We start from the raw sequence: 57,671 nt of genomic DNA on the forward strand, positions 1-57,671 counted from the left end.
GGCAGAAATGGCATCGTTGAAGCTTCCGACCATCGGTCTCAATCCTTAAACGTGTTCTTGCCCGGGTATATCGGCTGCTTACTGCAGGATATCAAGGGTCTTTAGCAACATGCTGCGCGAAGACTGGATCACATTGAGGTTGGCCTCATAGGAACGCTGTGCTTCACGCATATCCATCATCTCAACCAGCGTTTCAACATTCGGGGTCTGAACATAACCCTGATCGTTGGCCGCCGGATGGCTTGGTTCGTATTTCATACCAAAATCGGAGCGATCCGGCATCACCTTATTGACCTTGACCATCTCGGCACCGACTTCGCGGTCCATGACGTTCTTGAAGGTCAGAAGCTTGCGGCGATACGGATCCTGACCCGGGGCGGTCGGCAGGCTGTCTGCGTTGGCAACGTTTTCTGCCGCAATCCGAAGACGGGTGCCCTGTGCACGCATGCCAGCAGCAGAGATTTTAAAAGCCTTGTAAAGTTCCATGGTTTCTTACTCTCTTGCTAGCGATTAGCGGCCAAGGGCCGAAATGAACATTGTTTTCTGCTTGGCATACAGACGGGTCATGGTCTGATAATCGACCTGGTTTTCGTTCATCTTGACCATCTGTTCTTCAAGGATGACGGCGTTTTTGCCGGGCGCGACTTCATAGTTCTTGCGCACTTCTTCGTCCTTGAAGTTCTGCGGTTTGTTCAGACCCTGACTGTGGCCCGGCGTGGTCGCCTGCATCGCAAGGATGAACTGGCGGTCGCGGCCGATGTTTTTCGGGTCGAATTCCTTGAGATCGTTGGCGCGGTAGTTTGGCGTATCGGAGTTGGCGATATTCTGCGCGATGACTTCCTGACGCTGTGTCAGCCAGTCCATCTTCTCCTTGAGATTGGCGAACATGCCAAGTTTGCCGATATCCATTTCCTGCTCCTTGTCTGCGCATTGACGAGTATTGAGTGCGCGGGTAAAGCCGAAGTTAACGTTGCGCCCTGATCGGGTCCGGATTTTCCGAAGGGCCGTTTTTGCCGCCCCGATAAATCCTGCCAACTTAGATGCACGTGCCGTGCCAAACATAAAAACAGCGTTGAAATTGCCGGTAATTCCGTCTAATCACTGCGGGCACTAGACCCCGCCAATGAAACCGGGCATATTGGGCGCGTCTGATGAATATTTGTCATCAATCTATCAAAACCGGGAACTTGCATGCTCTATCTCACACGAAAAGTCGGCGACTCCGTTGTCATTGATGACAATATTGAAGTCACTGTCGTTGAGGTCCGTGGCAAGACCGTGAAGCTTGGCTTCACCTTCCCCGAAGACGTGCAGGTCCTGCGCCGCGAACTCTATGATCGCATTCAGGAAGAAAACCGCTCGGCAGCGGTCAGCGAAGACCTTATTCGCCACCTCGGCACTGTCAGCCCGTCGGACAAGGCAGCTTCCGATAAAAAGGCCGATGCCGATAGCAAAGACGAGTCTGGCGACGACTAGTTCATCTGTGCCGATCGCGCACAGGCACCCTTCGTAAACATTTTGCTGATCCCCTATGACCGGCCTGCCGGGTCGTTAGGATGTCTGATCTACTGCGTTTCCGTCATCATCACCCTCACCTTCAGGTCGACAACGATTTGTTGACCATCTTGGGTCTATGGTCGACCCTGTCTGGGGCGCATGCCGCTGGCAGACACGGCGAACAGACACTGCAAACCGTCCTGAATTGAAGGACCGTATGAACGGGAAAAAGCCCACCTATGACATTACCGACAAACCGGCAAGCAGGACGGAAGATCTTGCCGCGCCGGGCGCGCATGACCAAAAGGCGGTCGCGCTGCGGTACAAGCATGGGCGGGACAATGCCCCGACGCTGAGCGCAAAGGGCGAAGGCGGCGTTGCGGAACAGATATTGCAAGTGGCCTTTGCCAACGGCATCAAGGTCCGTAAGGATAGCGATCTTGCCGAAATTCTGATGGCTGTGGATGTGGAAAGTGAAATCCCGCTTGAAGCCTTTGCAGCCGTCGCCGAGATTTTGAACTATATATACCGGACCAATCGCATTTATGGCGGTCCGTCGCGCAGCCAGTCCGATCCCGAAGATCAGATCCTGGCCACACCAAAAGATGACGTAAACGGGGAAGGCCCATCATGAGCCCAGAACAGTACAAGCCCGATCAGTTCAAAAGCGACCTGAAACGCGTCCTGTCCCTGATCCGAACCGGGCAGCGATATCTGGAAGACGGCAAGGTGGTCGAGCTGGCAGCCCTTGAAAGCCGCATTGCCGATCTGTGCGAACAGGCCAAGACGCTTGCCCCTGCACAACGTCAGGAAGTCGCCCCGCTGCTGGCCTCACTGATCGAAGAACTCGGACAGTTCGAAAACCAGATGCAGCAGGAATATAGCGACATCCAGCGCCAATTGCGCGGCATCAGCAACACCGCACAGGCAACAAATGCCTATGCACAGGCCGCCCGCACCAAATAGGGAACCGCCCAAGACACTGATGTGAAACGGGCCTTTGCGACCACGGTCAGTATGCTGCCTTGCCTGACCTTGGATGGCGCGGTAAACAGAAACACAAGATTGGTGATCACAATGGTGATACACCTGCCAACGATGCGTCACGGGTTGTAGACGAGGAAAACTGCCTGATGGAACTAAGCGCCTATTTCCGGTTTGTCGCCGCCCTGCTTTTTGTGCTGGGGATCATTGGCGTCTTTGCCCTTCTGGCGCGGCGGTTTGTTCCCGGTGCGCGCAACATCAATCGGCGTGGCACCAAAAGACGCCTTTCCGTAGTTGAAGTCGTGCCGGTCGATACCAAGCGCCGTCTGGTTTTGATCAAGCGTGATGACACCGAACATCTTGTCATGCTGGGCCCGAATGGCGACATGGTCGTCGAACGCAATATCGGCACCCATTTCAGCGAAATCCTTGGCGATCAAAGCTCGGCAGACGATACCCTGTCGCCTGAAAGCACCGAGATTGCGATTGAGGTCACAAAAGACGCCGCGACGACTGACAGGAATGCGCCTGCATGAACCGTGATATCCCATCAACCCGCACCAAAGATGACAAACCGGCAAAGGCCGGATGGCGCGCGCCGCGCTGGTTGACACTGTGTGCGATCTGGTCGCTGTTTCCGCTGATTGCCATCATGGCCGGCGGAGATACGGTTCAGGCACAGACATTCAATTTTGATCTTGGCGACGGGCCCGGTGTGACATCATCGGGCCGCCTGATTCAGCTTATTGGCCTGATTACGGTTCTGAGCATCGCGCCTGCCATCCTGATGATGGTGACGTCCTTTACCCGTATCATTGTGGTGCTCAGCCTGCTGCGAACCGCACTGGGTATTCAGCAGTCCCCGCCAAACCAGGTCCTGATCAGTCTGGCGATGTTCCTGACCCTGTTTATCATGATGCCAACGCTTGAGCGGGTCTGGGACGAAGGCCTGCAGCCGATGATCAACGGCAATATTGACGAATTCGAAGGTTTTGAGCGGTCCGTCCAGCCGGTGCATGATTTCATGATGACCCAGGTGCGCGAACGCGATCTTCAGCTTTTCGTAAATCTGGCGGGTATCGACGAAGTCACCGCGCCCGAGGATATCCCGCTGCGCTCCCTGATCCCGGCCTTCATGATCAGCGAACTGCGCCGCGCCTTTGAAATCGGCTTCCTGCTGTTTATCCCGTTCCTGATCATCGACATGGTGGTCGCCAGTATCCTGATGTCGATGGGCATGATGATGCTGCCACCGGTGATCATTTCCCTGCCATTCAAGCTCATTTTCTTTGTGATGGTGGATGGCTGGTATCTGATTGCCGGCTCGCTCGTGGAAAGCTTCGGCGGATAGGCCGGCGGGCCAAAAACGCCGACCTATCGCACAGAAGAAGCCAAATCTTAGCTTTCAAGATGATCGCGCAGCCGATAATACCAGATCGCAATCGTCGCATAGGCGCGATGCATATCGTGCGCAATCAGCGGGCTGATATCACGGAACGGCAAGGGCAATGGCGTATCGGGTGCCAGAAGGTTATCGGCGATTGCCTTGCCAAGGGATGTGGATAGCGCCACCCCGCGCCCGTTATAGCCGACCGCCATTGTCATATTCTCGACCGGTCGATGCAGATGCGGGAAATGGTCATAGGTCATAGCAAGCCTGCCCGACCAATAAAACTCCAGCGGCACCGATTTTACCCACGGGTAATAGGCATAAAGCTCTGATACGGTTTCCTCGAACCCCGACCGGTCTGTGGGATCGCCAAAAGTGCCGCGTCCGCCCAACATCAGCCGCCCGCCCGGTCCGATCCGGAAATAGTTGCCGATACGGCGGCTGTCGGAGACCGGTGTTTTGGTTGGCAGTACCGTGGCCAGCTGGTCTTCGCCAAGCGGGGCTGTTGCCACCTGGAAGCTGTTGACCGGGATCAGGCTTTTGCGCAGTTTCGGGAACAGATCGCCGGAATAGCCATTGGTTGCAACCACAAGATGGTCGCTTTTGATAGATGCTGCGCCATCCGCGATTTCGGCCTGCCATTTCCCGGCAATGCTTTTTACACGCTGTACCGGCGCGGGGGCAAAGACCTGACAGCCCGCTGCCTGCGCCGCACGGGTCAGCCCGCGAATGTATTTTAACGGATGAAGCTGCCCTGCCCGATTATCAAGCCATCCGCCAACAAGTCGTTCACTGCCGGTCATTGCCTGAACTTCTGCGGTGTCGAGCATTTTGACATCCGCCCCAAGCGATTGCCATTCGCGCATGCGGGTTTCAAGCCAGCCCAGATGATCACGTTTGACCGATCCCTGTATCCAGCCACTGGGCGTGGGATCACAGTCGATCTCGTGTTCCTTGATCAGGTTAAATGTCGTCTCGGCGGTTTTGCCCGCGAACTCGGTCGAGTATTCGCCGTAAAGCTTATCGATCTTGTCCGGATCATGTTTAAGCCCTGGAATGACCTGGCCACCATTACGGCCCGATGCCCCATAGCCCGGCCGCACCGCATCAACCAAAATAACCGATGCCCCGCCCTTGGCCAGTTGCAGCGCACATGACATGCCGGTGAACCCACCGCCAATAATCATGACATCACATTTATATTCGCCTTCGGGCGTTACGGTTTCGGGGGCATCACTGGCGGTCGCTTCCCAGAGCGATGTCAGATCATTATTCATATGGACCTCGGTGGCTTGGGCTTGGGGCGCTAGATTGAAAATGCGGGGAGTTAACGAATTGATTTTAAGACCTTAGCTCAAATGGTCTTTATATCAATACATTCCTTTGAACTGATACGCCCCGGTTTCGAAAATTTCCGGAAATGAATGCCAACAAGACAAATAAAAAAGCAGTCTGCTGTGCAGAACGGCTTTTTGGTCTTCCCTAGACTTGGGCGTTGGCGCCCAACGGTATCCGGTCCTAGCTCTTTTGGCGGCCGGATTTGAAAACATCCTGTTCAAGCGGCTTGAGGCCAAAGCTGCCACGGCGCGGACCGGGATTGTCGGCGACATATTTCTCTGCCACCTGACGTTCGTTTTCGCTCATGCGGGCATGGATGGCCCCCATTTCACGCTGCGCCTGGCTGCCTTCGGTCGGTGCCGACATTCTCAGCCAGTAATAGGCAAGGATATTGTCCTGCTCAACGCCACTGCCGATGGCATAGAGACGTCCAAGCGCTGCCTGACCATTTGCCGATCCCTTGCGGGCAGCACGTTCATACCATGTTGCCGAGCGCACCATATCGACCGGCACGCCAAGACCATGTTCATACATCACACCAATCAGGTGGTAGCCGCCCGGATGGCCAAGCTCGGCCAGATCCATGGCAAGATCAAGCGCATTGGCGTAATCGGGTTCACGGTGCGGCACACCGAAAATCTGGATCTGGGTCATCTGATATTTCGCAGATGCATCGCCCTGATCGACCGCATGGCTCAGCATTTTCCAGCCGCGGTTAAACAGTTTTAGATCAGACGAATGGCAGAAATACATCGCAAGGTTGGCCTGCGCATAGGCGTCCCCCTCGCTCGCGGCCAACTCAAACCAGCTGATGCTTTCGGCAATATTGCGTTCGGCGCCAAGCCCAACACCAAGCGCATAGCCAAGTGCAGATGCCGCTTCGACACTGCCGGCACGTGCAGCACGCATGTTGAACTCGAACGATTTCGACGGATCGCGACGAACACCGCGCCCTTCGAGATAAAGATAGGCCAAAACACTGGCTGCAGACGGGTCATTCAGTTCGCTGGCACGCTCGAAATAGGCCACCGCCTTTTCGTCGTCCTGCGGCACACCCCAGCCGTTCAAATAGCACACACCAAGGTTATAAAGGGCCGCGACGGAGCCATACTCGATCGCTTCTTCAAACCAGTGGGCTGCGGTTTCGGCATTTTCCTGAACGCCAAGGCCCTTGGCATAGAGATAACCAAGGTTGTTGGCCGATACCGGACCGCCAGAAGTGGCTTCTTCGTTAAACCAGTAGGCTGCTTCACGATACCATTGCTGGCCTTCGCCAATATCTTCGGCAACGCCGAGCCCCTTGCTGCGCATGTAACCATAGCAAACAGCGGCAAACGCGCGGCTTTGGCGGTGAATTTGGTCGAGAATGCGGCGGGTCGCGGACTCGTCACGCGGCATCCCGTCGCCCTGATAATGCTTTTGGGCAAGCGAAAGCTGGGCGAAAATGTCCTTTTCGACATTCGCCTCATCGTAATAGACCATTTTAAGTGCACGATCCATCACAGCACTACACTCATCACCATTCCAAAAAAAGCCAACAGAATCATAGCACTCACACCCGCTTTGGGCGAATTCGGCGCCACGATATATTTATCGAACGTTAATTTATAGCACTAAGCTGAGACTTTTCCAACTGGTCTCGGTAAGTTGCAAGGAAACCTTGGAATCCTTCTACTTCGTCGACCCTGTCTGCAAGGGTGCGATAATCGATCAACCCTTGGGTCGGTGATGATGTAATCAGGCTGAACGCCTCGGCATAGGGGCTTTGCGCCATGATCTCGCCGTAGCGGCGTTTCAGCATATTAAGGGTGCGCTCCTGACCGGCCATCGCCAGATTAACCGCCCAGTTCAGCATGTAACGCCCGCGCTCATCAGAAATCCCGTCCATATCAAACGGCTCTTCACCGACCAGACGCTGGAACGTCTCGGCGGCCGACATGTAATCACGTGTCGTGCGGTAATGATCAATCCGGAGCAATTCGGCATTACGGGAATAATCGCCTTCAAGGGATGCCACCGCCTCGACACCCCGGTCGGTATCAAGCAAGGCACGCGCACGCAGATGTCGACGTTGCATCGCCAGCTCATCCGACAGGCCCGGGGCATCGGTTTCCTCGATGATGCGGATGGTTTCTTCGGGCTTGCCATCCAGAAGGTAAACCAGCGCCAGGCGCGCCCCGACGCGGGCCTTCTCAACACCCGCCAGTCGGAAGTCGACCTGGTGTTCGAGAAGTTGTGCCGCACGTTCAAACAGCTCGACATCAACCATCCGGTCCGCCAGACGGCGAATAAGCTCATCGCCCTTCTCGCCTGCCGGGGTCAGTTCGCGGAACTCGTCATAAAGCGCAACCGCCTTGATCGCCGAGATTTCGTTGATCTCGTCACCGAGATACAGGTTCTCGAAGGTTTTATGCATCATGTCGGTGGCTTCTGTGGCGACCGGCATGTTCGGGAAGAAGATCGCCACCTGACGCAGGGTATTGAGGCCGTCGCGGAAATCCTTGTTTTCGATCTGAAGTTCGCCAATGCGTTTGAGCAACGCCATCTCGAACGCATCCCCGCGCCAGGCAAAGCGTAGTTTCTGAAGCTGTTCAATCGCATCTTCTACTGTCAGGCGCTCAAGACGCATCAAAAGCTCTGTGCGGTCGAAGATCGCATGCGCGCGGGCCTTGCGGTTATCACCCTCGGCCACCTGATCCCAGGTCGCGACCGCCTGCTCAAGCTCGCCGGCCTCTTCCTCGAAGATGCCCTTGAGATACTGGACATCCATGACCTTGCTTTCCGGAAGCCCCGGCGTGACCAGCATCTTTTCGATCATGTCCATGCCAGCTTCGGGATTACCGACAATCAATGCCTGTTCGGTCGCAATCGGCACGATGCGCGACAACAGTTCCGGCGGGTAGTAATCAAGGATGTGAACACTTTCCAGAAGATCGCGCGCCCCTTCGTTCGGGCGACCACGCGCGGCAAGCGTCACGGCACGCCACAACTGCATTTCCGGAATTTCGCGCAAACGCTCATCTTCAAGCAGACGTTCGGCTTCCTCGAAATCACGGTTCAGGAACTTGACCGCGGCCTTCAGCGCGCGGAACTGAAGGCGCTGGGCAATCAGCGGATCATCATGTTCCATGGCGGAAACGACCGCATCGGCCTCTGGCCCCAGGCCATTGGCCAGATAATACTGTGCCAGATCAAGACGGGCATTGTTCCGATGTTCATCGCCGCTTTCGGCGACCTTGCGGCGCAATCCGCGAATGACATTGTTGTAGTTATCCAAACCACCCCGGCGCCAGTCATCCAGCTCGAAAATCAGGCCTTCGCGGCCATCGCCGGTACGATCACGCACCCCGGTCGCAGAGGCCAGCAAACGCGCCCCTTCTGGGGAAATATTCAAGCCGTCTTCGGCCGTCACGATCACAGCACGGCCATCATCGCGACCAGCAACCTGAACACTGTCATTCATCGGGGCCACGACCACACCCTGTACAGAGGGCAGAACTTCAAATTCCGGATAGCGCAGCGCAACCTCGATCCCATAGCCGTTCTGGGTCGTGGTAGTCACGCGCAAGGTATCGCCAACTTCCGGGTCATCAATCGGAATGATCGGCCCGACATCTTCAAGCGGCACAATCAGCCGTGCACGGGTCTGTTCATCAAGCTCGATCGACGGGCCCAGCTTTTCAACCGGCTGCATGATGCCCTGCTGCATCGTGATGCGCCAATCGCCCGCCTCGCTTTGGGTCGTGTAGAGGCCGATCCCTTCTGGGATGGTCATGCGCACAATCGTTGCATAGGGGCTTTCGACCTGTTCGATCACGCCAACGATCTGGGCGGCTTGCTGACGCACGGTATCAAGGTTGAGGTTGGCACGCACATCAAACGCCAGCCACAGGAACCCGGCACGTGACCATACGGCTGCCCCGCCCGGTTGCCCGAACGGGAAACCAAGCGAAAGTTCGGTTGCGGTCTGATCGACAGTGACGACAAGGTCGCCAATGCTCTCGCGTTCGACCGGGGCCTGTCCGTTGGTGCGAACGGTGCTTTCGCTTTCACCATTCTGGGCGGCGGCTGCCAGCGCCTCTGGCGAGTTTGGATCAAGGGCTTCGCCATCAGCATCGGTCGCCGCACCATTTTCAGGCGCGCCATCGGGTTGCTCTGCTGTTTCTGCAGCCGGTGCCGCCGGGGCAACGGGTGCAGGCGGTGCCGGAGCAGCCGTTTCGGGATCAGAGGTTTCAGTCGGACGGTTCTGCGCCGTCGTGGTTGCCGGCGTGCGTTGAACCCCCATGATGTCGACGACGACCTTGTTGCCAGACCGGAAGTGGCGCAACTGTCGGGCCGGTGTGGTCTCAACAACCACATCAAGCGGATTGGTTCCGTCCTGACGCACACGCACGCCTTGTGGCAGGCGGCGCGAGATATCCGTGGCATTGATCCGCGCAGGCGCGCCAAAGGCGATGGTTTGCGATCCTTGTGCGCCTTCAAGCGCATAGTCGGTGCGATTGGGCCAATCAAACACCAGACGATAGAAAGTCGGATGACGCCCGACCCGCACATCAAGTTCGGTCGGGGCCGCATCGTTATCCGCAACCGTTTCAACCGGGGTGGTCGGGGCCGGCGTTATCGTAGGATCCTGATCATTTTGCGCCGGACGCACCGGTGGTGTCGGCACCGGGTCTGGCGTTGGTTCGGCTTCGGGTTTATCGAGGATATCAAGGACGACGTTGCTGCCGACATTAAAGGCACGCACTTCAAAATCTTCGCTTAGCACAAAGGCGACAGTGCGCCCATCCGGGTCAAAGAAGGCATCGGAAACATAGCGTGAAATAGGCGACAGGACGCCACGCAGGGACGCAACCAACGGCTGATCAAAACGCACGACCAACTGATCGCCGATGATTTCGGCGGTGTAATCGACCGGCTCGTTCCATTGCAGAACAATTCGTCCATAACCGTTATGAAGCCCGGAGCGAATGATAACAGGGTCCGCCACCTGAGCTATTGCAGGGCGCATACCGCTGATGGGCAAAAACATTGCCGTGGTGGTCGCAATAACGACCGCCAGCAGGATGCGCACGGCAAGTTTCGCCATACTTACGTGCCTCCGATCCCGCTTCCCCCATGAGGCTCGATTACAATGTCGACCCGGCGCGCCATCGCAAATCGCGCCTCCTCATCCAACAATTCGGGAAGCTGGTCGTATCTTGATGCCGCAAATCCGTAAATATTTATGTAATCTGTGTAACCGGATTGTTTTAGCTCGTTGGCAACCGCCGCTGCACGTGCCAGCGAAAGTTCCCAGTTGGACGCATATTGCCCGCGACCGCTGAGCGGACGCGGATCGGTATGGCCCTGCACGCCAATTCGGTTACCGATATTGCGCAACACCCCACCCAGCACGAAAAGCGCCTGCTGTGCCTGACTGGTCATGTCCGAACTGCCCGCAACAAACAGAATGTCGCCCGGCAGCGAAATCACCAGCTTTTCCGCATCGCGCGACATGCGCGCATCGCCCAGAACCGGGTTGTCATCAATCGCGTCATCAATAACCGCACTGAGATAATCAAGGTTCATCGCCGGCTTGCGATAGACACGCGGAATATTCATGTTGGCCATCGGCTCGTCGGTATCTTCAACCGGCGAGGGCTTGATGGATTGCGACAGGGAATCAACCACCTCGTCCCAGCGGTCAATCTTGACCTTGGACATGGCAAACAGCATGACGAAGAATGTCAGCAGCAGCGAAATCAAGTCCGCCAGACTGAGCATCCAGGGCGGTGGCCCCTTGTGTTCTTCCTTGCGTGGTGCGTCGTCGCTCATCAGCCACCTCCCGATGCTTGCGGTCCAAGCGGGATCGGCTGGGAAACGGCCGGCTGGCCCGTTCCTGCGGCCGGCGGAATCATGAACTGTTGGGGCGCAACGGCACCGGTCTGGCCGGACCCCGTCGCACCATTGCCATTTGAGGCAGGCGGGGTCGCGGTCGGCGTCGCGCCTGGCGTTTCGCCGTTGCGTTCAATCGGCTGTGGCGGTTCCTTGGGCCCGAAATTCCAGAAGAAGCGGAATGTCACAATGAACGGGTCGGCCCCCGGATCAATCCCGACAAAGAAATGATCTTCGGGCGCCCCGGCATCAAGCAATTCACGGGCAAAGGACCCGGCCTGGGCGATCTGAAGGTTGTTTTCAACCTGGATCGTGCCCTTGTCCTCGATCTGGCTGCCCATGACCATTTCCATCTCGTAGGAGGCATAACCTTCCTCATCAGCAAGCACTTCGGCAAGCTGGCGCATGAAGTCGGCCTGACGTTCACGGATCAGAATCGAGTTGGTATCAAACAGCTGATCGACATGCATGATGACTTCCATCAACTTGCCCGGCTGAATGACTTCGACCCGGACCACCTTGATGGCGGTTTCAAAAAGATGCCCCAGCTTGTCCTGGGTTTCCTGGGCAGACACCGTCGGCCCCTCGATCGAGGTCACGGTCTGCAGACTGGTCGTCGGCGGGAGAATGGCCGCAAATGCCGAGGAAAGGCTTTCCTGTACTTCGCGGGTTTTGACCTCTTCAAAGGTCGAAATGGTATTGAGCAGAATAAAGAAGGCAAGCAGCAGAAGATAGAGTGCCAGAAACAACGCCACCGCCCCATTCGCAGGGGGGGATGGTGGTGTGGGTCCGTCGTCCTCTATCTCCGCCATGATAACGCCACTTAGTTAAACATCGCGTCGATGTCGGCCTGCGTTACGCCTTTTCCTTCAAGCTGCGGGCCGTTCAGCAAGGCATCCTCGCCTTCGGCTTCCTTTTTCTGCCGTGGGTTGGCAGCAGCGTATTTGGCAATTTCATCGCCAAATGCGGTCACCAGCCCTTCGACACGTTCTTCGATGGATTTCAGGGCCTTGATCACCTTGGTGGTGCGCTGGCCAGTGATATCCTGGAAGTTACAGGCTTCGTAAACGCGCATGGTTGCGCCGGTTACGATTTCAGCCTGTTCGGGCGGCAAGGTGGTTGCGAATTCCTCAAGCGCATCCATGGCATCAAGGATTTCGTGTGTCGCCCCGGCCGTCGCATCGACAATCGCGTCGAGCTCGTCGGTGGCGTTGGGAATGTATTCGGCCTTGATATCGTCCGGACGGAGCGAAGCGATTTCCGATTTCATCTTGCGGATGATGCCGGAAAGTTCATCAAGTTCGCCAAACAGCCGTTGCTGATCCTCGGACGGCTTGTCGCCCATGAAGCGCGACAATTGGTCCATCAGCTCGGACAATTGTTCAACCTTCAGGTCGTCGCCGTCAAGGCGTGCCCGAAGATCATTCAACAATTGCCGGAGTTCGTCCTTGGACGCCTTAGACATAGCGGTATCGCGGGACGAATGCCCCGCGCTCCTGATCAGAAATCACCAATGACAGTCTTCATCTTGCCTTTCAACGTCTCTGCGTTGAACGGCTTGACGATGTAGTTGGAAACGCCTGCCTTTTTCGCCATGACAACGTTTTCGGTCTTGGCTTCTGCGGTGATCATAATGAAGGGCATGTCCTTCAGTTTTGCATCTGCGCGGACTTCTTTCAGAAGCTGAAGACCGGTCATCGGTTCCATGTTCCAGTCAGAAATCACGAGACTGAAAGGCGCCTCACGCAGTTTGCGAAGCGCCATGCTACCATCGGTCGCTTCTTCGATATTCGTAAAGTTGAGCTGCCGCAGAAGGTTACGGATGATACGCAACATGGTTTTGTAATCATCCACAATCAGGATCGGCATATTCGGATCGACGGCCATTCACAACTCCATCAGCTATCTGATCTCCCACCCTTGCCGACCATACTTCCGCATAGTGACAAGGCCCCTAATAATCGTGATGTACATATTTAAGTTTGGTTAATCAAGATGTTTAACCAGCGACTAAATACGCCATCACGCTGTCTTCTCTCAAAATTCTCCCCACAGGCCACTCTTTCTCATTCAGCCCGTGTGGTCAATCCTTTGCAACATCGCCGTTATTGCAACGGCAACATATTGATATCCTGCTTGTAGGCCAGCTCCGAGGTGAGAGCGCGCGCACGGTCCGGTGTCATTTCCGACAGAACCGCTGCGGTGTTGGCTTCGCGCATGCCAAGGGCAACCTGCAGAAGGATATCCATATCAAGATCGTTCCAGATGCGTGCAGCATCTTTCGGTTTCATTTTTTCATAGACGCTGATCAGCTTCTTGATGCGGTCGTCTTCCTGCGCTTCCTTGGTTTCGACCAGTCCTTCGATTGCCGATTTCAGGGATTTCATTTCCTCGATCTTGGCATCAATGCGCGCTTCGGCCGCGGCAATCAGGCTTTCGCGCTCGTCAAGGCGCTGTTCCTTGCGGTCAAGCTCGCCGCGACGGATCGACAGGTTCTGCAGCAGGTCAATTTCTTCCTGGGTAAACAGGGTGGGATCACCACCCAGCATCGGCGGCACATCGGCATCGCCGGTAACGCCGTCAATCGGCTCACCTTCCATGGTCAGCCCTTCCGGGCTATCAAGGCCGGGATCGCCGTTTTCAGGTGTGGCTGTCTGTTCCGCTGCCGGCTCGGCAGCAGGTTCCGGTGCCTGCGCTTGCGCCATCTGCACCATGCTCACACCCGTTTTCTCCACTGATTCCGATGTCTCGGAATCATGGGAAAACAGGTTGACCACCCGCATCGACAGCACCATCACGCCGACCAGAACGACCAACGGCAGAATACGCACACCTGACATTCACACACCCAAGCATGTCGGCACAAAGTGCCCATGCTCCTTCTCTAATGATTTCTTTCCATTCTGACGGAACGGTGTCCTGCCCTTTAGGTAAAAAGAAAACTCATATTTTCAAGGCCAAAAGCAACGCAAAACGCACCGTCTCAGGCTTCTTATCGTACTGACCGAAGCGCGGCCAGCAATTCACGTTCCGCTTCCGAGCGACCGGCATCTTCATCCTGATCATAAGGATCAGAAACATCTGCCCGGCTGCCCTGCGCGCCACTGCTGTGGGCAGGCTCATCGCGGTCATATCCGTCATCAACCGGCCCGCTGGCGCCACGTTCAATTTCGCCAACCATTCTGGCGGCCAATTCTTCGGCCCGGGTTTCAATACCGACACGGTCACGATCATCAATGATGTCGTCGCGGTTCTTAGCACCCATCATGCGCCCAAGACCGCGACCGGCGCCGCCAGAAGGTTTGGTTCCTTCACCCACAGAAGACGCCGCTTGTCCGCCCTCGCCCGCGCCACCGGTCGCACGGCGCACAGAGTTGACATCACGCGCAGCTTTTTCAAGACGGTTGGCAATGCTTTCACCGCGATCGACCATAAAGCTCAGATCTTCGTTCAGCGCTTCTGCCTTTTCGATATCCTCGCGCAGTTTTTCACCGGACTGCTCGGCCATTTCCTTAAGGGCGGTGATCGAGGTTTCCGCGCGCTCATTGGCCGCGTTGAAAGCGGTCAGGAAGTTTTGCATGTCCTCGCGGCTGCGCCGAAAGGCCGCCAGCTTGCGGTTCAGAATGATCGCATAAATGATCGTCGCCACCAGCAAGACGATCATTACAAGATCCAGATAGAACGCGAAGTCCATCAGCTATCTTCCTCGGTTATGCGCGCACGATCACGCACCTGAATGGCGATCCTGTCACCTTTGCGGCCCATCAATCCCTTGAACAGGGGAACATCCCCGCAACGCACCTCGACCGGCGAGGTCGGACTGGTATTAAGAACCAGTCGGTTGCCAACTTCAAGGTTGATCACATCCCCAAGCGCCATCACCTGTTCATCAAGGACGGCCAATAGATTAACATGGGTCTGCCAAAGCTCATTTGCGAGGTGGTTTTCCCAAATGGAGTCACGACCGAATTTTTCCCCCATGAACATCTGAAGCAGAAGTTCACGAACAGGTTCCAGGGTCGCATAAGGGATCAGCAGTTCAAGTCGACCACCGCGGTCTTCCATGTCGATCCGCAGCTTGGCCACGATGGCAGCGTTGGCGTGACGGGCAATGGTGGCAAAACGCGGGTTGGTTTCAAGGCGTTCAAACCGGAAGGTCACCGGGCTCAGCGGATCAAACGCCGCCGACAGATCACCCAGAACCACATGGATCATACGTTCAACAAGGTTACGTTCAATCGTGGTGTAAGGTCGGCCTTCAATACGCATGGCCGCCGTACCACGACGCCCGCCCAAAAGAACGTCCACGATGGAATAAATCAGCGCTGAGTCAACGGTCAGCAGCCCGTAGTTATCCCATTCTTCTGCCTTGAACACGCCCAGCATTGCCGGCAGCGGGATCGAGTTCAGGTAATCGCCAAAACGCAAAGACAGGATGTTATCAAGCGAGACTTCTACGTTATCGGATGTGAAGTTACGCAGCGACGTCGACATCATACGCACAAGGCGGTCAAACACGACTTCAAGCATCGGAAGTCGTTCATAGGCCACCATCGACGAGTTGATGATCGCCTGAATACCGGACTGATCGCCAGCCCCGGAACCGTCATCAAACCCAAGAAGACTGTCAATCTCGTCCTGGTTCAGAACGCGCGCAGAAGGCCCGCTGCCCATGGCTTCGGCCATATCATCGCCGCCATCACCATTCTCGTCGCCATCATCATCGCCGAGCATGGATTCCCATTCGGCGGCCATATCCTCGCCGCCGTCGTCTCCACCCTCGTCATCGCCGCCTGCCATGGCTTCCCATTCAGCGGCGAGAGCATCATCATCTTCTTCATCAGCCATCAGCGATTGCTTCCTGAATTTGGCATTCGGGCTGCTACAAGCTTATTGTACCAGCATTTCCTTGAACAAAACGTCGTTTATTTTCGCAGGCTTGGCCGCAGCACTCACCCGGATCAAAAGCTCCTCACGCAATCTGAACATCCCCTCGGACCCGGAAAGGTCTTCGGGACGCAGTTCGCGAAGGTAGACCTGAAAGTTGTCAACAATGCGCGGCATCATCTGTTCGACCTGCGGCAGCATTCCCTGATCGGCAACTTCCAGACTGACCCGGATTTTAAGATAGCTCTGCTTGCCACCACCTGTATTCAGATTGACCAGAATTTCCGGCAGATCCACGAAGCCGACATTTTCCGGAACCCCCGGGGCTTCTTCGATGGAATCTTCGGTGATGACTTCTTCGGTCTGCTCTCCGCCGCCACCAGTCAGCATGTCAATCACCGGCTGAAGCAGCCCGGTAAAATACGCCGCCGCAGCACCGCCAAGCAAAAGCAGCACAAGCAGAATGACCACGATCAGCATTTTCTTGCTGCGACCGCCGCCACCGCCACCTTCGTCCATTTCTATTTCGTCGACGTCGTCACCCATCGCTTCGCGAATTCCTGCGTTAGAAGTTCTGTCTTCCTGATCCAGCAAACACTGTGCCGGATTAAAAGCCATAACGCTATCACGTTAAAAATCTGTTGCGTTTCCGTCCACTCGCGATTTGGCCCGACCGGAATTTTCGCTCAGATGCGCTGCTTGTTTAAGGTCCGGCACCAAAACAACAGCACATCGCGTCCCCACCGGAAGAAATTGCCTGATGGATCCGTCCTGTATCGCCATCCCGGCAATCCTTTTCTGGTCGCCTGCCTATTTTACGGCAGCTTCTGCCAAACCGCTGCAAAACAGGCCCGGCAACAAATGCCGAATTCGACTTTAATTCAATTAAATCAATAATTTAAAAAAACTGGCACGCAGATCGCATTCCTGAAGATCAAGTTTCGGTCCTGAAAGGGAAATTCGACCATGGAAAACGTTTCATATATTGCACTGTCCCGTCAAAAGACGCTGCGCAGCATGATGAGCAACCTGTCGCAGAACATGGCAAACATGAACACGACCGGTTATAAAGAACAGCGCATGATGTTCACCGACTGGATTGCGAAGAACAAGGATGCACCGTTCCGTGGCGAACGTGAAATTTCCCTGGTTCAGGACATCTCCCAGTATCGCAACACCACGGTTGGAACGATCGAGCATACGGACCGTCCGCTGGACGTGGCGCTCAGCCAGCCCGACATGTTCTTTGCCATCGAAACCCCGTCTGGCATTCAATATACCCGTTCGGGCAACTTTTCGCTCGATCCGGGTGGGCAGCTGATCACCAACGATGGCTACCCCGTGCTCAGTGATGCCGGTCAGCCGATGTTCTTTAACGAGGCCGATGGCCGGATCGAGATCAAGGGTGACGGCACCATCTCCACAGATATCGGTCAGATTGGCAAATTGCAGGTTGTCACCGTCGACAACGTTCAGGAAATGACCGTTACCGGCAACACCCTGTATCAGGCCCCGGAAGGCGACGACAATCAGGACTTGGTCGAACTGGTTGAAAACCCGGGCATTGTTCAGGGTGCGCTTGAAAAATCCAACGTCAATCCAATCAGCTCCATGACGCAGATGATTGACGTTCTGCGCACCTACCAATCGGTGACCCGTTCCATGGAAAGCGAGAACGAGCGTCAGCGCAACATGATCAACAAGCTTGGTGACGTCCGCGCTTAAACAGCTGCGGCCCGAATAACAGAGAATTTTAGCGCGACATACGCGCAATCGAAGGAGAAGACAGATGCGGTCACTTGATATCGGCGCTTTGGGCATGCAGGCACAGTCCACCAACGTGGACGTGACTTCGCACAACATCGCCAACATGACCACGACCGGCTACAAGCGTCAGCGCGCCGAGTTCCAGGATCTGCTGTATCAGGATCTGCGCCGTGCCGGTTCGCCGTCATCCGATACCGGCACCATCGTGCCGACGGGTGTTCAGGTTGGTCTTGGTGTGAAAACCGCAGCAATCGGCCGTTACATGGGTCAGGGCTCGCTCACCATGACCGAGAACGAACTTGATATCGCCATTCAGGGCCGTGGTTATCTTCAGATTGACCTGCCGAGCGGCGAAACTGCCTATAGCCGTGATGGTACGTTGAAACTTGATGCCGATGGTGCACTCGTCACCAAGGACGGTTTTGCGGTTCAGCCGGGTATCACTGTTCCGGACAATGCGCGCTCTGTCACGATCAACTCCAACGGTGAAGTTTTTGCCGAGATTGATGGTCAGGTCGCCCTTCAGAACCTGGGTCAGATCCAACTGGCAACCTTTATCAACCCGCCGGGCCTGAATGCGCTTGGCGATAACCTGTTCCTTGAAACCGAAGCATCGGGCACGGCAAGTGTCGGATCCCCGGGTGACGTTGGTTTTGGTACGGTTCAGCAGGGCTATCTTGAATCCTCGAACGTCAACGTGGTTCAGGAAATCACCAACCTGATCAAGGCTCAGCGTGCCTATGAGATGAACTCCAAATCCATCTCGACCACCGATGAAATGATGAGCGCGGTCAGCAACCTGCGTTAATCCAGCTAAATAAAACGGGTTTTGGTTTGCGCAAGTTGCGGTCAGTTGACATGCAAGCTTGCGCAAACTGTCTTTACGCGATGTATACCGTTCCGTGGTATAGTAGTTGGATGAAGATAAAGAACATAATCCTCGCTCTCGCGATCTTGCCTGCACTTGCGTCTCTGTCGGCTATGTCAGAGAGCGCTTTTGCGCAATCTTCCCAAGGCAACAGCCTGCGCGACAATCAGCAGACAACTTCTTCTATCTTCCTCAAACCGGATGCCTTGGTCGAAGGTCAGTATGTGACCTTGGGCGACCTGTTTTCCGGTATTGATCCCCAACAACAAGACATTGCCGTGGCGCATGCGCCCCAGCCCGGCCGACAGACCATTCTTGATTATCGCTGGCTGTATGGCATTGCGCAGCGCCACAATATTGAATGGCGACCGCGCACCACCGCTGATCAGATCCTGATCACCCGCGCCAGTCAGGTCATCACCATTGATGAAATCCGCGATGCGGTGGAAGTTGCCCTGGTTGATCAGGGTATTCAGCGTCCCTTCACGGTCGACCTTTCAAGCGACAATTTTCAAATCCACCTGCCGGTTGATGCGAGAAACAATGTTGATGTCACCGGGCTTGAAATCAATTCACGCACCCAACGCTTTGTCGCCAGCGTGACCACTGCCGCACAGACCGCCCAACAACGCACCTATCGGATCAGCGGCAAATATTACCCGCTGACCAGTGTGCCGGTCTTGGTCGAACCGGTATCGCGAGGTTCTGTCATTCGGGCAGATCAGGTTGAATATCGCGATTTTCGCTCCGAACGGGTGCCAAATGGCGCCATCCGCGACATCAATGATGTGATCGGCAAGGAAGTCACACGGCCAAGCAACCCCAACGAACCTTTGATGTTCCGCGATCTGAGCAACCCCATTCTGGTGCGGCGCGGCTCGCTTGTGATTATTCGTCTGGTCACGGCCAACATGTCACTGACTGCACGCGGCAAGGCGATGGAAGACGGATCACTTGGCGATGTAATTCGCGTGGTCAATCAATCAAGCAACAAGAACATTCAGGTTGAAGTCGTTGCGGAAAACGAAGTCCGCGCCCTGCCCGCAATGTCGCAGTAATCCACAGGTTTTGGCACCGTCTTACCCGGCAAGCTTTTCCTCTTATGAGGTCAGATAACTGGCACGGTACTTGCGTTAACAAATGCAGGAACCCAGGAGGAATTCATGCCCGGTAAAAATGTACAGATATCATGGCGGCGTTTCGCCCTTGTCAGCACCCTGATCGGTGCCACCGCACTGCTGTCAGGCTGTAACGCAATGAAACGACTTTCCGAAGTCGGCGAGCCGCCAAAATTGTCATCCATTGACAACCCGACCCAATCAGAAGCCTACCGCCCGGTAAGCTTACCGATGCCGGCCCCGCAGGTTGCCGAACGCAACCCGAACTCGCTGTGGCGTGCGGGTGCGCGGTCCTTCTTCAAGGATCAGCGCGCCAATCAGGTGGGTGACATCCTGACAGTCGTGGTTGAAATGCAAGACAGTGCGGCCCTGGCCAACAGCACCGCACGGTCGCGCACCAACACCGAAGACCTTGCCGTCCCGAACCTGTTTGGTCTTGAAGCGGAAATGACCAAGGTGCTGCCAGAAACCATTGATCCGACGTCGATGCTTGATTTCGATAGCAACACGTCGAATGCCGGTTCGGGGACCCTTGATCGTAACGAAGCGATCGATCTGCGCGTTGCCGCCATCGTCATTCAGGTTCTGCCGAACGGCAACTATGTCATTCACGGGCGTCAGGAAATTCGCGTGAACAGTGAAATCCGCGAAGTCCAGATTGCCGGCGTCATTCGCGCCGCTGACATCAGCTCGGCCAATGAAGTCAACTATGACAAGATTGCCGAAGCCCGGATTTCCTATGGGGGCCGCGGGACCATTTCCGATGTTCAGCAGCCGCGCTACGGCAGTGAAGTTCTCGACATCATTCTGCCGTTCTAAAACCCAAGACCGCATGTGGTTCAATCCCGTTTTCCGGGTTCCGGTTGACCACATCAGGCGACAGTCAAAGGCCACCTTCGGGTGGCCTTTGTTGTGCAGAACATACCGCACAAAGGAAAAGCCCGGCCAAAAGGCCGGGCTTTTTGATTTTGGTTATCCCTAACCAGTAATCTCCCACGGTGTCATGTCGTTGCATGACGGGGATCGGCTGAGCCGGATCCTTTTATCTTTTTTACACCCGGCGCGATCAATCGTCGCGACGTGTGCGCTCCATCCGTTCATGGCGTTCCTGGGCTTCAATGCTCAGGGTCGCAATCGGACGGGCTTCAAGTCTCTTCAAGCTGATCGGCTCGTCGGTTTCTTCGCAGTAACCATATGATCCGTCTTCAATTCGACGCAAAGCAGCATCAATTTTTGAAATAAGCTTGCGCGCCCTGTCACGAGTACGGAGTTCAAGCGCCCGATCCGTTTCGGCCGACGCGCGGTCGGTCAGGTCCGGCTCCTGAAGCCCGCCATCCTGCAGGTTCGCTAATGTTTCCGAAGATTCGTGCAAAAGTTCTGCCCGCCAGGTCAGAAGTTTCTGGCGGAAATATTCCCGCTGACGCGGGTTCATGAACTCTTCGTCCTCAGCAGGACGATAGTCTGGTGGTAAGGTAATAGTCATCTGCGCCCTCTATACAGGACTCCTTGATCGCGCGGCAATATAGAGGCCACGCGCCAAGGGTGCAAGCCGATTGAACAAATAAATGCCAATTAGCCCTCTGATGCGCAGAATTCTGCGATTTCTAAGTGGAATTCACCTTGAATTTAACAATCAAATCAGACCGGAAACTTCCAGTTTTGCAAGTTCCACACGGGCCCGCAGATCGATCTCATCGAGAACGGCTGAAAGTTCCGGATCATCAATCGTTTCGCGCTGTTGATCGAGCAAACCGACCAGTTGCTGCAGGCGCGCGGGCGACAACTGCCCGCTGAGCAGACCGTCCCGGACAGCCTCAAGCTGCTCAAGCATGCTTTTGGCACGCAGCATCGCAGCTTTTTTGGGCGAATCCAGCGCATCACCGCTTTGCTGCAGTGCCAGCAACGCATCAAGTGCACTGACCGTACCGCTGCTATGCACACCAGCAGCCCCACCGGCATCACCAGAAGAGCCGAGCGAACGCATGGCATCGGCAAAACCGCTTCCGCCGGATGCACCGGATGATTTTTTGCGCGAAGTTGCCCCCGCACCGGCAGCCTTGGAACCGCTAACCTTCATGATCCGTATCCGCTCAGTTGTTGTCGACGCATTCAATGAACATATGCAGTGCACATGGTTCATTCGGGTATCAGGCCCGGCAGGCATTGATGGATTACCATCAAAGTGACCTGCAAACGGGATTCTCCCTTAATCGCGCCGGGTGCGCAACGGGAAAAAAATGCCGGGTTGTCGCGATCCTAACCCGGGGACCAAAGCAAAACCCCGAAAAAAGATCGGTTTTGCGTGCAATTCGCATTCCTGGACCTTAACGCCAGCAGAAAGCCTGAGTTGGCACGGTTTTCGCAAATAGGTTTGCAAACGCGGTTAAACCGATCAATCGCCTCATTTGCCGGATGCCTTCGCATCCCACGTAAAAGCGGAATTAAGAGTATGATCACAGGTCTTGGCAAAATAGCACGCAATGCGCTCGCAACGTTCGCGCTGGGAATGCTTGCCCTGACGCAGCTTACCCCGGCCCATGCACAATCACGTATCAAGGATATCGCCGATTTCGAAGGCGTACGTGACAACATGCTGGTCGGTTATGGTCTTGTGGTTGGCTTGAACGGCACCGGCGATGATCTTGGCGATGCAGAATTTACCCGCCAGAGCATGGTCGCGATGCTTGAACGTCTGGGCATTAACGTCCGCGATCAGATCGAAGACCTTGAATCCGATAATATCGCGGCGGTCATGGCAACCGCGACCCTGCCGCCGTTTTCGCGCCAGGGATCACGCATTGATGTCAATATCAGCGCGATCGGCACGGCCGAAAGCCTGCAGGGCGGCACCCTGCTTGTCACCCCGATGGTCGGTGCAGACGGCGAAGTTTATGCGGTTGCCCAGGGCAATCTGGCAGTTGGCGGTTTCTCGGCCGGTGGCAATGCGGAAACCATTGTCAAAGGTGTTCCGACCTCAGCACGTATTGCCAATGGCGGCATCGTTGAACGCGAAATAGACTTTAACCTGAATTCCATGCAGGACATGTCTGTTGTTCTGCGTAACCCGGACTTCACCACGGCACGGCGCGTATCAGATGCAATTAATGCCTATCTGGGCGAAGTTGCCGCCCGCGCCAGTGACCCGGGCACGGTTCGCCTCAACATTCCGGATCGCTACAACCAAAACATTGTCGCACTCCTGACCGATATCGAGCAGCTTCGTGTTGAACCCGACCAGATTGCACGCGTCGTGATTGACGAAAACACCGGCACGATTGTCATGGGCGAGAATGTCCGCATCAACCGTGTGGCAATTGCCCAGGGCAACCTGACGATCCGTGTGACGGAAACCCCGCAGGTATCCCAACCCTCACCCTTTGCGCAGGCTGGCACGACCGAAGTTGTCGATCGCACCAATGTCGAGGTCGATGAAGGCGAAGACAATCAGCTTGGCATCATGGATGGCGGTGTAAGCCTTCAGGAACTGGTGAATGGCTTGAACAGCCTTGGTGTTGGGCCGCGCGACATGATTACGATCCTTCAGGCCATCAAGACGTCTGGCGCGCTGCAGGCTGAAATCGAGGTGATGTGATGATGACCGATGGGACCGCCGCCCTGATGGCGCAGGCACAGGCCAGCGCACAGTACGGCAAACAGAACAATATGGCCGCCCGGATGGACTCACTCACCGACGGGCACATCAAAACCGAAGAACAGGCACGCAAGGCTGGCGAGGAATTTGAATCGATGTTCCTTGGCCAGATGCTGAGCCACATGTTTGCCGGTATTGAAACCAACGAAATGTTTGGCGGCGGGCATGGCGAAACGATGATGCGTTCCATGCTGGTTGACGAATACGCCAAAGAAATGACCCGTGCAGGTGGCATCGGAATTGCAGATGCCGTTACACGCGAAATCCTCAAAGTCCAGGAGGGATGAAAATGACCACCGAAGAGCTGGTTACCGAGCTTAAAAGCGTCACTTATGACCTTATGTCCCTGCTGGAACGTGAGTCCAACGAGCTGCGGACCCTTTCATCGGCCGAATATGAGCAGTTCCTGTCGGAAAAATCTGCCCTGTCGATGCAGTACGAGCAACTGGTTGTCAAACTGCGCAGCCGCGGTGAGGAACTTCGTGCCCTGTCAGAAGAGGAACGCGAAGAACTGCGCGAATTGCAGGCCGAATTTCAGGAAACCGCGCGCCGCAACATGATCACGCTTCAGTCCGCCAAGGAAACCAACGAACGCGTAGTTCAGGCAATCGTGCGCGCGGTCAACGAAAAGTCGAAAGAAGAATGCACCACCTATAACCGCTCGGCCACGACCAGCAAGGCGTCGCTCGGCGGGTATGGTCGCACGATCAATAAATCCGGTGGCGCCTATAGCGTCAATGAAACGCTTTAAGGGTAGAGGCAAGGACCATGTCACTTACTCAGGCACTCAATACTGCGATTTCAGGCCTTAACACGGCACAGGCCCGCATTGCGATCACGTCCTCGAACATTTCGAACGTGAACACCGAGGGCTATTCCAAAAAGATCGCCGGTCAGGAGACCCTGACGCTCGACGGTATCGGTGCCGGCTCGCAGGTTGCCGATATCTATCGCAACGTCAATGAGGGCCTTGTACGTGAAATGCGCGGCGAACTGGGTAAAGCCGGTCGCGAAGAAGCGCGTTATGACTTCTTTATGCGTATTCAGACCCTGTTTGGCACCACCCAGTCGGATGCTGCGATCAGTCAGCGCATCAACGATATGGCCGATGCCTTTGAACAGCTTGGTGTCACCCCGGACCAGAACTCTCCGCGCATCGAAGCGATCGAAAGCGCGATTCAGGTTATGGAATCGTTTGAGAAGCTCTCAAGCCAGCTTCAGGATCTGCGTGATGACATTGATGACCAGATCACTGACGAGGTAAATTCTGCCAACACCCTGCTGACCCAGATCTCTGAGCTCAATACCGGCATTATTCGCCTGAAAAACCTTGAGCAGCCAACCACCGAGCTTGAAGACCAGCGCGATCAGAAACTGAACGAACTTGCCAAGATCATTGATATTACGACGTTCAGCCGAAGCGACGGGTCAATCGTTGTCTATTCGGCACAAGGCGCGAACACGCTTCTGGATCGTTCGCCCAATTCGCTGACCTTCACCCAGACGGCCGGTTTCGAACCGGGCACGGGCGGGTCTGGCATTACCCTTGATGACGAAGACATCACCGATACGCTGCGTACAGGCACGCTCAAGGGCCTGTTTGAGATGCGCGATTCCGAAATTCCCGCATTGAATGACCAGATTAACGAACTGGCGGGTGAACTGCGTGATGCGATCAATGCGGAGCACAACAAAGGCACCTCCTTCCCGCCGCCTGCCAACCTTTCGGGGACACGCACGGTTGCGGGCACTGACCCGCTGACGGCAACCGGTGCATTCCGTGTTGCTGCCCTTGATCAGAATGGCGACCTTATTGCCAGTGACAGCTGGGCCGATATCTCGCTGCCCACGACCCCGGCAACGGTCCAGGGCATCGTGGATGCAATTAATGCCTCGGACGCCAGCTCTTATCTGACCGCCTCGCTGGTTGATAACCGTCTGGTGATTGAAGGTCAGGATGGTAACCGGGTTGCCATCAACGAGATGGACAGTCAGATCACCTTGAGTGATGGCCGCCAACAAGGCGCATCACACTATTTTGGCCTGAATGATTTTGTCGCGACGACCAAACGCTCAGACGTTATGACGTCCGCGCCGCAAAGCAGCTCCACCGATGCTCTTGGCGTTACGGCAAGCTCCTTTACCATTAGCGCAGGCACTGGTGTTCTTGCCGGGGCCGGCATCACGGTCAACTACACGGCAACTGACTCCCTTGAAGATGTGCGGGACAGCATCCGCACAGCCCTTCAGGGGGCTGGTATGACTGTTGCCGCCTCTGAAGAAGCTGCTTTCCTTGTCGAGGATGGTGACCGCTATCGCCTGGTTGTTGAATACAACGCAAACATGACGATCAATGACTCAGGCACCATGTCATCAACGATCGGCTTTACCGAAGATCGGCCGTCACTTTCGGGCAACATGGATGTTGCCGCCTCGATCAAGAATGACCCGTCACGTATCGTACGCGGCCAACTCAACGCTGATACCTACAACACATCGACCGCGGTTGTGGATCCGGATGCAGCGATCCCCAATTTGGGCCCGCTTGTTCCGCCTCCGACCAACTATACGCTAACCGTCAGTGGCGATTTCACCGATGTTGATATCGATTATGACAGCACCACGTCGCTGCAAGACATTGCTGATGCGATCAACAACAGCGCGACGCTGACCGACAACAACATCACCGCCGAAGTCAAATTCGACAGTCAGCTTGGTGGCTACAAACTGCATGTGATCGACGCAGATGGTGACCCGTTCTATTTCTCTGATGACGGCCTGCCAAATGCGGATGCGCTGACGACAGTTGTTGGCCTTGGCATCAATTTCGGTGTTCACGAAGGTGACAACAGTGCTGCGAACTCGATCAGTAATGCGTTTGAGCGTACAGACATCGATTTCGAAGCCACCGACGGCTTGTCAGGCGAACGCACATCACTGACTGATTATGCTGCTGGTATAGTTGCGACTGCCGCGACCAAGGCGCGCGTCGCCGAAAGCTCGTTTGAGTTCCAGGATGGTCTGGTCGTTGATCTCAGCACCCGCATTCAGAATGAGGCCGGCGTGAACCTTGATGAAGAAATGTCTGACCTGGTTGTTTTTCAGCGTGCCTACACCGCAACCGCACAGGTCATTTCCACCGTTGATGAAATGTTTGATGCATTGCTCAATGCGGTTTAAACTGCATGCTTGTAAAGTGAGGCTGTCATGGTAACGCGTGTCGCGACATATACGAACCACTCACTGCTTTCGGACTTGGCACTCCGGAACGCAGCGCGTGTAACCGACCTACAGAATCAGGCGTCAAGCGGCTACAAGTCGCGAAACTATGCGGGTATCGCTGACAGTGCGCAGCGTCTTCTCAATCTAGAGGGCGAATATAGCCGCACCGAACAGTATCTTCGCAACACGACGCAGGGAAAACTGCGCCTGCAAAGCATGGAAACAGCTGTGGACAGCATGCTGACCATTGCGACCGAGATGAAAACGCTGCTGATCCAGGCCAGCTCTGCGCAACAGGCCGATGACGTCAATATCCGTGAGGAAGCCGATCAGGCGTTGCAGCAGATCGCCAATTTGCTCAACACCAATCTTGACGGGCGCTACCTGTTCGCCGGCGGACGCTCGGAAGAACCGGCTGTTGATATCGAAAAGATCGGCGCACCGGACAACTATCTCAGTGAGCTTGGCACATCTGTTACCTCAACCACCACGCTAACCTCTCTTGGCGTGACGTCCGGGCAGCTTCAGATTGTCAGCACTGATATCGACGGCAACAGTTCGACCTCGACGATCAACTACAACGCGGCCACCGATGACATTGGCGATATCATGGACGCGATCAATAGCAATACCACTAACCGTGCCATCGCATCACTGCGCGGCCTTGGTGGTGAGGGCTCACCGCTTCTCAATATTGAAAATGTCGGCAATGGGTCGATCACGATTACTGAAACTGGCGCCGGAGATTTGCTCTCCACGCTTGGCATGGAAAAAATCGGCAATCCGCGCCCTGATGCCGACTATTACAACGGTGATCATCAGATCATGGAGTTGCGCGTCGACGAAGAATATAACTTGTCCTACGGCATCCTGGGTGACAACCCGGCCTTCCAGAAGCTGGTCCAGGGCCTTGGCATTGCGGCCAGCACGGAAGACGAAACGGCACTGACGACGGCGCTTGGCTTTATCAATGACGCGATTAATGACCTCCCGAATGTTCAAGGGCAAATTGGTTTGGATATCGCCAATGTCGAGCGCTTCGAAGAACGCCATCAGGACTTCAAGGTTTTCGCATCCCAGGCCATCACCGATATTGAAACCGTTGACGTGCCGCTGACACTTGCGGAACTGACCCAATATGAGACTGCCTTGCAGGCAAGCTTTATTTCCATTTCGCGCGCCGCAGATTTATCTTTGGCTAACTATTTGCGTTGATTGTGATATAGATAGTATTGCGTCATTAACTGTTTTGTCAGAATGATACTTTAAGTAGTATCAATGACAGAAACTTTCGACCGTCGGAGAATTGCGGGAATGGAAACCGAAAACGTCGCCGAGAATGAAACACCTGAATCCGTTGTCGTGGAAACACGCTTCGGCGACATTGAGTTCAGCTGGGACAAAGGCATTTATATGCCGGTCGGCCTTCTCGGCTTTCCTGAGCATCATGTCTTCGGACTGGCAAATATTCCCAACACCTCGCTTGATCAGTTCAAGCTTTATCAAAGCCTGACTGATGCAAGCCTGTCCTTTATCGTCGCCCCATATAATATGGAAAGCGGCGTTTATGCGGAAAAAGACCTGATGACGGCCCAGAAGAGCCTAGCGATTGAAAGCGCAGATATGGCGATCCTGATGGTTGTCACCATTCGGAGCGCGCCAGGCGGCCAGGGCATCACAATGTCGACCAATCTTCGGGCTCCCATTCTTGTCGATACGGCACGCCAGGTGGCCTGGCAGCATATTTTGCCGAATGAAAAATACTCTGTGCAGCATGACCTGTAATTTTTGCCTAGCATACTGGCACGCGCATTGCTTTACTGTCTCACAAGGCAATGTCGCCGAAGGAATGAATGGCCTGAGCCATTCTTTCTTATCCGTGTAGGAGGAATAAAATGGCTCTTAATATTATTTCCAACTATGCAGCGAACGTCGCCCATCGAAACCTGACTGCTTCGGACACGATGGCGACGCGATCGCTTGCAAAACTTTCGTCTGGTACCCGCGTTGTTTCGGCACGTGATGATGCTGCATCCATGGCCATCGGTGCACGTCTGAACGCAACGACGGAATCCCTTAAAACGGCAACGGTTAACGTTAACCAGGCCAACTCGATGCTCCAGATCGCCGACGGCGGCATGGCCACCATCGATAACATTCTGGTGCGCATGAAAACTCTGGCCGTTCAGGCATCTTCGGGCAACCTGTCCGACACTGAACGCGGCTTCCTGAACGATGAATTTGTTCAGCTGCGCAATGAAATTGACCGAATTGCATCCTCGACCAACTTCAACGGCATTCAGTTGCTGGGTGATGGTGGCGATGTTGCACTCGAATTCGGCGACCTTGCTTCGGGCGCCGGCGGTGCTGCACTGGTCCCTGCGACCGGCTTCGACGGCTTCGCCATCACCGACAACAACTATTGGGCGACGGACGCAAACAGCAACACCGTCACGGACAACAACTTCACGGTCGACATCAACGAACTTGCCGGCGGCCAGATCATCATGACCGTGTCCAGCACCATTGATGGTGCTGCTGACCGCTCACAGTCGATTGACGTGTCGGACTATGCATCTGGCGGCACCACCGCAATCAGTGCCGGTGAAAACGCCACCCTGAACTTCGATGAACTTGGTCTGTCCTTCACGGTCAACACCAACTTCTCAGCCACTATTACCGAAGTTTCGGGCGGCGGCGGTGCCACGGACTTTGGTAGCGACACCGCCTTTGGTGCTGCGAACATTGACTCCACCGACAACACGGTCACCATGGCCGCTGACAATGGCCAGCAGCTACAGCAAACCGTGGATTTCCAGGTTGGCGCAGGCAACACGGCGAATGACCGATTGGCAATTGAGTTCACAGCCGTAGATTCAGAAACGCTTGGTTCTGGCTCAAACGGGACGCAAGACTCCCTTGCAGACCTAACAGCCAATGCCATTGATACGGCAGCGAATGCCCAGAGTGCGGTTGAAGTCGTCACCCGCGCAATTGATGACCTGCAGCGCGCACGTGCCAATATCGGTACCTATCAGAACCGATTGGACTTTGCAGGACAGAACCTTGCCTCCACGCAGGAAAATACTGAATCTGCGCGCTCCACGTTGCTTGACCTCGATGTTGCGTCTGAAATGACCAACTTCACCTCGAAGCAGATCCTGGTTCAATCAGGTGTCGCCATGCTGGCACAGGCAAACCAGATGCCGCAGAACCTCCTGCGTCTGCTTCAAGGCTAAATTGACAGGCAAACAAGTTTACAAGCTTTATCCTAAACGGCGGCAATCTGGCATTGCCGCCGTTTTTGTTTTCTCTGCATCATGCGACACCATGTCACTGCGGTTCAAACGAGCCGTCATGCAGAGCAAAGTACCTGATCTTTTTGCTTCGTAACCTCATTTCAAAACCAAGAGCACAAGCAAACCAGATGCCGCAGGCTCTCCCGCGTCTTCACAAGCAATCCGGATAAACCTACTTCGTCGAAAAAAGGCGACCTTCTGACCGCCCTTTTGATCGCGACTCCCACCGCCAATGAAGACATAATCGGCATATTCCGAGCCGTCAAAATACCACCAATGCATGTAATCAATGCAAAACACTACCAGAGGAAGACGGCTAAGTTATTGTTTATTAATAAATGATGTAGACACAAAAATCTTATGGACAGGCATGCCATACCTACGTATATTTCTATCCTGGTGTGGGTTTTGAGTTTCAGGATGATCTTCAAAACTCGCTTCCGGCATGAGCCGGAATTTCTTGTGTGGCATTGCCACCTTGAGCTATCCAAGTAGGAGATACAAAATGGCTCTTAATATTATTTCCAACTACGCAGCAAACGTTGCGCACCGTAACTTGTCGGCATCGGATGAGATGGCGACCCGTTCCCTTTCCAAACTGTCGTCTGGTACCCGTGTTGTTTCGGCTCGCGATGACGCCGCTTCCATGGCCATCGGTGCACGTCTGAATGCAACCACCCAGGCACTCAAAACCGCAACCGTCAACGTTGGCCAGGCCAACTCGATGCTCCAGATCGCCGATGGCGGTATGGCAACCATTGATGACGTCCTCGTTCGTATGAAGACTCTGGCTGTTCAGGCATCGTCTGGCAACCTGTCCGGTACCGAGCGTGGCTTCCTCAATGACGAGTTCGACGAACTGCGTAACGAGATTGACCGTATCGCTTCCTCGACCAACTTCAACGGCATTCAGTTGCTCGGTGACGGTGGCGACGTTGCAATCGAATTCGGCGATCTTGCTTCGGGCGCTGGCGGTGCTGCTCTGGTTCCGGCAACCGGTTTTGATGGCTTTGCCATCACCGACAACAACTACTGGGCGACGGATGCCGACAGCGACTTGACCGATAACAGCTTCGAAGTCGAAATCCAGCAGCTCGGCACCCAGGTCGTTATGACCGTGACCAGCACCATTGATGGTGCAGCTGACCGTTCCCAGTCGATTGACGTTTCGGACTTCGCATCCGGTGGCACCACCTCTATTAGCGCTGGCAATAACGCAACCCTGAACTTCGATGAACTTGGCCTGACCTTCACGGTCAACACCAACTTCTCGGCCAGTGTTTCGGAAGTTGCAGCCGGTACGGCTGGTAGCCAGGACTTCGGTAGTGATACCGCGTTTGGTGCCGGCAGCGTTGACTCCACTGCCAATGTGGTCACCATGGCAGCCGACAATGGTCAGCAGCTTGCAAACAGCATCGAGTTCCAGGTTGGTGGTGGCAACACTGCAAATGACCGTCTCTCGATCGACCTGACGGCCGTTGACTCAAGCACGCTTGGCCAAGGCTCGAACGGAACCGAGATTGCGCTTGATGATGCATCTGTCGACATCTCGACCGCAGCTGGTGCGCAGCTTTCTGTTGAAGTTGTAACCCGTGCGATTGATGACCTGCAGCGCGCCCGTGCTGCGGTTGGTACCTCGCAGAACCGTCTGGACTTTGCTGGTCAGAACCTTGCTTCCACGCAGGAAAACACTGAATCAGCGCGTTCCACCCTGCTTGACCTGGATGTCGCGGCTGAAATGACCGCCTTCACTTCAAAGCAGATCCTGGTTCAGTCGGGTGTTGCCATGCTCGCCCAGGCAAACCAGATGCCGCAGAACCTTCTGCGTCTCCTCCAGTAATCTTAATCTGGAAAGAATAGATTTCTTTGCAAAAGGGCGGCCCGCGGGCCGCCCTTTTCTTTTGGAGCCAATAATTTTCTTAGCTCCGCATACCGGCTGACCATTGACTGACATGCGGCCTGAGCCAAAAGCACCATCTCACCCCAGCCAAAACGAATCTCCAACGCAACGATTCGCTTCAATTTTCCCGACCAGCAATCAAATACCCTACGAAGTCACGAACTGAAACACGCGCTAACTGACTGTTTTTGTGATATTTTACAAAAAGTCCACTGAGGATGTTTTTTTTGCTGGACATCTCACACAACAAAATGCAAAAGACATGTTGTGGACCTCATTTAACGTTGTTCAAGAAGAACTTCAGAGGACAGACCCACTCACATCAAGGCATGGTGCCTGATGTTCATTCCAAGTAGGAAGATGAAAAATGGCTCTCAATATTATTTCCAACTATGCTGCCAACGTAGCTCATCGTAACCTTACTGCTTCCGATGAGATGGCAACCCGTTCCCTTTCCAAACTGTCGTCTGGTACCCGTGTTGTTTCGGCTCGCGATGACGCCGCCTCCATGGCAATTGGCGCACGCTTGAACGCAACCACCCAGGCACTTAAAACTGCAACCGTCAACGTCGGCCAGGCCAACTCGATGCTCCAGATCGCCGATGGCGGCATGGCAACCATTGATGACGTCCTCGTTCGCATGAAGACTCTGGCTGTTCAGGCATCGTCTGGCAACCTGTCTGGTACCGAGCGCGGCTTCCTCAATGACGAGTTCGACGAACTGCGTAACGAGATTGACCGTATCGCATCCTCGACCAACTTCAACGGCATTCAGTTGCTCGGTGACGGTGGCGACGTTGCAATCGAATTCGGCGATCTTGCTTCGGGCGCTGGCGGTGCTGCTCTGGTTCCAGCAGCTGGCTTTGATGGCTTTGCCATCACCGACAACAACTACTGGGCGACGGATGCCGACAGCGACTTGACCGATAACAGCTTCGAAGTCGAAATCCAGCAGCTCGGCTCTCAGGTCGTTATGACCGTAACCAGCACCATTGACGGTGCGGCTGACCGTTCCCAGTCGATTGACGTTTCGGACTACGCATCAGGTGGCACCACCGCGATTGGCGCCGGCAACAACGCAACCCTGAACTTCGATGAACTTGGCCTGTCCTTCACGGTCAACACCAACTTCTCGGCCAGTGTTTCGGAAGTTGCAGCCGGTACTGCTGGTAGCCAGGACTTCGGTAGTGACACCGCCTTTGGCGCTAGCAGCATCGACTCAACCGCCAATGTGGTCACTATGGCAGCCGATAATGGTCAGCAGCTGGCAAACAGCATCGAGTTCCAGGTTGGCGGTGGCAACACTGCAAATGACCGTCTCTCAATCGACCTGACGGCCGTTGACTCGGCGACGCTCGGCCAGGGCTCGAACGGAACCGAGATTGCACTTGATGATGCATCTGTCGACATCTCGACGGCTGCTGGTGCACAGCTTTCTGTTGAAGTTGTAACCCGTGCGATTGATGATCTGCAGCGTGCCCGTGCGGCGGTTGGTACCTCGCAGAACCGACTGGACTTTGCTGGTCAGAACCTTGCTTCCACGCAGGAAAACACTGAATCAGCGCGTTCCACCCTGCTTGACCTGGATGTCGCGGCCGAAATGACCGCCTTCACCTCCAAGCAGATCCTGGTTCAGTCGGGCGTTGCCATGCTTGCACAGGCAAACCAGATGCCGCAGAACCTCCTGCGTCTCCTCCAGTAATCTGAGGACTGAACGCTACGCTTTAAATGGGGCGACCTTCGGGTCGCCCCATTTTGCGTTACGCACATCCGGACAATGCCCCTAGCCACCCAACACACAACCTCAACAATAAACCATCTCAAACGCCTGCTTTATACGTCAGGATAATTGTCTTTGCCATTGAACATGCAATGAACCGAGTCGGATTCGTTTACAAAATCTTAAGAAAGTCGACAGAATCCCACTTTTCCGGTCGCGATAACCATTTGTTTTTAATAGGCAAATCTGGAAATCTTTTTTCGCTGGACATAAATCTAACCTAAAAGTATATTTCACCTTACCTGTATTACCTTTTTCATCCCTACGATTGGGTTGAAAACATTCTGGCAAGTGTGCCGGATCACGGACAACAAGATGTTGTCTTGAGCTATCCATGTAGGAGATGCGTCATGGCTCTGAACATTATATCGAACTATGCTGCGAACGTCGCGCACCGTAACCTGTCGGCTTCAGACGAAATGGCGACCCGTTCGCTGTCGAAGCTGTCTTCTGGTACACGCGTCGTTTCTGCGCGCGATGATGCAGCCTCCATGGCAATCGGTGCACGTCTTAATGCAACGACCGAAGCCCTCAAAACAGCTTCCGTAAACGTTGGTCAGGCCAACTCGATGCTCCAGATCGCTGATGGCGGTATGGCAACGATTGACAACATTCTTGTCCGGATGAAAACGCTGTCGGTTCAGGCATCCTCTGGCAACTTGTCGGATACTGAACGCGGCTTCCTGAATGATGAATTCGTTCAGCTGCGCGACGAAATCGACCGTATTGCCTCCTCCACGAATTTCAATGGCATTCAGCTGCTGGGCGATGGTGGTGACGTTGCCCTTGAGTTCGGCGATCTTGCTGCTGGTGCTGGCGGTGACGCTCTTGTGCCAGCAACCGGTTTTGATGGCTTTGCTATTACCGACAACAATTATTGGGCGACGGACGCCAATAGCAACACCGTTACCGATAACAGTTTTACGGTCGACATCAACGAGCTCGCCAGCGGTCAGATCATTATGACCGTTTCGAGCACCATTGATGGTGCTGCTGATCGTTCCCAGTCTATTGACGTTTCAGATTACGCATCCGGCGGCACCACCGCGATTGCTGCTGGTGAAAACGCAACCCTGAACTTCGACGAGCTTGGCCTTTCCTTCACAGTCAACACCAACTTCTCGGCGACTGTTACCGAAGTTGGTGCCGGAACCAACGGCAGCCGAGACTTTGGTAGTGATACCGCCTTCGGCGCAGCAAACAGTGTTGATACTACCAACAATACAGTTACCATGGCCGCCGACAATGGGCAGGCCCTGCAAAACTCGATCGAGTTCCAGGTTGGCGCGGGCAACACGGCAAATGACCGTCTGGATATTACCCTGAATTCGGTTGACTCCGGAACCCTCGGCGCAGGCGCGCTGGGAACGCAGGATTCTCTGGAAACACTGGGTGCAAATGCGATCAGCACAGCCGCCAGCGCACAGAGTGCAGTGGAAGTGGTCACGCGGGCCATTGACGATCTGCAGCGTGCACGTGCAGCAGTTGGCACATCCCAGAACCGTCTTGATTTCGCCGGTCAGAACCTTGCGACGACGCAAGAAAACACTGAATCCGCACGTTCTACACTGCTTGACCTTGATGTTGCGGCCGAAATGACGGCCTTCACTTCAAAGCAGATCCTGGTTCAGTCGGGTGTCGCAATGCTGGCCCAAGCCAACCAAATGCCGCAGAACCTGCTGCGTTTGTTGCAGTAACCTAGAATTTGTCCCAGAGTACTGATGGTCGGTACTCGTCGTTTTCAAGTTTCATCCTGCTGTTACAGGATGGCGGCTTTAAGGAGCTGAAAAATGGAAGTCGTACAGAACATTAGTGCGCCAAGCAGTCCGGGCAGCAAAGCCCACACTGCTCCGGCGGCACCAGCAGCCCCGGCAGCGAGAGCTGATGCGGGCACGGCAGCACAAAAACCGGAAGCAAAATCTTCCGCAGTTCCGCAGAAGATGCAGGAAGCGCTTGCGAATATGGATCTGCCAGATCTCGCAGACGGCACCGCCCGCGTTGAACTAAACTTTAATCAGGACACCGGTCGTGTTGTTGCGAAAGTCACGGACCGTGTCAGCGGCGATGTCCTGCGCGAACTGCCGTCCAAAGAACTGCAGCAGCTATTCTCGCAGATGCGCGAATATCTCGGCAGTTTTGTCGACGAAGAGATTTAACACAGCGAGTGGGCGCAAAAAGGCACAGTTATTGCTAGCTAATTTGACAGAACATGTCGGTTGCAGGCAAAATCAGCCGGGTGCACCCAAGGAGCTAAACCAATGAGCGGCTTGAATTTAAATAACATCTATGTTGGCGATAACGGTCGCGTCCAGTTGTCTGGCGGATCGTCCAACATTGATTTCGTCGACACCGTCGACCAGATGATTGCTGCGCGTCGTATTCCTGCGGATAACCTTGAAACACGGGTTGAGGAAAACGACGAGAAAATTGCTGCGCTGAAAGAGCTGCAGACGCTTGTTGGGACGCTCAAGGACTCGATGTCCAACCTTTATGGTGCGACCAGCTTCGACAACTCGCGCAACATCTTCGAATCAAAGCAGATTTTTGCGTCCTCTGATGGCAGCGATGCCGGGAGCCTGATCGGTGTCACTGCAAGCAACGCTGCTGAAACCGGCAGCTACACGTTTGAAATCAACCAGGTCGCCAGCAGGCACAAGCTTTCAAGTGATACACAATCTGTCGCGGCAAGCGCTGACATCACCGGGGACATAGGCACCGGCACCTTTAGCATCGGAAATGGCACCGGTAGCGCAACGGTAACCGTCGCAACTGGCGACACGCTTCAGGATATCCGAGACAAGATCAATAACGTCAGCGACACCACCGGCGTTCAGGCGTCTGTTGTTAAGGTGTCCGACACCGAAAGCACACTGATCTTGACCTCCACCGAGGAGGGTGAAGATAACCGCATGGTCTTGAGCGACGACACTGGCGCTGTACTCGAAAATCTCGGCATCTTGACCGGCGGCGGTACAATCAGCGCGGGCAACGTCATTGATGATGGTAACAACGCCGAAATTGAACTTGACGGAATTGCAGTTACGCGCGGCTCGAACGAGTTTTCTGATCTGATCGATGGCTTGAACATCAATCTGTATGATGCCGAGCCCGGTACACAGATTACGATCGAAATCGAACAGGATCTTAATCAGGCGAAAACGGCGATTCTTGATTTTGTCGACGCCTATAATGCTGTTCAGACATTCATCAACGAAAAAACCTTTGTTGATCCGACCACCGGGGAAGCATCCGAAGATGCCGTTCTGCTTGGCAACACATCTGTCAAAGGCATTGAATCCGCGCTGCAACAGATTGCCGGCTCCTTTGCGGAGGGTGTGACCGATCGCCCGGATCAGGACGACTATTCGGTCTTGGCCGAGATTGGCCTGGGTTTTGTCGCCTATGGTTCGAACGAAGATCCGTTAACCAGCAAAACCATTGAGCTTGACGAAGCGGCATTGAATGAAGCCCTGCTCAACGAGCCGGACGAAGTCATGGAATTGTTCCTGTTCCGTGGGAAGTCGGACAACTCCGATGTCACCATGACCGGCTTTGACAGCAACACCAATGCTGCGACGTATGAGTTCAACATCGATGCGTCTGGCGGAGCCATAAACAGTGTCACCTATGACATTACTGTCGACGGTGTAACCACGACCGGCAAAAATGCCGTTGTTTCTGGCAACAGCATCCGGACTGCAGATGGTTTGCGCCTGTTCTATAGTGGTGACGGAAATGCTGCCGATACTGCGACCGTGACCACCAGTGTCGGCCTAGGAGCGCAATTCTACTTCGAACTGGATTCAATTCTGGACGAAGAAGAAGGCACTTTGACCCAGGCAATTAGCGAACTTGAAACGCAAACGACTTCGCATGAAGAAAAAATTGAACGGATCGATGAACGTCTTGCACGACAGCGAGAAGTTCTTATGGATCAGTTTATTGCGATGGAATCCGCCCTTGCCCGGATGAAGAACATCCAGAGCTCTCTTGACGAGTTGATGTCCTCGGGAAACAATAACTAATGGCCCTGAGAAAAGATAATAGTTAACTTTTCTCTGTTAAACATGCACACTGAACACACGCTTAGCATTTCAAGGAGTGTCGCATGAACGAACACGCCGCCCATACATACAAGCAACAGCAGGTCAACACAGCGACACCCGCCAAGATGGTGTTCATGCTGTTTGAGAAGACCTTGTCGCGCTTGCAGGAGGCGCAAAACGCGATCGAGCGAAATGATATCCAAGGCCGCTGCAACGCAAACTGTAGCGCGCAGGAGCTGATCGCCCATCTGGCGAACACTCTGGATTTGGAGCAAGGTGGCGAGATCGCCGCAAACCTCGAGCGCCTTTACACCCACTGCATGCTCCGCCTGATGGATGTTGACCGCAAAAACGATCCGAATGCGGCCGCCGAGGTAATCAAACTGCTCACCCCGCTTCGGGATTCCTGGGCAGAGCTTTCCGAGAAAAGTGAAGGCGAATTGCGTCAGGCCGTTATGACGGCCCAGCAGGACCGCCCGGCACTGACCAACGAAGCGGCTCAGGCACCGGCAAGCAATCCGGAAGAGACTGAATCTCCGGCACCTGCCAAATCTGGCTTGTCGATTTCTGCCTAAGCCAAGCTTCCGGAAGTTTTCAGACCAAACTCAAAGGCCTCCGACCTGTTCGGAGGTCTTTTTGTTTTCAAGCGCGCCTTGGTAACCACTCTGGCAGCCACCGGATCATTTTTGCCCGCCATCCACTGCCATAGCCCCGCGGCAAATTGTGCCGCACCTTTACAACACCCGGTAACGCCCTGAAAATATGTAAGAAACGTTAACTGACAAAACTGGCCCGTCCCTTGCACATGTTTTGACACTGCTTCCATAAGGACCAAGGTCATGAACAGCTCTGCGATTACAAACAGCGTGATGCCAACTGTCGCCGTACCGGGCGCGAACCCCAGCGAAAGCAAGGGATCGGGCTTTAGTGATATCATGGCATCGGTCACCGACAACTGGTCTGAGCACAATCAGCAGGCCAAATATGACGCGGCAAAATCTGCCCAGAACAATGCCGATGAACGACGTGCGGAAATGGATGCACGCAGATCAGCACGTGATGAACACACGATCGAAGAAGCGCGCACCGAAGACCGTCGGGACGATGAACCCGCCCGTGCAGCGCGCGATGATCATGACGATCACGAAGACCATGCAAAAGTTGATGACCCGAAGGCCGATGAACCGCGGGACGCCGACGCCAACCGTCCGGAAGACGATAATGCTCCGGATGACATGCAAAGCGCAGAAAATTCTGATAGCAGCACTGACGACGGTGATGCGTCTGATCAAGGCGAAAGCCAATCGTCTGAAGACCCAAAATCTGCCGCTGCAGAGGACGAGACCGGCACTGATAGCGATGGCTCCGAAAACGTTGTAGCCACCCCTGGCATGGTCGACCCGAACCAGCCGGCGCAGTCTGTTCCGCTTCCAGGGTCGCCGGAGGCCATTGCACTGGCCAAAGCCAAAGCTGCCGAGACGAAGGCAAATGCCGCTAGTAGTGCAACCACTGGTCAGAACGCAGCATTGGCAAATGCCCAGAATGGCGCAGCCAATGCGAATGCCACTGCAACCGCTGACACCACAACAGACGGCTTGATGAATTCAACCGCCCTGTCGCAGCCTGCTGCTGCATCATCGGCCAAAATGGCGATGAATGGCACAGATGCCACCGCCGGTGACGAATTGTCTTCTGATAAGTTCTTGTCGCGTGTCGTTGAATCCATGAGCGGAGATGGCAAAGGCAAAGCGGACGCCAATGGCACCGTGAATGCGGCGACGAATGGTCAGACGACCAATGGCACCCAACAGGCCAGCGCAACTAACCCGGCACAAACTGCCCAGGCAGCGCAACAAGCCATGGCAGCAGCCGCCAACGCCCAGAACGCACCAAATAATCCAACGACCCAGCAAACTGCAGCCGCAACCAGTTCGGTGACAGCCACCGGTGGCACGGAAGCCACGGCAACAGCAAACGGACAGCCGGGCAGCACCAACACCCTGCATCAGACCAATACCGTTGGACAGACCGCGCAAACCGCGCGTCAGGCGCCCTCCCAACAGGTTCAACAACAGGTTGCGGTTTCGATCCGCAATGCAGCCAGCGAAGGTGTGGACAAAATTTCCGTTCAGCTTCGCCCTGAACATCTGGGTCGCGTCGATGTCAAAATGGAAATCGGTCAGGATGGCCGCATCCAGGGCGTTATTCAGGCAGATACCCGCGAAACCCTCGACATGTTGCGTCAGGACTCTCGTGCCTTGCAGCAGGCGTTGAAAGACGCCGGCCTGAATGCAGACAGTCAAAGCTTCACCTTCGAGCATCGAAATGAAGGTGGCCAAAGTCAGGATGGCAACGGCCAATCTCGTATGACCGCCGATCAGGGCAGCAGCCCCGATGAGGGCGATGTCATGAGTGGAACCGAACTCGCCGAACATGTCGCCATTGGCTACGGGATCAATCCCAACGGCCTTGTCGATATCCGGATTTAGGAAAGATAAGAGGGCTCTCAAATGACCGTTTCTTCCCTGACAAACGTTGGTCTCTCGACCACAGATACGAACGCATCATCGACCAGTTCGGCAAACCAGCTGGCGCAAAACTTTGATACTTTCCTGACCCTGCTGACCACGCAGCTCAAGAACCAGGACCCGACCTCGCCAATGGAAAGTGACAAATTCACTGACCAGCTAAGCCAGTTCGCCCAGGTTGAGCAAGGCATTCAGAGCAACAAAAACCTCGAAGACCTGCTGGCAATGCAGGGCCAGCAGCGTCAGCTTTCAGCGCTATCCTATGTCGGTGCAGAGATCGAGGCCGTTGGTGACACCAACTGGCGCGAAGAAGGCGAAAGCCTCACCTACAAATACAACGTTGCACCAGAAGTTCCGCGTCTGCAGTTGCAGATCCAGGATCAGAGCGGTGCGACCATCTACTCCGAAGAGCTCACCGACGTTTCCGGCCTCCAGACCTTTACCTGGGATGGCAAGAACAACAACGGTGTGGAACAGGATCCCGGTGCCTACACCCTGGTCGTCAGCCCGATGGCTGCCAATGGGGACAACTTCCTTGATGAAGACGGCGATCCGGCATCTGTTGCGATCGGTATCGTCGGCACGGTTGACAGTGTCGATATCGATGACAGCGACATTTACCTGCGCATGGGTGATGTTTCTGTACCGTTCTCGACCCTGACCAACGTGAAACTGGGTGCGAACAGCACCGATACCACCAACGATAATACCGACACCGGAGACAACTCCGGGACTGAAGAAGAGCAGGAAGAAGCCGCCTAGGGCATTCATCCGGATTTGATCAACACCCTGTAAAAACAGGAGAAGAAAAATGAGCCTTTTTGGTGCAATGATTTCCGGTGTTTCCGGCCTGAATGCGCAGTCTCAGAACCTGGGCGTCATCTCGGACAACATCTCGAACCTCAATACGATCGGCTACAAGGGAACCATTGGTCGCTTCTCGACCCTGGTGACTGAGGCCGCAACAGATACCCGCTATACGCCAGGTGGCGTACGGTTCCATCCGACTGCACTCATCAGCAAGCAGGGCTTGCTGCAAGCAACCTCGTCGACCACGGCGGCTGCAATTTCGGGCGATGGCTTCTTCATCGTACGCGGCACCCCATCGCCGGGAACCAATGACGAGTTGTTCTTCACCCGAGCTGGTGATTTCAAGCCTGATGACGATGGCTACCTGAAAAACACTGCCGGCTATTATGTTCAGGGTTGGGCTACCGACCGTGAAGGTGGTCTGCTGGATGCGAGTGGCAACTCAACAACTTCGAACAGCTCGGCGGTCACCGATCTTCAGGTTCTCGACATCAACTCGATCCTGACAGCGGCGGCTTCGACCACCAATATCGAATTCGGTGCAAACCTGAACTCGGACGAAACGGCTGTTACAGGCGGCACCCAGACCTCGACCACAACCGGCATCGACTACGACACCACTGATCTGACGTCGCTTGCCGGCATCAACAACGGTGACCAGTTCAGCATCACCCATGATGGCACGACCACCAACATCACCATAAATACCGGTGATACGCTGGAAGATCTGGCTGCCGCCATCAGTGCTGTAACCGGTATCGATGCCACGACCACGACAACTGGCACCAACGATACCCTGACCCTGACTGGGGCATTCGCCGATCAGGATGTTGTAATCGCCAACGTAACGGGTACCCCACTGAGCGCTACCGGGATTAACTTCGCCGGCGTTCCGGGAACCCTGTCGGCAACCTACACTGCAGGTGACCTCGCAACCGGAACTGTCGATGAAGACAACTCCATGCCGGTGACCATTTATGACTCCCTTGGTTCGGCCCATACCGTCAACCTGCAGGTTGTCAAACTCGGTCAGAACCGGTGGGGCTTCGAACTTACCGGTAACACAACAAGCGGCGAGCTTGATGTAACCGACCACCCGAATGGCCTGATCCAGGCTGGTACGATCACCTTCGACGGTTCCGGTAACCTTCAGAGCTTTACCGGTGTGCAGGCAACGATCGGCACGGTGAACGTTGGCGTGAACGGCAGTCTGGTCGACACTGACATCTCGGCTGAATGGACCAATGGTTCCGATACCAGCGAATTCACCCTCGATTTTGGCACCATCGGTCTTGGTAACGGTATCACGCAGTTTGCTGCAGGCTCTGATGCCAACGGCAACCTTGTCGAATACACAACCCACTTCATCAACCAGAACGGTGCGCAGGCAGGTACCATGGTGAACTATGCCTTCACCGAGGACGGCTTCCTGCAGGTCGAGTTCGCCAACGGTGTGAAACGTCCGGTTTACAAACTGGCGATTGCCACATTCGAGGCACCTGATGAAATGGAAAACCACACCGGTAACGTTTACCGCCAGACACGTGAGTCAGGTGATTACCTTCTGCGTGAACCGGGTCTGAACGGTGCGGGTAACGTCGTGGCATCTGCGCTGGAAGGCTCGAACGTCGATCTGGGTGAAGAATTCACCAACATGATCGTCACCCAGCGTGCCTTCTCGGCAAACACCAAGACGATCACCACGACCGATGAAATGCTTGATGAGCTGATCCGTATCAAACGGTAATTGACATCTGTTTCAGGGCGTTAACGCGCCCTGAAACACATTGCACCAATCAAGACTCGCCCGGCCAACGTGCCGGGCTTCTTTTTGGTCAATTGACTCACTACATTAAGGGCAGACCAAAGCGGATTTAAATATCCAAACGATTCAAATCACTGGTGAATTTGAATCCGACGACTGGGCAAAAATTGCCGGTTGTTAACCTGTTCTTCAGCATGGAGAACTATTCGTTGTTGATGCTGGTCGTAATCCGCATGGATCGATCCGCATAGGGACAGTGGTAAAATTTCGGTTCGGAGCAGTCGATCGTGGGCGGCTTGTTGCAAACACTCAAAAGTCTGGGACCAACGCGCCTGATGGCAATCAGCGGCGTGGGTGTGTTGCTGCTTGTCTTCTTTGCATTCCTGATCATGCGCGTTTCTGCCCCGAATATGGAACTGCTCTATCGCGATCTTGACCCGGCCGATGCCAGCCAGATCGTCAATCGCCTGGAAGATCAACAGGTCCAGTATCAGCTGCTCAATAATGGAACCGAAATTCTTGTTCCGGCCGATCAGGTCAACCGCATGCGTCTGACCATGGCCGAAAGCGGCCTGCCGACCGGCGGTTCTGTTGGCTATGAGGTCTTTGATAATTCCGACGGCTTTGGCGCAACCAGTTTCGAACAGAACATCAACCATGTCCGCGCCCTTGAGGGTGAGTTGGCCAGAACGATTGCCGCGATCCAGTCGATCCAGCAGGCACGAGTCCATCTGGTCCTGCCCAAGCGTCAGATGTTCTCGCGCGAAACCCAGGAGGCCAGTGCTTCTATCGCTGTCAAAATGGCTGGCGGCGAGCTGAAGCCAGAACAGGTCGTTGCCATCCAGCACCTTGTTGCCGCCGCGGTACCCCAGCTTGATCCGGGCAAGGTATCCATCATTGATGAACGCGGTCGTTTGCTCGCACGTGGTGATGGCGAACAACAATCTTCGACCTTCCTGACCCAGACCGCCGATGAAATGCGCATTCGCACTGAAAGCCGCCTGCGCAACACCATCGAAGATCTGCTGTCACGCTCCCTTGGTTATGGTGAAGTCCGTGCCGAAGTCTCGGTCGAGATGGATTTCAACAAGATCACGACCGCGGATGAACGCTTTAACCCCGATGAGCGGGTGATCCGGTCAAGCCAGACGATCGAAGAAAACGCGACCAATTCCGAAACCGAAGGCACTGACCCGGTAACCCTTCAAAACAACCTGCCCGATGCCAACTTTGGCGGGGGCGAAGGTGCTGGCACCCAAAGTCAGGAAAGCCGCACGGAAGAAACCGTCAATTACGAGATTTCCAAAACCACCACCACACAGGTCAAGGAAATCGGCGAGATTTCGCGAGTGACCGTCGCCGTGCTTGTCGATGGCACCTACACCACCGATGAAAATGGCGAGCGTCTGTATCAGGAACGCGCACCGGAAGATCTTGAGAAGATTGCCGCCCTTGTACGCAGCGCCATTGGCTATGACCCTCAGCGCAGTGATCAGGTCGAAGTCATCAACATGCAGTTTGCTGACACCGAAGACCTATTCCCGGATGAAGATATCGAGACCTTCCTGGGGCTTGATAAGGCGGAAATCTTCCGCATCGCCGAGATGCTGGTCCTGGCCATCGTTGCCATCCTCGTCATCCTGCTGGTGGTCCGCCCGCTCCTGACGCGTGCGTTCGAAACACTGCCGAGTGCCGCAGACATGGCGCAGCGCCAGTTGCTTTCCGATGACATGACCGCAGAGGGCACACCCGCCCTTGAAGGTCCGGCCCCTGTGCCGATGGCACCAGGTGGCGCGGACGAAGGCGAAGAGCTTATCAACCTGTCGCAGGTTGAAGGCCGCGTGAAAGCATCCTCGGTCAAAAAGATTGGCGAGATCGTGGAGAAACACCCGGAAGAAGCTCTCTCGATCATTCGCAACTGGCTGTATCAGGAAAACTGATGCTCCTGACAGTTATCGGCTCACTGGCAGCCGCAGGGCTGCCTTCCTTTTGTTGCTCAAGGCGTTTTAGCAGTTCGATATGACGGCCATTGAAAAGTTCACATTCTCGCTAAGCTTCGACGATGCCGACAACGTAATCCGTTCGGCAGGCGACGAGGATGAGCATTACGAACTGGGCAAGAAAAAGAAGAAAAAGAAAGAAGAAGAAGCCCCGCCGCCCCCACCCCCGGTCTATACCGAGGAACAAGGCGCACAGATGGTGGCCGACGCCGAGCAGCGCGGCCACGAACAGGGCTTTGCCGAAGGTCACAAACAGGGCTTTGATGAAGCCCATCAGCAAATCATGGCCTCGCTTGAAAAGGCCGTCGGCGATGTTGAATCCGAAATCGCTGAAAAACTGGGTCAGATCGACGAGCAGCAAAAACGCGCCAATGCCAAGATCAACGAGGATGCAATCCATGTTGCCCTTGGCATCATCCGCAAGCTGGCCCCGGCCTGGTCCAAGCAATATGAACTGACCGAAATCGAAGACATTGTCCGCCAATGTCTGGTCAACCTGTTTGAAGCACCGAAAGTCATGATCAAGGTTCATCCCGACCTTGAAAAGGACGTCGGAGCCGCTGCCAACCGCATTGCCCAATCACGTGGTTTTTCGGGCAAGATCGTTGTCGTTGGCGAACCGGATGTCGCCAGTGGCGACTGCCAGGTTTCCTGGGGGGACGGAACAGCAGTTCGCGACAGCGCGCGCATCTGGTCTGAAATCAACGCCATCATCGACAATGCGCTGGCCCTTCATGCCAGCGACCATGATCTGTCCGAAAGTGACATGGGCGATCCCGACATTCAGGAAAGCCGAATGCCGGCTGCGGAAACACCAGCCGCACAAACCCCATCCACGGCGGACGCCCCTGCCCAACCGACAGAAATGACAGAACAGCCGGATGCACCCCAAGACGCTGCGCCTCAGACCGAAGCTGAAGCTGAACCCGCGCCTGACCAACCCGCAGAAATGCCAAGCCCAACCACCGAGGCTCCGGTACCGGAAACGTCACAAAGCGCGCCTCAACCGCACGACAATCTTGCGGGATTGACCCAAGGTGGCGGGGCGGAACCGGTGACACAGGTCACACCGGACGCGCCATCCCCTGCAAGCCCGGACGCAGAAGGTCCGGGAACGCAAGAAGGCGATGGCACCGAAGCGCGGAATATGCAAACATCGCAAGAAGATACGATGGCAGAACCGACCCCACCTGTTGGCGCGCCGCAAAGCCCGGAACCGGGCGTAAGTGCGCCACAGCAGCCGACACCGGAACCGACCATCGAACAGCAGGCGGAAAACAAGCCTGAGGCACCAACAGACCAGACGACGGCAACCGCGCAAGGCCCTGCACAGCCAGACAATGCAGCCCCCGAAACCGGGCAGCCGCGCACGCAGGAAAACCCGACCACCACAGCCGACGAGATGGCTGCTGTGAAGCAACCGACCAAAGACGCAGGAGACGAAAATGGCTGATGATGACGATCTCGAACTCTCGGAACTCGACGACGATCACATTGAACTCGAGGGCGAAGGTACCGAACTTCTCGCCGCAGCCGAAGCCGGCAGCGAGCAGATGAAGACTTCCAAGGATCTCGAAGCCGTGTACGATATTCCCGTTCAGGTTTCAGCAGTCCTGGGAAAAGCAACCATGCAGGTCAGTCAATTGCTGAAACTTGGTCGTGGTGCTGTCGTAGAGCTTGACCGCAAGGTTGGTGAAGCTATTGATATCTATGTGAACAACCGTCTGGTCGCACGCGGCGAGGTGGTGGTGGTTGAAGACCGGCTTGGCGTGACCATGACGGAAATCATCAAATCAGAGAAAAGCTAAGGTAAGAGAGGATATCCGACTATGGCCGAAGGGGGGACTAAAACGTCGTTTGACATTGCGACAGTCGGGGGACTGGCCATTGGCTTTGCGTTGGTGATTGCAGCCATCATCTTTGGTGGATCGCCGGGCGCCTTTATCGATATCCCCTCTGTCCTGATTGTTATCGGCGGTACAGCGGCCATTACGGCTGTCAGCTTTGCGTTGGGTGAGTTTCTCGGCTCCGGCAAAATCCTTATGCGCACGATTTTCCATAAATCGCGCAATCCGGCCGATGCCGCCCTTCAGATCCTTCAGCTTGCCGAAATCGCCCGTAAGGGTGGCGTGCTGTCGCTGCAAGGCCATCTTGATAGCCTTCAAAGCGAGGAATACCTCTGGAAAGGTCTGTCGTTGGTCGTGGACGGCACCCCGCCCGAGGAAGTCGAAGCCATCATGCGCAAGGATATGAATGCCACCATCGGCCGTCACCAGAAAGGTGCCAACATCATGAAAAAGGCCGGTGACGTTGCGCCGGCGATGGGCCTGATCGGGACGCTGATCGGTTTGGTGCAGATGCTTGGTAACCTTGATGATCCGTCATCCATTGGTCCGTCCATGGCGGTTGCGCTTTTGACCACCTTCTATGGCGCGGTTCTGGCCAACATGGTCTTCATGCCGCTTGCCGGTAAGCTTGAACGTAACTCCAACGACGAAGAACTTTTGAATTCGGTCTATATGGTTGGTGCTGTTTCCATCGGTCGGCAGGAAAACCCCCGCCGTCTGGAAATGCTGATCAACTCGATCCTGCCGCCGTCAAAACGCGTCAGCTACTTCGATTGATCACACGTATGAATACGGCTCTGCGCGTCGACATCTGGATGATGCGCAGGGTCCCCGAAACTGATCGGAAAGAGATGAGACGATGCAGGTACTGATCGTTGGTGGACTGGGCGGACAGATAGGCGCAGCCAGCAAGATCGCAATGGCGCGCGGCGCTTCGGTCCAGCTGGCCGAAAGCGTGACGACGGCGCTTAACATCCTGCGAACGGGTAACCGGATTGATCTGGTCATGGCCGACATCACCCTTGATGTCGCCGCCCTGATTGACGCCATGGGTGCTGAACGCATCACCGTGCCGGTTGTGGCGTGTGGTATCGGCAATGACGTCAATGGTGCGGTCAACGCCATCAAGGCCGGCGCACAGGAATTCATTCCCCTGCCGCCCGAAGCTGATCTGATTGCCGCCATCTTTGAGGCCGTAACCGAAGAAAGCCATGCCCTGATCCATCGGGATGCCCGCATGGCCGAAACCCTGCGTCTGGCCGGTCAGGTCGCCAACAGTTCGGCATCGATCCTGATCACGGGTGAAAGCGGTACGGGTAAGGAAATCATTTCGCGCTACGTGCACCGCAAGTCCAATCGTGCGGATAAGCCGTTTGTCGCCGTCAACTGCGCAGCGATCCCCGATAACCTTCTTGAATCCGAACTGTTCGGTCATGAAAAAGGAGCCTTCACCGGCGCCCAGGCGCGACGCATCGGTAAATTCGAAGAAGCCAATGGCGGCACGCTTTTGCTTGATGAAATCAGCGAAATGGATGTCCGCCTGCAGGCAAAGCTTCTGCGCGCCATTCAGGAAAAGGAAATCGACCGGCTTGGCGGCAAGACACCGGTCAAGGTTGATGTCCGCATTCTCGCGACCTCAAACCGCAATCTTGAGGCCGAAGTCAATGCAGGCAACTTCCGCGAGGATTTGTATTTCCGCCTCAATGTCGTCAATCTCGATATTCCGTCGCTGCGCGAACGCCCGGATGATATCCCGGTTCTGGCCGAGTTCTTTGTCAAAAAATACTCCGAGGCCAATGACGTTCCGATCCGCCCGATCAGCCCGCTTGCGATCCAGCGTCTGTTGTCCCATCACTGGCGTGGCAACGTTCGTGAGCTGGAAAACACCATGCATCGCGCCGTCCTGATTGCAGGACCCGATGAAATCGGGCCAGAGGCCATCATGCTGTCCGGATCAGGCAGCAGTGAGCCGGCCCCGGCCGCACCAGCGGCCCCTGCGGCACCGGCGCGGGCAAGTTCAGCCTATGCCAATGCAAATGCCGCCTATGGCGCGGCGTCATCGGCCTATCAGCCAAGCGCACCGACACCACCGCCTGCACCAGCACCATCTGCCCCGGCAGAAGAGCCGCCTACTTCGGTTCACGAACCTGATGCTGAAAGCACATCAGACGAAGGGGCTGGAAACGGGTCTGTGACCTCGGCCCTCGTTGGGCGCACGGTGGCAGATGTCGAACGCGATCTGATCATTGATACGCTTAAGCATTGCTTTGGCAACCGGACCCATGCGGCCAATATTCTGGGCATTTCCATTCGTACGCTGCGCAACAAGCTGCGCCAGTATAGCGACGAAGGGCTTGCCGTCCCCGCACCTGGCGACGGTCACGACTGAACATGAAAATTACCGGCGCTATCCCCATCTTCAAGGCAGGTAGAAGCGCAACGGACTTCGAGCACGCAACAGGATAACAAGCAAAGACAATGGCCGAAGGTCAAGACATCACACCGACTGGTTCCGGTGGCTCCGAAGGCCCCGGTGGCGGTGCGCCGGGCGGGCTAAATCTCGGCGCTTTGCAGTCGCGTGTCTCTTCGGCCATGAAGCGTGGCGATATCGCCATGGCGCTTGGCTTTATCATGATCCTTGTGGTCATGATGTTCCCGATGCCGCCATGGCTGCTTGATTTCATGCTGGCCCTTTCGATCAGCTTTTCCGTGCTGATCCTGATGACCTCGCTGTTCATTCAAAAGCCGCTCGAATTCAACTCCTTCCCGACGATCCTGCTGGTGGCGACGTCACTCAGGCTCGCACTAAACATTGCCACAACCCGCCTGATCCTGGGTCATGGTCACGAAGGTACGCATGCCGCCGGTGCGGTTATTGAGGCCTTTGGCAGCTTCCTGATTTCAGGCAACTTCGTCATCGGGATTATCGTCTTTGCCATCCTTGTGATTATTAACTTCGTCGTGATCACCAAGGGTTCCGGCCGTATCGCCGAAGTCGCGGCACGTTTTACCCTTGATGCCATGCCCGGTAAGCAGATGGCGATTGACGCCGATTTGTCTTCGGGCCTGATCAACGAAGAACAGGCCAAGGCCCGCCGTAAGGAACTTGAAGATGAAAGTTCATTCTTCGGGTCCATGGATGGTGCATCCAAATTCGTTCGGGGTGATGCGGTTGCCGGTATCCTGATTACCTTCATCAACGTGGTTGGCGGCATCATCATTGGCACGGCCCAGATGGGGCTGTCCCTGGGCCAGGCAACAGAAACCTACACGATCCTGACGGTCGGTGACGGTCTGGTGTCCCAGATCCCGGCCCTGATCGTTTCAACCGCGGCCGGCCTTCTTGTCACCAAGGGTGGCCTTGATGGTGCGACCGAAAAGGCTGTCTTCGGGCAGGTCAGTAACTACCCGGCTGCCCTTGGCGTTGCTGCGGCGCTTATGGCAGGCATGTCGCTTTTGCCGGGCATTCCGATGGTGTGGTTCCTGGGCCTGGCAGCGGGTCTTGGCTATCTCGCCTATTACATGGGCAAGCGCCAAAAAGCCGCCGTCGTAGAAGAACAGATGAAGGAAACCCAGGCCGCTGCCGAGGCCGCCGCCCCACCGCCCGAGGAACCCATCGCCAATGCCCTGCGCATGGACTATGTCAGGCTTGAGTTGGGTTATGGCTTGCTGTCGCTGATCAGCACTGAAAAAGGGCAGAAACTGACCGATCAGATCAAGGCACTGCGTCGCCAGCTTGCCGGTGACATGGGCTTTGTCATGCCGTCGGTGCGTATTCAGGACAACATGCAGCTTCCAGCCAACACATACGTTCTGCGCGTCAAGGAGATCGAGGCAGGCCGTGGCGATCTGCGCCCGAACATGTTGCTGGTCATGGATCCGCGCGGTGAGGAAATCACCCTGTCGGGCGAAAAAACCATGGAGCCGACCTTTAACCTGCCCGCCATGTGGATCGAGCAGGGCATGAAGGAAGAAGCCATGTTCCGCGGCTACACGGTGGTCGATCCGCAAACCGTGATCACGACGCACATCACCGAAGTGATCAAGGATCACATGCCCGAACTGCTGTCTTATGCGGAAACGCAGAAGCTGCTTGATGAGCTTGATGAAGACCAGAAAAAACTGGTCGAGGATATCGTCCCCGGTCAGGTTTCCGTCGGTGGGGTTCAGCGCGTGCTTCAGAACCTTCTGACCGAACGTGTCTCAATCCGCGATTTGCCGACCATCCTTGAAGGCATCGCGGAATCCACGGCCTTTACCCGTAACCCGACCTTCATGACCGAACATGTTCGATCGCGTCTGGCACGCCAGTTGTCGGATGTGAACACCAATCAGGATGGTGTCATTCCGTTGGTGACCATGTCACCCCAGTGGGAACAGGTCTTTGCCGAAAGCCTTGTTGGTCAGGGCGAGGAAAAGCAGCTTTCCATTCCGCCAAGCCAGCTTCAGGAATTCATCAACAAGGTCAGAACGACGTTTGAGCGCCTTGGCATGATGGGCGAAAGCCCGGTTCTTTTGACCAGCCCGGGCATTCGCCCCTATGTGCGCTCCATTGTTGAACGTTTCCGCCCGAGCACGGTGGTGATGTCGCAAAACGAAATCCACCCCAAGGCACAGCTCAAAACGCTGGGGCAGGTCTGATGCGCATGATCAATCCGACCGCCCTAATCGCGGATCTGAAAAACCGGGGGGACCAGAATGCGTCTTAAGACCTTCACCGCCCCCACCATGACCGAGGCGATGGCGCTCGTTAAAGAGCATATGGGCACTGATGCCATCATCGTCTCGACACAGGACATCCCGGGAAGCGGTGTCCGCCTGACCGCCGCCCTTGATCGTGATCCCGATTTCGAGGATGACGGCGGTCCGGCCCCGGCGCTTCAGGAACAGCTTGATGCGGTCGAGGCCGCCCTGACACGGCATAATTTGCCGGAACGGTTGCGCATTCGCCTGTGTGACCTGATGGCACGCGAAACAGCCGCCGTGTCCGAGCAACAATTGCTGGCAGGCGCGCTTGATGAAATTTTTGATTTCTCGCCGCTGCCCGAAAAGAACACGCCACGCGCCCTGGCCTTTGTTGGCCCACCGGGATCGGGCAAGACATTGGCGGTTGCCAAAACCGCCGCACGCGCGGTGATGAAGAAACGCAAAGTCGCTGTTCTTTCAACCGATTATAAACGCGCAGGTGGCATCGCCCAGCTTGAGGCATTCACCAAAATCCTCAAGATCAATCTGCTGCAGGCCAAGTCACCCGATGATCTCAAGGCGCGGTTTGGCGAAATTCGCGATGCCGATGTCATCCTGATCGATACGGCAAGTTGCAACCCCTATCTCGAAACCGAGATTGGCACGCTTTGTGAATTCATGAAAGCAGTACCGAGTGAACCGGTACTGGTAAACCCTGCGGGAATTGATGCCTACGAGTCCGCTGATATTGCCAATGCCTTTGCCGATGGCGGCGCAACGCGCGTGATGATCTCGCGACTTGATGTTGCCGCCCGCCTTGGCGGTGCGCTATATGGTGCGGACTCAGGTAACCTTTCCCTTTGTAATGTCAGTATGACAGCCCAGGTTGCGGACGGGCTCACTGCCCTTAGTCCCCTTGCCTTGGCAAAACTTCTGATACCGTCCCATCGCGCTGAAACCGCGAAACCGAGCTTCTCCGAGGTCGTGAAATGACTACCAAGTCTGATGCTTCACCCAAATCTGCCCCGCGGGCCAGAGGCCGCAATGTTCTTGCTGTCGCATCTGGCAAAGGCGGCGTCGGCAAGACCTGGTTTTCCATCACCCTGACCCATGCCATGGTTATGGAAGGTCACAAGACCCTTCTGTTTGACGGCGACCTTGGACTTGCCAACATTGATATTCAGCTTGGCCTGATGCCGAAATATGATCTGGGCGGCGTGATTTCCGGGCGGATCAGCCTGAAAGATGCAGTCACTCATTTCCCGGACGGTGATTTTGATATCATTGCCGGGCGCAGTGGATCGGGCAGCCTCGCCAACCTTCCGGCCACCCGTTTGCAGGCGCTTTCGGATGATTTGCTCCAGACCGGCAAGGAATATGATAAGGTATTGATAGACCTTGGCGCTGGCGTGGATCAGGGCGTGCGTCAGATGACCGGACTTGCCAATACGGTAATTGTCATCACCAATGGCGATCCAACCTCGCTCACCGATGCCTATGCCTTTATCAAGGTCACCCATTTGGCCCGCCCGAAAACCGACATCCGGGTGGTGGTCAATATGGCCAAGGACAAGAAAGAAGGTCAGGCGATCTATAACAAGCTTCTCAAGGCCTGCGAGGGCTTTTTGAAGATTTCGCCGCCGCTGCTTGGCGTTATTCGGGCGGATTCCAAGGTATCGGAATGCATCCGTAATCAGACGCCGCTTTTGACCCGTCATCCCAATTGCGATGCCGCCCACGACATAGAGGCAATCGCCCAAACCCTTCTCGAGGAGTAGGTTTGCCATGACGCTCCCGCCTCAAGCAATATCGCCCGGCCCGGCCGTCGGTGGACATGCTTCGGCGGGCAGCTCGGCTGGGCAAGCCAATCAGGGCTCCGTTCCTGCACAGGTCAACGCGACCGTTACCGGTGCGACGTCCCAACAGGTCGCCGCGGCCCTGGCAAAGCTTCCGGTCGAAACCCTGATGCAGGCATCGGTTCAATCGCAATCGGGCAATCAGTTGACCCTTGCCACCGCCCTTGGAGCGGTCACGGTCAAGGTCCCCACCCCGCTTCCGGGGAACTTGGGCGATCTTTTATGGGCCCGTATCCCCACAACCAATAGTGCCGCCGGACAAACCGCAAATAGTGGCAATCCGGCCGAAGGCATGCGCCTGCAACTTCTGCCCCAAACCCTGACGCCCGGGGGATCCGGGGTTACGGGCGGTGTCGCCAGTGGCAATATTGCCGCAAGTACGCTGACACCGGGCCAGACATTCAGTGCGGTGACCACATCCATCCTGAACATGCCCAATGGCACCCAATTACCGGCGGGCAGCCAGACACAGGTCATCTTCCTTGGCCAAGGCACGGTAACCCCGCAACAGGCCGCCAACGTCATGGCATCCGTCAGCAATGCCAGCACAGCGGCCGGAATGGCTGCTGGCGCAACCGGTGCTGCGGGTGCTGCTGGCGGTGCAGCCGCCGGGATGGCCCCGACCATCGCTGCACAAACAGCCGGCGGGCAAGCACCGGTTGGCACATTGATGCTGACCGGTACGGTCCTGCCCCCCGATAGTGCCGAAGCCCGCATGCTGCCCCAGGGCTTTACCGCCCTTCGCACCTCTGCTGGTATTGTCGGCATCAAACTACCGGTCCCTGCACCAACCGGTGCGACCTTATCCTTTAACGTCGATCCATCCGGCAGCGCCAAGCCATCCGTATCGGCCCCCATGACCGAGGCGCAATTGATCGCACGCGGTCAAACCGCGGCCCTCACCCATGATTGGGATAGCCTGCACAAGGCGGTCAGCGCGCTTCAGCAACATGATCCGGGTGCGGCCCTTAGCCTGCTGAACAACATTCCGCAGGCTGGCCCGAAACTGACCACCACCATGATGTTCTTCTTTGCCGCCATGACCGGTCAGGGCGGCAATTTGCGTGGCTGGATCGGGGATCGTGCGGCAAACAGTCTGGCATCGCTTGGCGATCTGGATGGCGGCGGGCTTAAAAAACTTGAAGGTGACTTTGGTCAACTTCGTAGTATCGCGGCTGACGACAGGCCGGACGGATGGCGCGTGATGACCATGCCGTTCAATATGGGCGACAAGATCGAACAGCTTCAATTGGGCTGGCGTCACGGCGATCAGGAAAACGACCCCGAAAAACCCGAAGATCAGGGCACCCGTTTCCTGCTGGATCTTTCCTTCAGTGTGGTTGGCCACACCCAGCTTGACGGCTTGGTCAAGGGCGAGGACAGCAAGTTTGATCTGATCATCCGCACCGAAAACCCGCTGCAATCCCATAACCGCGATGATATTCGCAGCATCTTCCGCGAGGCGCTGCAGATTTCCGGGTACAAAGGCCATATCCAGTTTCAGGATGGATCGCGCTTTGTCGAAATCGCCCCGGTTGCCGATGCCGACGGACCGAATTCCCATCACGGGATTGAAGCATAGGTGCGAACAAGCGCCATCAGCTTGAAATGAATGCTTTTCCTGTTCGGGGTGCAGTCGTATCCTTGATCCCTTACTTATGACAACGGTTGGAAGCCATGCTTGAGATTTATCAGCGCCGTAATCTGATCCTGACCGAACCGAACCCCGGTCCGCGGATTGATTACGTCGTCACATTGCAAAGCAACCTGACCGGTGCCAAGGATGTCTTTCCCGCGCGCCTGACACTGCGTTATGTGCCCGACCGCCTGATCCTTAAAACCAACAGTCTTGCCGAATATTACGCCGAGATTGCCAATATCGAGTTTGAGAATTTCGAAGCCGCTGCCGTTCTGTTGATGGATGATTTCAACAACGAACTGGTGCCGCGCTGGATCAGCCTGCGTCTGGATAAACAGACCGCTGACAATGATCAGGTCTTCCACCACGAAACAGCACTTGAAGACCGCCAACCCAAATGGGGCAACCCGCGCCTTCTTGATCGTCTGGAACGTTACTGATCGGCTTTTCCGATCAACGGAACGGATTGCCGTGCACCCATTGGGTCAGGGAATACCGCTCGCCCGCCGTGGTTGGTGCCACGCGGTGCAGGACAAAGCTTGGAAAGAAGATCGCGGTTCCGCGTTCCATCGGCGCATCAATAAAATGCCCCGCCGGGTTAAGCTGCAACTGCCCGCCTTCATACTGATCAGGTTCGGATAGCTGGATCACCATGGTCAGTTTGCGGCGGCGCGCCACCTCGGATGCGCCAACGTCACTGTGCCAGTCATAATGCCCGCGCAGATCACCGGCGTAACAGGCAATCTGGGCGTCCTCGGCAAACTCGGTCAGCGAGAAATCAAAGACATTGCGGTTCACATCGGCCACAAGGTCGATGATCCGGCGGCTCACGACCGGTTCCTGTTCTTCGTTAAACCAGGTGATTTTTGATCGGCGGATGTGGGTCGCGGTTTGCCCCTGTACCAGGCCACCTTCATCCATCTCGTGGGCGAAACCAGCGATCAGACGGTCACAGGTGGCTGGATCCAGCGCATCCGGGACAATTGCAAACATTTCTTCAGGGAACATTGACGACATCCTCCATGCCGCACGGGTCTTTTGATTTAACGTCTCCGACCCAAGACAATTCTTTGCGGTAACATGCTATAGGACCAATCAAAGGGTGATTCCAGAAAATTCGCTGATGCCATCGTTGCATTATCGCGCGCTTAATCCAACGCAATCACCCGTCCACCGGCGGCCTCACCATCGTCGGGATCATGGGTCACCATTAGGGTCGGCAGGGCGTTCTTGCGACACAGATCAAACACGAATGACCGGATTTGGGATCTCAATCCGCTATCAAGTTTTGAAAACGGCTCATCAAGCAACAACGCACAGGGTTCGGATAACAACACCCGCATCAATGCCACACGGGCCCGCTGCCCGCCCGAAAGTGTTGCCGGATCGCGATCATAAAACCCGTCCATCTCGGCACGGCTTAACGCTGCCTCGACCCGTGCACGGCGATTGGCCCGGCCCTTGATGTGTGCTGGCAGGGCAAAGGCCAGGTTACCGCCGACCGACAGATGGGGAAACAACAGATCATCCTGAAACAGAATGCCGACATGACGGTCCTGCGGCGCCAATCCATCCAAGGTTCGACCATCCAGCACCACCTGCCCGGAGACATCAAAAGCATCTGGCAAGGTGCCACAGATATGACCCAGCAAACTCGATTTGCCCGATCCGCTTGGCCCCATCAGGGTAACGATCTCGCCCGGCGCAATCGTCACATCGACCGCCACCAGTTCGCGACCGCCAAGGCGAATATGCACATCGCGCAGTTCCAAACCGTTTTTAACTGCCTCAGGCATTCATCATCCCTTGTTCTGTGCGCCCATGCCGCGCCGGTTGCGGAACAAAACCGCCGGGATCAGCAAGGCAGCAGCAAAGCCTGCAAATGGCAGGACCATCTGCAGTAATCCATAAATGCCGATCATCCGACGGTCACCGCCAGATGCCAGTGCCACGGCCTCAGTCGTAACCGTGGCAAAGCGCCCCGCCCCGATCAACAGCGTTGGCAAATATTGCCCTACTGTCACGGCAAGCCCGACGGCCGCAGCCGTCAGAACCGCACGGGTCAAAAGCGGCAAGCGCACCTGCCAGAAGACCCGTGCTGGCGACGCACCAAGACAAAGGGCAGTTTGCCCATAACGCGGGTCAAGGGCGTGAAACGGTTCTGACAGGGATAAAAATACATAGGGCGCAACAAACACCAAATGCCCCAACACAACTGACAGCAATGTGCGTTCCAGCCCCAGCAGGGTAAAGAACACCTGCAACCCGAACATGAAACTGATCTGCGGCACCAAAAGCGGCAGATAAATCAAAAGCATCGCCCGCCGCCCGGCCGCCTTGCCCGTGCGGACCTCGTTTTCAAGACAGGCCAACACCAGCATCACAGCAACCAGAACGGCCGGAATGCCGATCAAGAGTGTGGTTGTCAGGCTGCTACCAATCGCATCCAACTCGCGCGCCCAAAGACGCAAACTAAACCCGCGCGGCAACAGATCGGGAAATGCCCAGAACCCGGCAACACTCCAGACCAGCAGCACAATAAGGCCCAGTACCACCGCACCGGCCGCGACCAGCGCCAATGTGGCTGCAAATCCACGGACCGCGCCATCTTTCTTGAAACGATGCCCGTCCTTTGCCCAATAGCGCCCCAGTGCGGCAATGATCCGCTCGCCACCAATCCAGATCCCCATTGCTGCCACAACGATTATAAGCTGCAAGACAGCGGCACTCGATGCCATGAACCGCAAGCTCAGATCAGGATCGGACAACCATCCCAAGATACGCACCGCAAGTGGCGCCGGGGTCGTCGGGGCCAGAATGATCGCCACATCAACCACCGACGTCGAATAGGCCAGCACGGCCAGAACCGGCAAACGGATTTGCGGATAGATGCGTGGCAAGGTTGCCTTGAACCA

The 57,671-nt window shown here is 55.5% G+C and carries 54 protein-coding genes (2 of these 54 running past the window's edge); 35 read left to right on the plus strand and 19 right to left on the minus strand.

The annotated features are described in order from the left end of the window. The 3 genes in view from fliE to flgB are tightly spaced (at most 45 nt apart) and all read right to left on the minus strand, a layout consistent with a single transcriptional unit that may run on beyond the window. Nucleotides 1-33, minus strand: partial view of a flagellar hook-basal body complex protein FliE gene (gene fliE / locus ACXAIA_RS13820; protein WP_475349841.1) — the 5' end (the start) only. Its footprint begins 294 nt before the window's first position; the window shows 33 of its 327 coding nt (coding positions 1-33); the start codon lies at nucleotides 31-33; its stop codon lies off the left edge, out of view. A 45-nt stretch (nucleotides 34-78) separates the two neighbouring features. Further along, entirely contained in the window at nucleotides 79-486 is a 408-nt protein-coding gene (flgC, locus tag ACXAIA_RS13825; protein ID WP_475345119.1) for a flagellar basal body rod protein FlgC, read from the minus strand. A 24-nt stretch (nucleotides 487-510) separates the two neighbouring features. Beyond that, nucleotides 511-909 carry a flagellar basal body rod protein FlgB gene (gene flgB, locus ACXAIA_RS13830; RefSeq protein WP_044829526.1) on the minus strand — a complete coding sequence of 133 codons (399 nt, stop codon included), beginning with the start codon at nucleotides 907-909 and terminating at the stop codon, nucleotides 511-513. A gap of 282 nt (nucleotides 910-1,191) precedes the next feature. Here flgB and csrA point away from each other — a divergent pair, with 282 nt between their 5' ends. The 5 genes from csrA to fliP all read left to right on the plus strand — a co-directional run bounded on the left by csrA (nucleotide 1,192) and on the right by fliP (nucleotide 3,832). Next, nucleotides 1,192-1,476 carry a carbon storage regulator CsrA gene (gene csrA, locus ACXAIA_RS13835; RefSeq protein ID WP_475345118.1) on the plus strand — a complete coding sequence of 95 codons (285 nt, stop codon included), beginning with the start codon at nucleotides 1,192-1,194 and terminating at the stop codon, nucleotides 1,474-1,476. A gap of 238 nt (nucleotides 1,477-1,714) precedes the next feature. Continuing rightward, a complete protein-coding gene (locus ACXAIA_RS13840; RefSeq protein ID WP_475349842.1) occupies nucleotides 1,715-2,131 on the plus strand; it encodes an EscU/YscU/HrcU family type III secretion system export apparatus switch protein in 417 nt (138 codons plus the stop codon). Then, entirely contained in the window at nucleotides 2,128-2,463 is a 336-nt protein-coding gene (gene fliT / locus ACXAIA_RS13845; RefSeq protein ID WP_475349843.1) for a flagellar protein FliT, read from the plus strand. Before ACXAIA_RS13840 ends, fliT begins: the two co-directional genes overlap by 4 nt. A gap of 59 nt (nucleotides 2,464-2,522) precedes the next feature. Then, nucleotides 2,523-3,017, plus strand: coding sequence for a FliO/MopB family protein (locus tag ACXAIA_RS13850; RefSeq protein WP_475349844.1), 495 nt, complete (start codon nucleotides 2,523-2,525; stop codon nucleotides 3,015-3,017). Beyond that, nucleotides 3,014-3,832 (plus strand): flagellar type III secretion system pore protein FliP, encoded by an 819-nt coding sequence (gene fliP, locus ACXAIA_RS13855; RefSeq protein WP_475349845.1) that lies wholly within the window; start codon nucleotides 3,014-3,016, stop codon nucleotides 3,830-3,832. Before ACXAIA_RS13850 ends, fliP begins: the two co-directional genes overlap by 4 nt. 47 nt (nucleotides 3,833-3,879) lie before the next feature. Here the strand turns inward: fliP and ACXAIA_RS13860 are convergent, their stop codons facing one another. The 11 genes from ACXAIA_RS13860 to ACXAIA_RS13910 all read right to left on the minus strand — a co-directional run bounded on the left by ACXAIA_RS13860 (nucleotide 3,880) and on the right by ACXAIA_RS13910 (nucleotide 16,519). Beyond that, nucleotides 3,880-5,148 (minus strand): NAD(P)/FAD-dependent oxidoreductase, encoded by a 1,269-nt coding sequence (locus tag ACXAIA_RS13860; protein ID WP_475349846.1) that lies wholly within the window; start codon nucleotides 5,146-5,148, stop codon nucleotides 3,880-3,882. Between the two features lie 241 nt (nucleotides 5,149-5,389). Next, nucleotides 5,390-6,709: an SEL1-like repeat protein gene (locus ACXAIA_RS13865; protein WP_475349904.1), complete on the minus strand. Its 1,320-nt coding sequence runs from the start codon at nucleotides 6,707-6,709 to the stop codon at nucleotides 5,390-5,392. A 100-nt stretch (nucleotides 6,710-6,809) separates the two neighbouring features. Continuing rightward, entirely contained in the window at nucleotides 6,810-10,298 is a 3,489-nt protein-coding gene (locus ACXAIA_RS13870; RefSeq protein WP_475349847.1) for a tetratricopeptide repeat protein, read from the minus strand. Nucleotides 10,299-10,300: 2 nt separating this feature from the next. Further along, nucleotides 10,301-11,026, minus strand: a complete 726-nt coding sequence (locus ACXAIA_RS13875; RefSeq protein WP_475349848.1) for an OmpA/MotB family protein — start codon at nucleotides 11,024-11,026, stop codon at nucleotides 10,301-10,303. Then, nucleotides 11,026-11,898 (minus strand): hypothetical protein, encoded by an 873-nt coding sequence (locus ACXAIA_RS13880; protein ID WP_475349849.1) that lies wholly within the window; start codon nucleotides 11,896-11,898, stop codon nucleotides 11,026-11,028. The genes ACXAIA_RS13875 and ACXAIA_RS13880 overlap by 1 nt, the downstream gene beginning before the upstream one ends. A gap of 11 nt (nucleotides 11,899-11,909) precedes the next feature. Beyond that, a complete protein-coding gene (locus ACXAIA_RS13885; RefSeq protein ID WP_062955478.1) occupies nucleotides 11,910-12,551 on the minus strand; it encodes a protein phosphatase CheZ in 642 nt (213 codons plus the stop codon). Between the two features lie 35 nt (nucleotides 12,552-12,586). Further along, entirely contained in the window at nucleotides 12,587-12,973 is a 387-nt protein-coding gene (locus ACXAIA_RS13890; protein WP_008890394.1) for a response regulator, read from the minus strand. Between the two features lie 218 nt (nucleotides 12,974-13,191). Next, complete coding sequence (locus ACXAIA_RS13895; RefSeq protein ID WP_475349850.1) at nucleotides 13,192-13,926, minus strand: MotE family protein; 735 nt, start codon at nucleotides 13,924-13,926, stop codon at nucleotides 13,192-13,194. A gap of 152 nt (nucleotides 13,927-14,078) precedes the next feature. Beyond that, nucleotides 14,079-14,780 (minus strand): DUF6468 domain-containing protein, encoded by a 702-nt coding sequence (locus ACXAIA_RS13900; RefSeq protein ID WP_475349851.1) that lies wholly within the window; start codon nucleotides 14,778-14,780, stop codon nucleotides 14,079-14,081. Continuing rightward, nucleotides 14,780-15,934, minus strand: coding sequence for a flagellar motor switch protein FliM (fliM, locus tag ACXAIA_RS13905; protein ID WP_475349852.1), 1,155 nt, complete (start codon nucleotides 15,932-15,934; stop codon nucleotides 14,780-14,782). The genes ACXAIA_RS13900 and fliM overlap by 1 nt, the downstream gene beginning before the upstream one ends. Before the next feature lie 42 nt (nucleotides 15,935-15,976). Next, a complete protein-coding gene (locus ACXAIA_RS13910) occupies nucleotides 15,977-16,519 on the minus strand; it encodes a flagellar basal body-associated FliL family protein (RefSeq protein ID WP_475345104.1) in 543 nt (180 codons plus the stop codon). Between the two features lie 420 nt (nucleotides 16,520-16,939). On the opposite strand from ACXAIA_RS13910, the gene ACXAIA_RS13915 reads away from it, so the two are divergent. The 4 genes from ACXAIA_RS13915 (at nucleotide 16,940) to flgH (ending at nucleotide 20,545) form a co-directional block, all read left to right on the plus strand. Then, nucleotides 16,940-17,698, plus strand: a complete 759-nt coding sequence (locus ACXAIA_RS13915) for a flagellar hook-basal body complex protein (protein ID WP_475349853.1) — start codon at nucleotides 16,940-16,942, stop codon at nucleotides 17,696-17,698. A gap of 64 nt (nucleotides 17,699-17,762) precedes the next feature. Continuing rightward, on the plus strand, nucleotides 17,763-18,548 hold the full coding sequence (gene flgG / locus ACXAIA_RS13920) for a flagellar basal-body rod protein FlgG (protein WP_475345102.1): 786 nt from the start codon (nucleotides 17,763-17,765) through the stop codon (nucleotides 18,546-18,548). 173 nt (nucleotides 18,549-18,721) lie between these two features. Then, a complete protein-coding gene (gene flgA / locus ACXAIA_RS13925) occupies nucleotides 18,722-19,666 on the plus strand; it encodes a flagellar basal body P-ring formation chaperone FlgA (RefSeq protein WP_475345099.1) in 945 nt (314 codons plus the stop codon). Nucleotides 19,667-19,771: 105 nt separating this feature from the next. Then, nucleotides 19,772-20,545 (plus strand): flagellar basal body L-ring protein FlgH, encoded by a 774-nt coding sequence (gene flgH / locus ACXAIA_RS13930; RefSeq protein WP_475345095.1) that lies wholly within the window; start codon nucleotides 19,772-19,774, stop codon nucleotides 20,543-20,545. A 247-nt stretch (nucleotides 20,546-20,792) separates the two neighbouring features. Here flgH and dksA read toward each other — a convergent pair whose 3' ends face one another. Beyond that, nucleotides 20,793-21,209, minus strand: a complete 417-nt coding sequence (gene dksA / locus ACXAIA_RS13935; RefSeq protein WP_008890403.1) for an RNA polymerase-binding protein DksA — start codon at nucleotides 21,207-21,209, stop codon at nucleotides 20,793-20,795. Between the two features lie 150 nt (nucleotides 21,210-21,359). Beyond that, nucleotides 21,360-21,803, minus strand: a complete 444-nt coding sequence (locus tag ACXAIA_RS13940; protein ID WP_475349854.1) for a flagellar assembly protein FliX — start codon at nucleotides 21,801-21,803, stop codon at nucleotides 21,360-21,362. Between the two features lie 372 nt (nucleotides 21,804-22,175). Between ACXAIA_RS13940 and ACXAIA_RS13945 the strand changes: the two genes are divergently transcribed. From ACXAIA_RS13945 to ACXAIA_RS14070, 26 genes are all read left to right on the plus strand, one after another. After that, on the plus strand, nucleotides 22,176-23,318 hold the full coding sequence (locus tag ACXAIA_RS13945; RefSeq protein ID WP_475349855.1) for a flagellar basal body P-ring protein FlgI: 1,143 nt from the start codon (nucleotides 22,176-22,178) through the stop codon (nucleotides 23,316-23,318). Continuing rightward, nucleotides 23,318-23,665, plus strand: coding sequence for a rod-binding protein (locus tag ACXAIA_RS13950; RefSeq protein ID WP_475345079.1), 348 nt, complete (start codon nucleotides 23,318-23,320; stop codon nucleotides 23,663-23,665). Before ACXAIA_RS13945 ends, ACXAIA_RS13950 begins: the two co-directional genes overlap by 1 nt. A 2-nt stretch (nucleotides 23,666-23,667) precedes the next feature. Beyond that, a complete protein-coding gene (locus ACXAIA_RS13955) occupies nucleotides 23,668-24,129 on the plus strand; it encodes a hypothetical protein (protein ID WP_475345074.1) in 462 nt (153 codons plus the stop codon). Between the two features lie 17 nt (nucleotides 24,130-24,146). After that, the gene (gene flgK, locus ACXAIA_RS13960) at nucleotides 24,147-26,558 is read left to right on the plus strand and encodes a flagellar hook-associated protein FlgK (RefSeq protein WP_475349856.1); all 2,412 of its coding nucleotides are present in this window, start codon (nucleotides 24,147-24,149) and stop codon (nucleotides 26,556-26,558) included. Nucleotides 26,559-26,585: 27 nt separating this feature from the next. Next, on the plus strand, nucleotides 26,586-27,815 hold the full coding sequence (locus tag ACXAIA_RS13965; protein ID WP_475349857.1) for a flagellin N-terminal helical domain-containing protein: 1,230 nt from the start codon (nucleotides 26,586-26,588) through the stop codon (nucleotides 27,813-27,815). Nucleotides 27,816-27,914: 99 nt separating this feature from the next. After that, entirely contained in the window at nucleotides 27,915-28,385 is a 471-nt protein-coding gene (gene fliW / locus ACXAIA_RS13970) for a flagellar assembly protein FliW (protein WP_475349858.1), read from the plus strand. A 110-nt stretch (nucleotides 28,386-28,495) separates the two neighbouring features. After that, nucleotides 28,496-29,839 (plus strand): flagellin N-terminal helical domain-containing protein, encoded by a 1,344-nt coding sequence (locus tag ACXAIA_RS13975; RefSeq protein ID WP_475349859.1) that lies wholly within the window; start codon nucleotides 28,496-28,498, stop codon nucleotides 29,837-29,839. Between the two features lie 565 nt (nucleotides 29,840-30,404). After that, a complete protein-coding gene (locus tag ACXAIA_RS13980) occupies nucleotides 30,405-31,739 on the plus strand; it encodes a flagellin N-terminal helical domain-containing protein (protein WP_475349860.1) in 1,335 nt (444 codons plus the stop codon). A 427-nt stretch (nucleotides 31,740-32,166) separates the two neighbouring features. Next, complete coding sequence (locus tag ACXAIA_RS13985) at nucleotides 32,167-33,501, plus strand: flagellin N-terminal helical domain-containing protein (RefSeq protein WP_475349861.1); 1,335 nt, start codon at nucleotides 32,167-32,169, stop codon at nucleotides 33,499-33,501. Nucleotides 33,502-33,929: 428 nt separating this feature from the next. After that, entirely contained in the window at nucleotides 33,930-35,276 is a 1,347-nt protein-coding gene (locus tag ACXAIA_RS13990; RefSeq protein WP_475349862.1) for a flagellin N-terminal helical domain-containing protein, read from the plus strand. Between the two features lie 93 nt (nucleotides 35,277-35,369). Then, nucleotides 35,370-35,735, plus strand: a complete 366-nt coding sequence (locus tag ACXAIA_RS13995) for a flagellar protein FlaG (protein ID WP_475349863.1) — start codon at nucleotides 35,370-35,372, stop codon at nucleotides 35,733-35,735. A gap of 102 nt (nucleotides 35,736-35,837) precedes the next feature. After that, complete coding sequence (fliD, locus tag ACXAIA_RS14000; RefSeq protein ID WP_475349864.1) at nucleotides 35,838-37,604, plus strand: flagellar filament capping protein FliD; 1,767 nt, start codon at nucleotides 35,838-35,840, stop codon at nucleotides 37,602-37,604. Between the two features lie 83 nt (nucleotides 37,605-37,687). Beyond that, nucleotides 37,688-38,200, plus strand: a complete 513-nt coding sequence (fliS, locus tag ACXAIA_RS14005) for a flagellar export chaperone FliS (RefSeq protein ID WP_475349865.1) — start codon at nucleotides 37,688-37,690, stop codon at nucleotides 38,198-38,200. Nucleotides 38,201-38,464: 264 nt separating this feature from the next. Continuing rightward, nucleotides 38,465-40,114 (plus strand): flagellar hook-length control protein FliK, encoded by a 1,650-nt coding sequence (locus ACXAIA_RS14010; RefSeq protein ID WP_475349866.1) that lies wholly within the window; start codon nucleotides 38,465-38,467, stop codon nucleotides 40,112-40,114. A gap of 21 nt (nucleotides 40,115-40,135) precedes the next feature. Continuing rightward, entirely contained in the window at nucleotides 40,136-40,915 is a 780-nt protein-coding gene (locus ACXAIA_RS14015) for a flagellar hook assembly protein FlgD (RefSeq protein ID WP_475349867.1), read from the plus strand. Nucleotides 40,916-40,964: 49 nt separating this feature from the next. Further along, nucleotides 40,965-42,710, plus strand: coding sequence for a flagellar hook protein FlgE (locus ACXAIA_RS14020; RefSeq protein ID WP_475349868.1), 1,746 nt, complete (start codon nucleotides 40,965-40,967; stop codon nucleotides 42,708-42,710). Nucleotides 42,711-43,063: 353 nt separating this feature from the next. Next, a complete protein-coding gene (fliF, locus tag ACXAIA_RS14025; protein WP_475349869.1) occupies nucleotides 43,064-44,668 on the plus strand; it encodes a flagellar basal-body MS-ring/collar protein FliF in 1,605 nt (534 codons plus the stop codon). Nucleotides 44,669-44,747: 79 nt separating this feature from the next. After that, nucleotides 44,748-46,181 carry a FliH/SctL family protein gene (locus ACXAIA_RS14030; protein ID WP_475349870.1) on the plus strand — a complete coding sequence of 478 codons (1,434 nt, stop codon included), beginning with the start codon at nucleotides 44,748-44,750 and terminating at the stop codon, nucleotides 46,179-46,181. After that, on the plus strand, nucleotides 46,174-46,536 hold the full coding sequence (fliN, locus tag ACXAIA_RS14035; protein WP_044827611.1) for a flagellar motor switch protein FliN: 363 nt from the start codon (nucleotides 46,174-46,176) through the stop codon (nucleotides 46,534-46,536). The genes ACXAIA_RS14030 and fliN overlap by 8 nt, the downstream gene beginning before the upstream one ends. 21 nt (nucleotides 46,537-46,557) lie before the next feature. Continuing rightward, complete coding sequence (locus ACXAIA_RS14040; protein ID WP_475345014.1) at nucleotides 46,558-47,352, plus strand: motility protein A; 795 nt, start codon at nucleotides 46,558-46,560, stop codon at nucleotides 47,350-47,352. Nucleotides 47,353-47,434: 82 nt separating this feature from the next. Further along, on the plus strand, nucleotides 47,435-48,964 hold the full coding sequence (locus ACXAIA_RS14045) for a sigma-54-dependent transcriptional regulator (RefSeq protein WP_475349871.1): 1,530 nt from the start codon (nucleotides 47,435-47,437) through the stop codon (nucleotides 48,962-48,964). Between the two features lie 89 nt (nucleotides 48,965-49,053). Further along, a complete protein-coding gene (gene flhA, locus ACXAIA_RS14050) occupies nucleotides 49,054-51,216 on the plus strand; it encodes a flagellar biosynthesis protein FlhA (protein ID WP_475349872.1) in 2,163 nt (720 codons plus the stop codon). Between the two features lie 57 nt (nucleotides 51,217-51,273). Further along, nucleotides 51,274-52,254 carry a flagellar biosynthesis protein FlhF gene (locus ACXAIA_RS14055; RefSeq protein WP_475349873.1) on the plus strand — a complete coding sequence of 327 codons (981 nt, stop codon included), beginning with the start codon at nucleotides 51,274-51,276 and terminating at the stop codon, nucleotides 52,252-52,254. Beyond that, nucleotides 52,251-53,039: a MinD/ParA family protein gene (locus ACXAIA_RS14060; RefSeq protein WP_475349874.1), complete on the plus strand. Its 789-nt coding sequence runs from the start codon at nucleotides 52,251-52,253 to the stop codon at nucleotides 53,037-53,039. Before ACXAIA_RS14055 ends, ACXAIA_RS14060 begins: the two co-directional genes overlap by 4 nt. 7 nt (nucleotides 53,040-53,046) lie before the next feature. Further along, the gene (locus ACXAIA_RS14065) at nucleotides 53,047-54,699 is read left to right on the plus strand and encodes a hypothetical protein (protein WP_475349875.1); all 1,653 of its coding nucleotides are present in this window, start codon (nucleotides 53,047-53,049) and stop codon (nucleotides 54,697-54,699) included. Nucleotides 54,700-54,794: 95 nt separating this feature from the next. Continuing rightward, nucleotides 54,795-55,196: a hypothetical protein gene (locus tag ACXAIA_RS14070; RefSeq protein WP_475349876.1), complete on the plus strand. Its 402-nt coding sequence runs from the start codon at nucleotides 54,795-54,797 to the stop codon at nucleotides 55,194-55,196. A gap of 13 nt (nucleotides 55,197-55,209) precedes the next feature. Here the strand turns inward: ACXAIA_RS14070 and ACXAIA_RS14075 are convergent, their stop codons facing one another. From ACXAIA_RS14075 to ACXAIA_RS14085, 3 genes are all read right to left on the minus strand, one after another. Beyond that, entirely contained in the window at nucleotides 55,210-55,764 is a 555-nt protein-coding gene (locus ACXAIA_RS14075; protein ID WP_475349877.1) for a prolyl hydroxylase family protein, read from the minus strand. 140 nt (nucleotides 55,765-55,904) lie between these two features. Further along, a complete protein-coding gene (locus ACXAIA_RS14080) occupies nucleotides 55,905-56,552 on the minus strand; it encodes an ATP-binding cassette domain-containing protein (protein ID WP_475349878.1) in 648 nt (215 codons plus the stop codon). A 3-nt stretch (nucleotides 56,553-56,555) separates the two neighbouring features. Next, nucleotides 56,556-57,671 carry the 3' portion of an ABC transporter permease gene (locus ACXAIA_RS14085; RefSeq protein ID WP_475349879.1) on the minus strand. Its footprint extends 570 nt past the window's final position, so the window shows 1,116 of its 1,686 coding nt (coding positions 571-1,686); its start codon lies off the right edge, out of view; the stop codon is at nucleotides 56,556-56,558.

The organism is Thalassospira sp. ABL2_045, from assembly GCF_056161285.1.

Coding starts and splice junctions, on each gene's coding strand:
- ACXAIA_RS13870 (WP_475349847.1), bottom strand. CDS start 10,298: ATGGCGAAACTTGCCGTGCGCATCCTGCTGGCGGTCGTTATTGCGACC.
- flgB (WP_044829526.1), bottom strand. CDS start 909: ATGGATATCGGCAAACTTGGCATGTTCGCCAATCTCAAGGAGAAGATG.
- ACXAIA_RS14020 (WP_475349868.1), top strand. CDS start 40,965: ATGAGCCTTTTTGGTGCAATGATTTCCGGTGTTTCCGGCCTGAATGCG.
- ACXAIA_RS13900 (WP_475349851.1), bottom strand. CDS start 14,780: ATGGACTTCGCGTTCTATCTGGATCTTGTAATGATCGTCTTGCTGGTG.
- ACXAIA_RS13965 (WP_475349857.1), top strand. CDS start 26,586: ATGGTAACGCGTGTCGCGACATATACGAACCACTCACTGCTTTCGGAC.
- ACXAIA_RS13940 (WP_475349854.1), bottom strand. CDS start 21,803: ATGAAGGTTAGCGGTTCCAAGGCTGCCGGTGCGGGGGCAACTTCGCGC.
- ACXAIA_RS13985 (WP_475349861.1), top strand. CDS start 32,167: ATGGCTCTCAATATTATTTCCAACTATGCTGCCAACGTAGCTCATCGT.
- ACXAIA_RS13860 (WP_475349846.1), bottom strand. CDS start 5,148: ATGAATAATGATCTGACATCGCTCTGGGAAGCGACCGCCAGTGATGCC.
- ACXAIA_RS13990 (WP_475349862.1), top strand. CDS start 33,930: ATGGCTCTGAACATTATATCGAACTATGCTGCGAACGTCGCGCACCGT.
- ACXAIA_RS14080 (WP_475349878.1), bottom strand. CDS start 56,552: ATGCCTGAGGCAGTTAAAAACGGTTTGGAACTGCGCGATGTGCATATT.
- ACXAIA_RS13950 (WP_475345079.1), top strand. CDS start 23,318: ATGATGACCGATGGGACCGCCGCCCTGATGGCGCAGGCACAGGCCAGC.
- flhA (WP_475349872.1), top strand. CDS start 49,054: ATGGCCGAAGGTCAAGACATCACACCGACTGGTTCCGGTGGCTCCGAA.
- ACXAIA_RS13995 (WP_475349863.1), top strand. CDS start 35,370: ATGGAAGTCGTACAGAACATTAGTGCGCCAAGCAGTCCGGGCAGCAAA.
- flgH (WP_475345095.1), top strand. CDS start 19,772: ATGCCCGGTAAAAATGTACAGATATCATGGCGGCGTTTCGCCCTTGTC.
- ACXAIA_RS13885 (WP_062955478.1), bottom strand. CDS start 12,551: ATGTCTAAGGCGTCCAAGGACGAACTCCGGCAATTGTTGAATGATCTT.
- fliP (WP_475349845.1), top strand. CDS start 3,014: ATGAACCGTGATATCCCATCAACCCGCACCAAAGATGACAAACCGGCA.
- fliS (WP_475349865.1), top strand. CDS start 37,688: ATGAACGAACACGCCGCCCATACATACAAGCAACAGCAGGTCAACACA.
- ACXAIA_RS13865 (WP_475349904.1), bottom strand. CDS start 6,709: ATGGATCGTGCACTTAAAATGGTCTATTACGATGAGGCGAATGTCGAA.
- ACXAIA_RS13880 (WP_475349849.1), bottom strand. CDS start 11,898: ATGGCGGAGATAGAGGACGACGGACCCACACCACCATCCCCCCCTGCG.
- fliT (WP_475349843.1), top strand. CDS start 2,128: ATGAGCCCAGAACAGTACAAGCCCGATCAGTTCAAAAGCGACCTGAAA.
- flgG (WP_475345102.1), top strand. CDS start 17,763: ATGCGGTCACTTGATATCGGCGCTTTGGGCATGCAGGCACAGTCCACC.
- fliF (WP_475349869.1), top strand. CDS start 43,064: ATGGCAATCAGCGGCGTGGGTGTGTTGCTGCTTGTCTTCTTTGCATTC.
- fliD (WP_475349864.1), top strand. CDS start 35,838: ATGAGCGGCTTGAATTTAAATAACATCTATGTTGGCGATAACGGTCGC.
- ACXAIA_RS14070 (WP_475349876.1), top strand. CDS start 54,795: ATGCTTGAGATTTATCAGCGCCGTAATCTGATCCTGACCGAACCGAAC.
- ACXAIA_RS13875 (WP_475349848.1), bottom strand. CDS start 11,026: ATGAGCGACGACGCACCACGCAAGGAAGAACACAAGGGGCCACCGCCC.
- ACXAIA_RS13975 (WP_475349859.1), top strand. CDS start 28,496: ATGGCTCTTAATATTATTTCCAACTATGCAGCGAACGTCGCCCATCGA.
- ACXAIA_RS13915 (WP_475349853.1), top strand. CDS start 16,940: ATGGAAAACGTTTCATATATTGCACTGTCCCGTCAAAAGACGCTGCGC.
- ACXAIA_RS14065 (WP_475349875.1), top strand. CDS start 53,047: ATGACGCTCCCGCCTCAAGCAATATCGCCCGGCCCGGCCGTCGGTGGA.
- flgC (WP_475345119.1), bottom strand. CDS start 486: ATGGAACTTTACAAGGCTTTTAAAATCTCTGCTGCTGGCATGCGTGCA.
- ACXAIA_RS14015 (WP_475349867.1), top strand. CDS start 40,136: ATGACCGTTTCTTCCCTGACAAACGTTGGTCTCTCGACCACAGATACG.
- fliM (WP_475349852.1), bottom strand. CDS start 15,934: ATGGCTGATGAAGAAGATGATGATGCTCTCGCCGCTGAATGGGAAGCC.
- ACXAIA_RS14030 (WP_475349870.1), top strand. CDS start 44,748: ATGACGGCCATTGAAAAGTTCACATTCTCGCTAAGCTTCGACGATGCC.
- ACXAIA_RS13910 (WP_475345104.1), bottom strand. CDS start 16,519: ATGGGTGACGACGTCGACGAAATAGAAATGGACGAAGGTGGCGGTGGC.
- ACXAIA_RS14010 (WP_475349866.1), top strand. CDS start 38,465: ATGAACAGCTCTGCGATTACAAACAGCGTGATGCCAACTGTCGCCGTA.
- flgA (WP_475345099.1), top strand. CDS start 18,722: ATGTCAGAGAGCGCTTTTGCGCAATCTTCCCAAGGCAACAGCCTGCGC.
- ACXAIA_RS14075 (WP_475349877.1), bottom strand. CDS start 55,764: ATGTTCCCTGAAGAAATGTTTGCAATTGTCCCGGATGCGCTGGATCCA.
- ACXAIA_RS13890 (WP_008890394.1), bottom strand. CDS start 12,973: ATGGCCGTCGATCCGAATATGCCGATCCTGATTGTGGATGATTACAAA.
- ACXAIA_RS14055 (WP_475349873.1), top strand. CDS start 51,274: ATGCGTCTTAAGACCTTCACCGCCCCCACCATGACCGAGGCGATGGCG.
- ACXAIA_RS13980 (WP_475349860.1), top strand. CDS start 30,405: ATGGCTCTTAATATTATTTCCAACTACGCAGCAAACGTTGCGCACCGT.
- ACXAIA_RS13955 (WP_475345074.1), top strand. CDS start 23,668: ATGACCACCGAAGAGCTGGTTACCGAGCTTAAAAGCGTCACTTATGAC.
- ACXAIA_RS14060 (WP_475349874.1), top strand. CDS start 52,251: ATGACTACCAAGTCTGATGCTTCACCCAAATCTGCCCCGCGGGCCAGA.
- fliN (WP_044827611.1), top strand. CDS start 46,174: ATGGCTGATGATGACGATCTCGAACTCTCGGAACTCGACGACGATCAC.
- dksA (WP_008890403.1), bottom strand. CDS start 21,209: ATGACTATTACCTTACCACCAGACTATCGTCCTGCTGAGGACGAAGAG.
- ACXAIA_RS14045 (WP_475349871.1), top strand. CDS start 47,435: ATGCAGGTACTGATCGTTGGTGGACTGGGCGGACAGATAGGCGCAGCC.
- csrA (WP_475345118.1), top strand. CDS start 1,192: ATGCTCTATCTCACACGAAAAGTCGGCGACTCCGTTGTCATTGATGAC.
- ACXAIA_RS13895 (WP_475349850.1), bottom strand. CDS start 13,926: ATGTCAGGTGTGCGTATTCTGCCGTTGGTCGTTCTGGTCGGCGTGATG.
- fliW (WP_475349858.1), top strand. CDS start 27,915: ATGGAAACCGAAAACGTCGCCGAGAATGAAACACCTGAATCCGTTGTC.
- ACXAIA_RS13945 (WP_475349855.1), top strand. CDS start 22,176: ATGATCACAGGTCTTGGCAAAATAGCACGCAATGCGCTCGCAACGTTC.
- ACXAIA_RS14040 (WP_475345014.1), top strand. CDS start 46,558: ATGGCCGAAGGGGGGACTAAAACGTCGTTTGACATTGCGACAGTCGGG.
- flgK (WP_475349856.1), top strand. CDS start 24,147: ATGTCACTTACTCAGGCACTCAATACTGCGATTTCAGGCCTTAACACG.
- ACXAIA_RS13840 (WP_475349842.1), top strand. CDS start 1,715: ATGAACGGGAAAAAGCCCACCTATGACATTACCGACAAACCGGCAAGC.